General features: G+C 55.5%; 48 protein-coding genes and 8 pseudogenes (2 of these 56 only partly in view). 38 read left to right on the top strand and 18 right to left on the bottom strand.

Going from position 1 to position 56,492, the window contains the following annotated elements:
- Positions 1-615: the 5' portion of an NAD(P)H-dependent oxidoreductase gene (locus ACTYOL_RS16825; RefSeq protein WP_444756715.1), read on the bottom strand. It extends 39 nt beyond the left edge of the window; 615 of the gene's 654 nt are visible here — the first part of the coding sequence; it begins with the start codon at positions 613-615; its stop codon lies off the left edge, out of view.
- 422 nt (positions 616-1,037) lie between these two features.
- Between ACTYOL_RS16825 and ACTYOL_RS16820 the strand changes: the two genes are divergently transcribed.
- A complete protein-coding gene (locus ACTYOL_RS16820) occupies positions 1,038-1,886 on the top strand; it encodes an SDR family NAD(P)-dependent oxidoreductase (protein ID WP_444756714.1) in 849 nt (282 codons plus the stop codon).
- 656 nt (positions 1,887-2,542) lie between these two features.
- On the top strand, positions 2,543-3,673 hold the full coding sequence (locus tag ACTYOL_RS16815) for a mandelate racemase/muconate lactonizing enzyme family protein (RefSeq protein WP_444756713.1): 1,131 nt from the start codon (positions 2,543-2,545) through the stop codon (positions 3,671-3,673).
- Positions 3,674-4,932: 1,259 nt separating this feature from the next.
- Here ACTYOL_RS16815 and ACTYOL_RS16810 read toward each other — a convergent pair.
- Both ACTYOL_RS16810 and ACTYOL_RS16805 read right to left on the bottom strand, forming a co-directional pair.
- The gene (locus tag ACTYOL_RS16810) at positions 4,933-6,720 is read right to left on the bottom strand and encodes an IlvD/Edd family dehydratase (RefSeq protein WP_444756712.1); all 1,788 of its coding nucleotides are present in this window, start codon (positions 6,718-6,720) and stop codon (positions 4,933-4,935) included.
- 59 nt (positions 6,721-6,779) lie between these two features.
- Positions 6,780-7,955 carry a fumarylacetoacetate hydrolase family protein gene (locus ACTYOL_RS16805; protein WP_444756711.1) on the bottom strand — a complete coding sequence of 392 codons (1,176 nt, stop codon included), beginning with the start codon at positions 7,953-7,955 and terminating at the stop codon, positions 6,780-6,782.
- Between the two features lie 117 nt (positions 7,956-8,072).
- Between ACTYOL_RS16805 and ACTYOL_RS16800 the strand changes: the two genes are divergently transcribed.
- The 5 genes and pseudogenes from ACTYOL_RS16800 to ACTYOL_RS16780 form a co-directional block, all read left to right on the top strand.
- Positions 8,073-9,020, top strand: coding sequence for a LysR family transcriptional regulator (locus ACTYOL_RS16800; protein ID WP_444756710.1), 948 nt, complete (start codon positions 8,073-8,075; stop codon positions 9,018-9,020).
- A 100-nt stretch (positions 9,021-9,120) separates the two neighbouring features.
- Entirely contained in the window at positions 9,121-10,704 is a 1,584-nt protein-coding gene (locus ACTYOL_RS16795; protein WP_444756709.1) for an aldehyde dehydrogenase (NADP(+)), read from the top strand.
- Positions 10,705-10,798: 94 nt separating this feature from the next.
- Entirely contained in the window at positions 10,799-12,166 is a 1,368-nt protein-coding gene (locus ACTYOL_RS16790) for an MFS transporter (RefSeq protein ID WP_444756708.1), read from the top strand.
- Positions 12,163-12,739, top strand: a pseudogene (locus ACTYOL_RS16785) (SDR family NAD(P)-dependent oxidoreductase); the annotation flags it as partial. The gene ACTYOL_RS16790 and the pseudogene ACTYOL_RS16785, both read left to right, overlap by 4 nt.
- Before the next feature lie 177 nt (positions 12,740-12,916).
- Positions 12,917-13,560 (top strand): annotated as a pseudogene (locus ACTYOL_RS16780) (IS3 family transposase); the annotation flags it as partial.
- A 25-nt stretch (positions 13,561-13,585) separates the two neighbouring features.
- Here the strand turns inward: ACTYOL_RS16780 and ACTYOL_RS16775 are convergent.
- Positions 13,586-13,813, bottom strand: a pseudogene (locus tag ACTYOL_RS16775) (SDR family NAD(P)-dependent oxidoreductase); the annotation flags it as partial.
- A gap of 726 nt (positions 13,814-14,539) precedes the next feature.
- On the opposite strand from ACTYOL_RS16775, the gene ACTYOL_RS16770 reads away from it, so the two are divergent.
- The 8 genes from ACTYOL_RS16770 to ACTYOL_RS16735 are packed head-to-tail and all read left to right on the top strand — an operon-like array spanning position 14,540 to position 23,855.
- Positions 14,540-15,745 (top strand): CaiB/BaiF CoA transferase family protein, encoded by a 1,206-nt coding sequence (locus ACTYOL_RS16770; RefSeq protein ID WP_444756707.1) that lies wholly within the window; start codon positions 14,540-14,542, stop codon positions 15,743-15,745.
- A gap of 14 nt (positions 15,746-15,759) precedes the next feature.
- On the top strand, positions 15,760-17,238 hold the full coding sequence (locus ACTYOL_RS16765; RefSeq protein WP_444756706.1) for an aldehyde dehydrogenase: 1,479 nt from the start codon (positions 15,760-15,762) through the stop codon (positions 17,236-17,238).
- Positions 17,239-17,276: 38 nt separating this feature from the next.
- Positions 17,277-17,780 (top strand): MaoC family dehydratase, encoded by a 504-nt coding sequence (locus ACTYOL_RS16760; protein WP_444756705.1) that lies wholly within the window; start codon positions 17,277-17,279, stop codon positions 17,778-17,780.
- Complete coding sequence (locus tag ACTYOL_RS16755) at positions 17,777-18,997, top strand: CoA transferase (protein ID WP_444756704.1); 1,221 nt, start codon at positions 17,777-17,779, stop codon at positions 18,995-18,997. Before ACTYOL_RS16760 ends, ACTYOL_RS16755 begins: the two co-directional genes overlap by 4 nt.
- A gap of 53 nt (positions 18,998-19,050) precedes the next feature.
- The gene (locus ACTYOL_RS16750; protein ID WP_444756703.1) at positions 19,051-20,451 is read left to right on the top strand and encodes a GntP family permease; all 1,401 of its coding nucleotides are present in this window, start codon (positions 19,051-19,053) and stop codon (positions 20,449-20,451) included.
- Between the two features lie 43 nt (positions 20,452-20,494).
- Complete coding sequence (locus ACTYOL_RS16745) at positions 20,495-22,156, top strand: GMC family oxidoreductase (RefSeq protein ID WP_444756702.1); 1,662 nt, start codon at positions 20,495-20,497, stop codon at positions 22,154-22,156.
- Positions 22,157-22,165: 9 nt separating this feature from the next.
- Positions 22,166-22,984 (top strand): FAS1-like dehydratase domain-containing protein, encoded by an 819-nt coding sequence (locus tag ACTYOL_RS16740; protein ID WP_444756701.1) that lies wholly within the window; start codon positions 22,166-22,168, stop codon positions 22,982-22,984.
- A 28-nt stretch (positions 22,985-23,012) separates the two neighbouring features.
- On the top strand, positions 23,013-23,855 hold the full coding sequence (locus tag ACTYOL_RS16735; protein ID WP_444756700.1) for an HpcH/HpaI aldolase/citrate lyase family protein: 843 nt from the start codon (positions 23,013-23,015) through the stop codon (positions 23,853-23,855).
- Between the two features lie 17 nt (positions 23,856-23,872).
- Here the strand turns inward: ACTYOL_RS16735 and ACTYOL_RS16730 are convergent, their stop codons facing one another.
- Positions 23,873-24,823 (bottom strand): LysR family transcriptional regulator, encoded by a 951-nt coding sequence (locus ACTYOL_RS16730; protein ID WP_444756699.1) that lies wholly within the window; start codon positions 24,821-24,823, stop codon positions 23,873-23,875.
- A 130-nt stretch (positions 24,824-24,953) separates the two neighbouring features.
- Between ACTYOL_RS16730 and ACTYOL_RS16725 the strand changes: the two genes are divergently transcribed.
- The 9 genes from ACTYOL_RS16725 to ACTYOL_RS16685 all read left to right on the top strand — a co-directional run bounded on the left by ACTYOL_RS16725 (position 24,954) and on the right by ACTYOL_RS16685 (position 33,572).
- Entirely contained in the window at positions 24,954-25,736 is a 783-nt protein-coding gene (locus ACTYOL_RS16725; protein ID WP_444756698.1) for an SDR family NAD(P)-dependent oxidoreductase, read from the top strand.
- 35 nt (positions 25,737-25,771) lie between these two features.
- Entirely contained in the window at positions 25,772-26,761 is a 990-nt protein-coding gene (locus ACTYOL_RS16720) for a quinone oxidoreductase family protein (protein ID WP_444756697.1), read from the top strand.
- Between the two features lie 39 nt (positions 26,762-26,800).
- On the top strand, positions 26,801-27,550 hold the full coding sequence (locus ACTYOL_RS16715; RefSeq protein ID WP_444756696.1) for an SDR family NAD(P)-dependent oxidoreductase: 750 nt from the start codon (positions 26,801-26,803) through the stop codon (positions 27,548-27,550).
- 43 nt (positions 27,551-27,593) lie between these two features.
- The gene (locus ACTYOL_RS16710) at positions 27,594-28,343 is read left to right on the top strand and encodes an SDR family NAD(P)-dependent oxidoreductase (RefSeq protein WP_444756695.1); all 750 of its coding nucleotides are present in this window, start codon (positions 27,594-27,596) and stop codon (positions 28,341-28,343) included.
- Positions 28,344-28,391: 48 nt separating this feature from the next.
- Entirely contained in the window at positions 28,392-29,561 is a 1,170-nt protein-coding gene (locus ACTYOL_RS16705) for an ABC transporter substrate-binding protein (protein WP_444756694.1), read from the top strand.
- Positions 29,562-29,637: 76 nt separating this feature from the next.
- A complete protein-coding gene (locus tag ACTYOL_RS16700) occupies positions 29,638-30,513 on the top strand; it encodes a branched-chain amino acid ABC transporter permease (RefSeq protein ID WP_444756693.1) in 876 nt (291 codons plus the stop codon).
- A 2-nt stretch (positions 30,514-30,515) separates the two neighbouring features.
- Positions 30,516-32,519 carry a branched-chain amino acid ABC transporter ATP-binding protein/permease gene (locus ACTYOL_RS16695; protein WP_444756692.1) on the top strand — a complete coding sequence of 668 codons (2,004 nt, stop codon included), beginning with the start codon at positions 30,516-30,518 and terminating at the stop codon, positions 32,517-32,519.
- A gap of 2 nt (positions 32,520-32,521) precedes the next feature.
- Entirely contained in the window at positions 32,522-33,244 is a 723-nt protein-coding gene (locus ACTYOL_RS16690) for an ABC transporter ATP-binding protein (RefSeq protein WP_444756691.1), read from the top strand.
- Between the two features lie 25 nt (positions 33,245-33,269).
- Positions 33,270-33,572: a DUF1330 domain-containing protein gene (locus tag ACTYOL_RS16685; RefSeq protein ID WP_444756690.1), complete on the top strand. Its 303-nt coding sequence runs from the start codon at positions 33,270-33,272 to the stop codon at positions 33,570-33,572.
- A gap of 395 nt (positions 33,573-33,967) precedes the next feature.
- Here the strand turns inward: ACTYOL_RS16685 and ACTYOL_RS16680 are convergent, their stop codons facing one another.
- The 3 genes from ACTYOL_RS16680 to ACTYOL_RS16670 all read right to left on the bottom strand — a co-directional run bounded on the left by ACTYOL_RS16680 (position 33,968) and on the right by ACTYOL_RS16670 (position 37,099).
- Positions 33,968-34,924, bottom strand: coding sequence for an LLM class oxidoreductase (locus ACTYOL_RS16680; protein ID WP_444756689.1), 957 nt, complete (start codon positions 34,922-34,924; stop codon positions 33,968-33,970).
- 107 nt (positions 34,925-35,031) lie between these two features.
- Positions 35,032-36,018: an MBL fold metallo-hydrolase gene (locus ACTYOL_RS16675; protein WP_444756688.1), complete on the bottom strand. Its 987-nt coding sequence runs from the start codon at positions 36,016-36,018 to the stop codon at positions 35,032-35,034.
- A gap of 70 nt (positions 36,019-36,088) precedes the next feature.
- The gene (locus ACTYOL_RS16670) at positions 36,089-37,099 is read right to left on the bottom strand and encodes a zinc-dependent alcohol dehydrogenase family protein (protein ID WP_444756687.1); all 1,011 of its coding nucleotides are present in this window, start codon (positions 37,097-37,099) and stop codon (positions 36,089-36,091) included.
- Positions 37,100-37,417: 318 nt separating this feature from the next.
- Here ACTYOL_RS16670 and ACTYOL_RS16665 point away from each other — a divergent pair.
- Positions 37,418-37,796, top strand: a pseudogene (locus ACTYOL_RS16665) (transposase); the annotation flags it as partial.
- Positions 37,797-37,987: 191 nt separating this feature from the next.
- Entirely contained in the window at positions 37,988-38,965 is a 978-nt protein-coding gene (locus ACTYOL_RS16660; protein WP_444756686.1) for an NAD(P)H-dependent flavin oxidoreductase, read from the top strand.
- Positions 38,966-39,246: 281 nt separating this feature from the next.
- On the opposite strand, the gene ACTYOL_RS16655 is transcribed toward ACTYOL_RS16660, so the two are convergent.
- Both ACTYOL_RS16655 and ACTYOL_RS16650 read right to left on the bottom strand, forming a co-directional pair.
- Positions 39,247-40,167 carry a LysR substrate-binding domain-containing protein gene (locus ACTYOL_RS16655; protein WP_444756685.1) on the bottom strand — a complete coding sequence of 307 codons (921 nt, stop codon included), beginning with the start codon at positions 40,165-40,167 and terminating at the stop codon, positions 39,247-39,249.
- 121 nt (positions 40,168-40,288) lie between these two features.
- Positions 40,289-41,170 (bottom strand): LysR family transcriptional regulator, encoded by an 882-nt coding sequence (locus tag ACTYOL_RS16650; protein ID WP_444756684.1) that lies wholly within the window; start codon positions 41,168-41,170, stop codon positions 40,289-40,291.
- Between the two features lie 140 nt (positions 41,171-41,310).
- Here ACTYOL_RS16650 and ACTYOL_RS16645 point away from each other — a divergent pair, with 140 nt between their 5' ends.
- The 5 genes from ACTYOL_RS16645 (at position 41,311) to ACTYOL_RS16625 (ending at position 45,537) form a co-directional block, all read left to right on the top strand.
- On the top strand, positions 41,311-42,084 hold the full coding sequence (locus ACTYOL_RS16645) for an SDR family NAD(P)-dependent oxidoreductase (protein ID WP_444756683.1): 774 nt from the start codon (positions 41,311-41,313) through the stop codon (positions 42,082-42,084).
- Positions 42,085-42,185: 101 nt separating this feature from the next.
- Complete coding sequence (locus tag ACTYOL_RS16640; RefSeq protein WP_444756682.1) at positions 42,186-42,650, top strand: putative quinol monooxygenase; 465 nt, start codon at positions 42,186-42,188, stop codon at positions 42,648-42,650.
- 123 nt (positions 42,651-42,773) lie between these two features.
- Positions 42,774-43,121, top strand: coding sequence for a putative quinol monooxygenase (locus ACTYOL_RS16635; protein WP_444756681.1), 348 nt, complete (start codon positions 42,774-42,776; stop codon positions 43,119-43,121).
- A gap of 40 nt (positions 43,122-43,161) precedes the next feature.
- A complete protein-coding gene (locus ACTYOL_RS16630) occupies positions 43,162-44,295 on the top strand; it encodes an NADH:flavin oxidoreductase/NADH oxidase (RefSeq protein ID WP_444756680.1) in 1,134 nt (377 codons plus the stop codon).
- 261 nt (positions 44,296-44,556) lie between these two features.
- Positions 44,557-45,537, top strand: a complete 981-nt coding sequence (locus tag ACTYOL_RS16625; protein ID WP_444756679.1) for an aldo/keto reductase — start codon at positions 44,557-44,559, stop codon at positions 45,535-45,537.
- On the opposite strand, the gene ACTYOL_RS16620 is transcribed toward ACTYOL_RS16625, so the two are convergent.
- Both ACTYOL_RS16620 and ACTYOL_RS16615 read right to left on the bottom strand, forming a co-directional pair.
- The gene (locus ACTYOL_RS16620; RefSeq protein WP_444756678.1) at positions 45,530-45,736 is read right to left on the bottom strand and encodes a hypothetical protein; all 207 of its coding nucleotides are present in this window, start codon (positions 45,734-45,736) and stop codon (positions 45,530-45,532) included. The two genes, ACTYOL_RS16625 and ACTYOL_RS16620, sit on opposite strands and share 8 nt — an antisense overlap.
- 129 nt (positions 45,737-45,865) lie before the next feature.
- Positions 45,866-46,603 (bottom strand): SDR family oxidoreductase, encoded by a 738-nt coding sequence (locus ACTYOL_RS16615; RefSeq protein WP_444756677.1) that lies wholly within the window; start codon positions 46,601-46,603, stop codon positions 45,866-45,868.
- Between the two features lie 167 nt (positions 46,604-46,770).
- On the opposite strand from ACTYOL_RS16615, the gene ACTYOL_RS16610 reads away from it, so the two are divergent.
- The 5 genes and pseudogenes from ACTYOL_RS16610 to ACTYOL_RS16590 all read left to right on the top strand — a co-directional run bounded on the left by ACTYOL_RS16610 (position 46,771) and on the right by ACTYOL_RS16590 (position 49,740).
- Positions 46,771-47,130, top strand: coding sequence for a transposase (locus tag ACTYOL_RS16610; RefSeq protein ID WP_444756676.1), 360 nt, complete (start codon positions 46,771-46,773; stop codon positions 47,128-47,130).
- Entirely contained in the window at positions 47,127-47,972 is an 846-nt protein-coding gene (locus tag ACTYOL_RS16605) for an IS3 family transposase (RefSeq protein ID WP_444758157.1), read from the top strand. Before ACTYOL_RS16610 ends, ACTYOL_RS16605 begins: the two co-directional genes overlap by 4 nt.
- Before the next feature lie 51 nt (positions 47,973-48,023).
- Positions 48,024-48,170: pseudogene (locus ACTYOL_RS16600) on the top strand (helix-turn-helix domain-containing protein); the annotation flags it as partial.
- A gap of 62 nt (positions 48,171-48,232) precedes the next feature.
- On the top strand, positions 48,233-48,598 hold the full coding sequence (locus tag ACTYOL_RS16595; RefSeq protein ID WP_444756675.1) for a LysR substrate-binding domain-containing protein: 366 nt from the start codon (positions 48,233-48,235) through the stop codon (positions 48,596-48,598).
- 668 nt (positions 48,599-49,266) lie between these two features.
- Positions 49,267-49,740, top strand: coding sequence for a hypothetical protein (locus tag ACTYOL_RS16590; protein WP_444756674.1), 474 nt, complete (start codon positions 49,267-49,269; stop codon positions 49,738-49,740).
- Between the two features lie 272 nt (positions 49,741-50,012).
- Here the strand turns inward: ACTYOL_RS16590 and ACTYOL_RS16585 are convergent.
- Positions 50,013-50,969 (bottom strand): annotated as a pseudogene (locus ACTYOL_RS16585) (IS5 family transposase).
- 161 nt (positions 50,970-51,130) lie between these two features.
- On the opposite strand from ACTYOL_RS16585, the pseudogene tnpB reads away from it, so the two are divergent.
- Together tnpB and ACTYOL_RS16575 are read left to right on the top strand one after the other, a co-directional pair.
- Positions 51,131-51,628, top strand: a pseudogene (gene tnpB, locus ACTYOL_RS16580) (IS66 family insertion sequence element accessory protein TnpB); the annotation flags it as partial.
- Positions 51,629-51,749: 121 nt separating this feature from the next.
- Positions 51,750-51,935: pseudogene (locus ACTYOL_RS16575) on the top strand (IS66 family transposase); the annotation flags it as partial.
- Between the two features lie 246 nt (positions 51,936-52,181).
- Here ACTYOL_RS16575 and ACTYOL_RS16570 read toward each other — a convergent pair.
- The 5 genes from ACTYOL_RS16570 to ACTYOL_RS16550 all read right to left on the bottom strand — a co-directional run.
- Positions 52,182-52,901 (bottom strand): SDR family NAD(P)-dependent oxidoreductase, encoded by a 720-nt coding sequence (locus ACTYOL_RS16570; RefSeq protein WP_444756673.1) that lies wholly within the window; start codon positions 52,899-52,901, stop codon positions 52,182-52,184.
- Between the two features lie 107 nt (positions 52,902-53,008).
- Entirely contained in the window at positions 53,009-53,320 is a 312-nt protein-coding gene (locus ACTYOL_RS16565) for a YciI-like protein (RefSeq protein ID WP_444756672.1), read from the bottom strand.
- Between the two features lie 1,455 nt (positions 53,321-54,775).
- Positions 54,776-54,904 carry a methylmalonyl-CoA mutase family protein gene (locus ACTYOL_RS16560; RefSeq protein ID WP_444756671.1) on the bottom strand — a complete coding sequence of 43 codons (129 nt, stop codon included), beginning with the start codon at positions 54,902-54,904 and terminating at the stop codon, positions 54,776-54,778.
- Between the two features lie 94 nt (positions 54,905-54,998).
- Positions 54,999-55,205 carry a methylmalonyl-CoA mutase family protein gene (locus ACTYOL_RS16555; RefSeq protein WP_444758156.1) on the bottom strand — a complete coding sequence of 69 codons (207 nt, stop codon included), beginning with the start codon at positions 55,203-55,205 and terminating at the stop codon, positions 54,999-55,001.
- A gap of 752 nt (positions 55,206-55,957) precedes the next feature.
- On the bottom strand, positions 55,958-56,492 hold the 3' end of the coding sequence (locus tag ACTYOL_RS16550) for an MSMEG_0569 family flavin-dependent oxidoreductase (protein ID WP_444756670.1). It continues 701 nt past the right edge of the window; only the last 535 of its 1,236 coding nucleotides appear in the window; its start codon lies beyond the right edge, outside the window; it ends in the stop codon at positions 55,958-55,960.

Genomic DNA, 56,492 nt, shown 5'->3' with positions numbered 1-56,492 from the left:
TTCTCCGCCGTCCGCTCTAGGCATTGGGAAGAGCTGCGTCATGTGTTCGCGAAGCCGCACGATGTCCTCGGCCACATGCGGGTCCTTGATGACGTTGAAGGACGAGAAGGAGGGGAGAACCTCTGCGCCGCAGAACCGGTAGTTGGTTGTGTTGGCGACCATGACGTCGTCGACGGACTTTCCTTCGAAGAGGTACTGGCCTTCGTCGTCAAAAGCGGCGCGCGGGGCATTCCAGGTTAAGGACAACATGTACTTCTTGCCCTGCATCAAGCCGCCAGTGCCGTACTGTTTGGTGGGATCCCCTAGGACACGCCCATCGTTCACGATCAGAACCTTCTGCAGCAGTCCTGCCGTAAATATCTCGTCGGCATACTTCTTGTAGATCCAAGGGGCGCCAAACCAATGGATTGGCGCCTGCAGGATGATTACGTCCGCCCACAGATGCTTTTCGACTTCTTCTTGTACGACGTAGCCCTGCTCGATATTCGTGGTTTGAACCTCGTAGCCCATGCGCTCCAGCTCTTCCTGGATTACGCTGGCCATCGTCTGATTGAGCTCCCCCTTTGAGAATCCTTCATAAAGCTGAAATGCATTAATAACTAAGGCGTGTCTCATGTCAATTCTCGATAGGTGTGTTAATCGAACCGGAGCGTGCGTGGGAGAGGTATCACCATTAGTCGCCAAGTGGACCCGACATGTGGTGTCTCCAGCACCAGTAGCTATGTGTACTATCGGGTAAGGAAGCGAAGTTTGGATGTCTGTTCTTCCATAGTTAATGTATAAAAATCCTAATTTTGACCCGGCAGATAGGTCGAGACTAACAGGGCAGTGAAGACTATCGTCTGCTACGAACGCCAGAGGCGGCCTCTGGGGAATATTCGGGATTTTATGCATCATTCATCCAAGATCGTGCACCTTGATCGATGTGGTGGAGAAGATAATCAATCAGGCAACGCCGCAGGTGCAGCCAGCAGCGACACTGCCGCACGGTGACAATTGCGGCTTGCGCTTTTTATCCATTTGTTTAGAGGATCATCATGAGTAAGAACGAGAAGACATGGCTTGTCACCGGTGCTTCAAAAGGCATCGGTCTGGCACTGGTGCGCGAGCTTCTGAAAAGCGGTGCCAACGTGGTTGCTACGTCGCGTACATTGGCTTCGCTCGTCGATTCGATTGGGCCTGCGTCCGATACGTTTTTCCCTGTTCAAGTCGATCTCGTCGATGAGCGCGGCGTTCAGGCCTGTGTCGCGCAAGCCATCGCCCGATTCGGGCGAATCGATGTGATTGTCAACAACGCAGGCTATGGTCTGCAGGGCACCATAGAGGGGATATCTGACGAAGAACTGCGTCGCAACTTTGAAGTGAACGTCTTTGCACCAGCACATGTCCTCCGCCACGTGCTGCCTCATATGCGTCAGCAGCGCAGTGGACACGTTTTCAATATCGGTTCGATTGCCGGCTTTCAGGGCGGGTATGCAGGGTGGGGCATCTACGCGGCTACCAAGTTCGCACTTGCAGGACTTACAGAGGCTCTCGCGGCGGAAATCGCGGAATTCGGTATCAAGGCAACCTTGGTCTATCCAGGGCCTGTTCGCACCGAGTTTCTGTCGTCGGGTTCGCTGGTCGTAGCAGAGCGCAATATTTCGGAATACACTGCGGCACAAGCTTTGCTGGATATACATTTGAATGAGATGGCCGGTAAGCAGGCCGGGGATCCGGATAAGTTGGCCTTGATGATCATTCAAGCCGCAGGCGCTGCTAAGCCTCCTTTGCATCTATTTTGCGGAAAGATAGCGAACAACCTCGCCGTTGATAAGATGGAGGCGGTAAAGCGAGATCTGGTGGCATGGCGGGACCTCTCCGACGCGACCGATTTTCCTGATTGAACTCGGAGTACACGCGGCAGGCTAGCATACAGCCTGCTGTTCCAGCATGAGCTCTGCGACTTGTATTTACTCGGGGGTTCAAGCTGATGCCTGAAATCGAGTAGAGCCGCTCATGCCGGCATACATACCCAAATCTGAAGAAGTCCCGATGGAAATTCAAGATTTTGGGCAATGCGGCCTTGCTGATGTCGCAACTTGGTTGGGCACGATGATTTTCAGCGGCCAGCAGGGGGCTACAAGTATATCGGCAGCGTCGGCCAGTCTGATGCAGGCATTAACTTTTTCGAGGCTGCGGACATGTGCTCGGCTGGCGAAAGCGAGAAAATCCTAGGTCAGTTAATCCGGGGCCTAGTCTGCCCCCGCGAATACTGAGTTGGAGGCTGGAGACTCAGGCGCTGATCAACTCGGCTCCGTAGGTCAGTGAGCTGACAAGGCGAGCACCTGATTGGCGCAAGGCCCTTGAGCAGTGAGGCGGACCGGCGCGCTTAGGCCGAGCTGGTCCTAAACTTTGCATCTATACTGCATCTGGGTGAGATGCCCAAAAACTAGGTACTCCCAATTGAACTACGACGGATTCTCGTAGCTGTCGATGCAACAACACCTGACATCTCCGTCCCATCCTTTGCAGTAATTATTTCGACTATCAGGAATCGACCATGAAAATCGTTAAGGTGGAGGCATTTTCGTTGCGAGACAAAGGTGAGGGAAAGCCTCACTGGGTGAGCCATTTCAAGGTACCACATGCAAACGAAATTCTGATCCGACTCACCACCGATGAGGGCATCGAGGGATTTGGCCTCGCTACCAGCTATACGTCCAACGAACCGTTGATTCATGTCTTGAAAACTGGGCTGTCCGAAATGATTCTGGGGGCTGATCCGCTTACGCCGGAACGCCTGTATCACAGTTTGTTTTCGCTCACCTGGCAGCGGGCGTCCGCAGAAAAAGGATGGACTAAAGAAGCGCTGGTTCGTCTTTCTGCGGCCACGGATATTGCCTGCTGGGACATCATCGGCAAGGCGGCGAAGATGCCGCTTTACAAATTGTTTGGTGGGTGGCGTGACGAGGTCCCTTACTACGTCACTTGTGCCTACTATCAGGATGGAAAGGGCATCCCCGAACTTAGGGATGAGATGTATAAACTTCTCGACCAAGGCCACACACGTTTCAAGGCAAAAGTTGGTGGGCTGAGTCTGGGTGAAGACATCGAGCGACTTGAGGCGATTAGGGAGGTTATTGGAGATCGTGACTTGATGGTAGACGTGAATCGGGCATGGGATTTACGCACGGCTACGCAAGCGGTACGCATGCTTGAGCCTATTAAGCCGCGATGGCTCGAGGAGCCGCTGCGCTGGACGGACGACCGTCATGAAACAACGCTGCTAGCCCAACGTACACACATTCCAATTACCGGCGGCGAGAGCGAGATGACGCTCGAAGGATGTCGTGCGTTCATCGACGAACGCGCGATCAGCGTTCTGCAGTTTGACGTCACGATGTTCGGTGGTTTTACAGGTGGGCGAAAGCTGGCCGCGCTTTGCGAGCTGAATCATGTAGATGTGGCTCCTCATCATGATGCCTACATACATGCGCATATCGTTGCTGGTTCGCCAGCCGGGTTGATTGTTGAATCGTTCCCCGATCCGTCTCGCGACCCGTTGCAGGCAGAGCTCTTCGAGAACCCCCCGATCACCAGAAACGGGACGCTGAAACTCAATGATGAGCCCGGTTTGGGGCTTATGCTTTCCGACCGCGCTCTTGAAAAGTTTGGGACGCAGATAATGTGATCGAAAAAACGCACTCCTAGCCACCCACAATGGAGCGGCTGCCCAGGTCCTCCGAATCGTTTCGAACGAAGAGGAGGTCAGGGTCGCTTTAATAGGTTAGCATCTTTTCGCGGATAGCCAGATGTTGGAGATCCAAGATCATCCAACGCCCATAGGCGCCCAGGAAGAGCGCCAGATTGGCTTCAGAACTATGAGCGCAAGTCGAGCGTTGCCGTTGCTCGAGTCTTTCCTCAGCCGTACGGAATCCTAAACAGGGCCAGTCCACTTAGTTATCACCGCTGCCGATAGCATAGCTATGGGAGACGCTGATAACTAAGTGGACTGGCCTTGTTTAATAGCACAGCCGAAGCTTGATCGTCTGCAAGGCACAGCTCACTCACACGACGGCCATTTTGCGTTATCCGGGATGGAAAATACCATCCTTCAGCCGTTCCTCGTGGATCGGTATTACTCGTTTGGCCTGATGGTCGACGGCCTAGAGCATTTCATCCGAGGCAGTGGCCAGATTCGTATTGCTGCCCCATAGCAAGGCCCACAGGCTTGATGCTCAACTTACCCTCGATACAACCCAGACCAACGTCGGGATTAGTGACCGGTTGTCATTGACATAGATCAGATCGCCGGCCAGCACCCAACTGTTCTGAGACTGTCGGGCCAGAGCGTTACGCACATGCACCCACATGCATCCGTAGGTATGGCTGCCATAGGCCACATGAAGGTCAATGCTAGGTAGAACGTCCTCCTGTGGACCATTGATACACTTCAGGCGTCCCTGTCTGGTCAATTCCACCGCTCTTAAAATGTCCAAAGGGTCAGTGCCACCGATCATCCACTTCGACAGCTCGCCCTCATGGATATAGAGCGTCGCGCTAGGAAACGCATCGCTGTTACCAAGGTGATTGAAATGTGAATGGATAATGAACACGGTATCCACTTCTTCAGGGGTGACTCCGAGCTCAGCTAAAACCTGTCGCGGCGATACCAGTGCTCTACCCCGAATCGATCTCCCAGCACGGTGCCATAGGCTTCGTCGTTGTAACCTACGTCAACTATCATCGTTCGCCCTCCTCCCTTGATCACGACATGGCAGTAGGGAAGCTTGCGAACACATTGATTGTGGGAACCGGGAAGGACACCACTGACAGGGTAGTTAGTCACGTAAGCGTATTCAGTCACGCAAATGGGGTGGCGTTTTCAGGTCTTTGGCTTGCGCGAAACAAGGGCTGCAAGCAGCCCTGTTTTACCTATGATCGTATGGCTCAATGCGAATGACGCGGCATACCCCCCTCGCGGGCGATTACCTTCATATGCAAGGTCGCAGGTTCCAAGCAGCCACCGGTGGAGAGTTGCCCCACAAGTTGCCGATACAGCTCCTGCCAAGGCGTTTGCGAAGCCGGGATACTGGGTGCCCAGTGTCCACGGCGCCGAGCGAGCTCGGCCTCGGAAACCAATAGGTCGACACGCCGATTGTTCAGGTCAACGCGCAGCAGGTCGTTGGTCTGCAGTAGAGCCAGTCCTCCTCCCACCGCAGCTTCGGGCGACATGTTGAGGATTGACGGGCTGGCCGAGGTACCACTCTGACGGCCGTCCCCAAGGCAAGGCAGCGAGTCGACGCCACGCTTGATCAGAGCCGCTGGCGGGGCCATATTCACTACCTCGGCGCTGCCAGGGTAACCTACAGTGCCGGCACCACGAATCACCAGGATGCAGCGTTCGTCGATATTCAGCGAAGGGTCGTCAATACGTGCGTGGTAGTCCTCGGGCCCCTCGAAGACAATCGCCCTGGCTTCGAAGCTGTTTTCCTTACCAGGCTCGGACAGGTAAGTCTGGCGAAACGCTTCACCGACCACCGACATTTTCATAATTGCACTGTCGAAGAAGTTGCCGCTAAGCACGATGAAGCCAGCACCGTGCTTGAGTGGGGAGTCATAGGGCAGGATAACGTCCCGGTTGCTGGTAAGTGCAGCGTTGACGATTTCGCCGATCCTTTTACCGCTAACGGTGTAGCACTCTTCGTGCAGCCGACCAGCTCTCTGAAGCTCGTGCATCACCGCCGGTACGCCCCCGGCGCGGTGGAAGCCTTCGCCCAAGTACTTACCTGCCGGCATGCAGTTGACCAGTAATGGCACGTTCTCGCCCACACGTTGCCAGTCGTCCAACGACAATTCGATCCCCATGTGTCGGGCGATGGCGATCAGGTGCGGCGGGCAGTTGCTCGAAGCACCCAGCGCCGAAGCCACGGCAATGGCGTTTTCGAAGGCTGGTCGGGTCATGATCGAAGATGGCCGGATATCTTGCAGGACCAGTTCGCAGATGCGCTTGCCGGTGGCATAGGCCATTTGCCCGCGTTCGCGATACGGCGCAGGTATGCTTGCACAACCAGGCAATGACATGCCCAATGCCTCGGCCAGGGCGTTCATCGACAGCGCCGTACCCATGGTGTTGCAGTGGCCCACCGACGGCGAGGCGGCTGTGGTCATTTCCATGAAGCCTTCGTAGTCGATGTCGCCTGCGGCCAGAAGGTTGCGAGCGTGCCATAGCACGGTGCCCGAGCCTATCAGCTGCCCCTTGTGGTGGCCATCAAGCATTGGCCCCCCCGACAGTACGATGGCTGGTAAGTCGGTGGTGGCTGCAGCCATCAGGCAGGCGGGAGTGGTTTTGTCGCAGCCGGTGGTCAGCACGACGCCATCGAGTGGGTAGCCGTGCAGAATTTCCACCAATCCCAGGTAAGCCAGATTGCGGTCCAGAGCAGCGGTGGGGCGGCGACTCTGTTCGGCAATTGGATGCACCGGGAACTCCATGGGGATGCCCCCCGCGTCCCGGATACCAGCCTTGACTCGCTGGGCCAGTTCTATGTGGTGGCGGTTGCACGGAGTCAGGTCGCTGCCGGTCTGGGCGATACCGATGATTGGTCGGCCCGATTGCAGTTCTTCACGGGTCAGGCCGTAGTTCATGTAGCGCTCTACATAAAGCGCGGTCATGTCGGCGTGACTCGGGTCATCGAACCACTGCTGGCTGCGCAGGTGGCGCTTGGGAATATGGCTCATGTCAGGCTCTCTGGTCTTTGTAAGTCGCATAGCGGTGTTGCCGGGCGCAGGGTTCGAAGTTAAAGCAAACCTCTAGCAGCAAGGTTGCGCATCAGCGCGCCAACCCCGAAGGTCCAAGGCGTAGCCTGATCACTGTGGCTCACTTCGTTATGGAGCGAGCCGAGCAGTGGGCTGGAGATAGTAACCCGGTCACCTAACCTGTGGGTGAAACCAGCTCCAGGGTGGTCGCGGTCGTCGGTGGGGGCAAACAGCGTGCCGAGGAACAACATGAAGCCGTCGGGGTATTGGTGGTTACCGTTCAGGGTCTGGCGCACCAGGTCTTCGGGGTCACGGCTGATCTGGCTCATTGAACTCGTGCCATTGAGCACGAAACCATCCTTACCATGCACACCAAGGTGAACCACGCAGTTGCGCACGGCATTTAAATCGAAGGTCTCATCGAACAAGCGAATGAATGGGCCGATGGCGCAGGATGCATTGTTGTCCTTTGCTTTGCTCAGCAACAGCGCGCTGCGCCCTTCAAAATCGCGTAGGTTGACATCGTTGCCCAGGGTTGCGCCGTGTATACGACCTCGGCTGTCGACCGCTAGTACGATTTCAGGCTCGGGGTTGTTCCATTGCGAGCCGGGGTGAACACCAATCTGGTTTCCGCTGCCTACGCCCGCAAGCACCGGGGCCTTGGTGAATATTTCGGCGTCCGGGCCGATGCCTACTTCCAGATATTGTGACCACAGACCCTGCTGGATCAGCAGAGTCTTGAGTGCCATGGCTTGCTTGGACCCTGGCTTTACCGCACGCAGGTTATCGCCAATGACTGCACTTACGGTGGCACGTACGGTTTCAGCAAGTGCGGCATCTCCACCGGCCTGTTCCTCGATCAGTCGTTCGATCATGCTTGCTGCAAAGGTCACACCCGCGGCCTTGATCACTTGCAGGTCGAGCGGTGGCAGCAGGTATGCACGCGTCGGGTCCGGCACTACGGTGCTGTTGGTCAGCAGTGCTTCGAGGCTACCGACGAAGCGGCCAGGGGTGGCCCGTACGGCTTGCAATGGGTGTTCACTTTCAAGCAGTTCACTCAATGTTGCGAAGTGCTCGGAAAGGTCGAACACGCCGTCTGCACGCAATGCAATGGGAGAGGGGCCAGCTATATCACCGGGGATCCAGGCGCGGCCGATCAGGGTACCGGTCAGGCCATCGTCGGGTAGGGTATTGGCGAGTGTCAGGCATAGAGGCATCACAATGGATCCTTTCAAGTACTGAAGACTGCACGCTAAGGTCGTATCTCGATAAACTCCAATGGAATATTTTCAACAATCGATAACATTTAGTTATCAGAATAAAGGATGGCTAGCATGTCAGATCTGTCGTTCCCCCATTTGCGCAATTGGCTTAAGTTTCGGCACCTGTTGCTAGTCGACACCTTGGGCCGCACCCGCAACATGCACCTGGCCGCGCAGCAGATGAACCTGAGTCAGCCGGCTATTAGCAAGATGCTCAAGGAAATTGAAAGCCTGCTCGGCTTCGCCCTGTTTGAGCGCCAGACGCGCAGCATGCCGCCCACTGCGCTAGGCGAGCAGGTGCTGCGTTATGCGCATGTCACGCTCAACGATGCGTGCAACTTCTTCGAACAGATCGATAGTCTGCGCCGGGGCGGGCATGGTCACTTGAGAGTGGGCGGCATCTTTGCCGCCACTGCGGTCGCGCTGCCTGATGCGATCATACAGATCAAGCAGCGCTGGCCGTTGCTGTCGATCGAAGTGGTGGAGCATACCAGCGACCACCTGATGGAAATGCTTGAAGAAAAGACCTTGCACCTTGCTGTAGCACGACTCACCGACGAAACCCAACGCCACCGCTTCGACTTCCAGCCGGTGGCGCCAGAACCGTTCTGTTTTGTGGTCAATGACCAGCACCCGCTATGCGATCAAGGGCCTGTTACCTTGCCGCAACTGCTGGAGTGGCCGTGGATTCTCTACCCCAAAGGCACTCCGATCCGCGCGAGAATGGAACGGGCTTTCGCTGAAGCCGGCGTTGCGGTGCCGCGCAATACCATCGATACCATCTCGATGCAGACTTTCCTCAAGGTGCTGCAGGGCGGCCCGATGGTCGGCATGCTGCCCCAGGCCATGGTTGATCCGCACTTGGCCAGCGGCAGATTGCGCAGCCTCGACACCCCGCTGCACCTTGAGCCGCAGGACTACGGCATCCTCACTCGCAAAGGCGAAGAGCTCAACGGAGCGCCCCTGGAGTTCGCACAGATTCTGCTCGCCGATGCTCGTAAGGCGCGAAAATATCGATAACTAACCGTCATCGGACGATCCACAAATGCCATTGGGAAAGAATCGCTTGTCAGCCTAGATTAGTGACCAGTGTTTACTACCGCATTGTCAAGGAATGTCTATGACTTCAAGCGCAGGTCAGCAATTTATCGGCGGCGCCCGCAGCGGCGCTGGCCAAGCGAATTTGCACAGTATCGACGCTCTTACCGGCCAAAAGCTGCCCGGCGCGTTCTATCAGGCGAGCGAGGGCGAGGTCGACTCCGCAGCGCTAGCCGCTAGCCGGGCCTATCCTGCCTATCGGGCTCTATCTGGCCAGCGCCGGGCCGAGTTTCTGGAAACCATTGCTGAAGAACTCGATGCCCTCGATGAGCACTTCATCGAACTAGTCAGCCGCGAGACCGCACTGCCAGCGGCGCGCATTCAGGGAGAGCGGTCACGCACCAGCGGCCAGCTACGGTTGTTTGCCCAGGTTTTACGTCGGGGTGATTTCTATGGTGCACGGATCGACCGGGCCCAGCCTGAGCGTATCCCAATGCCGCGAATCGATATTCGTCAGTGCCGGATGGGCCTGGGGCCGGTCGCGGTATTCGGGGCAAGCAACTTTCCCCTGGCGTTCTCCACTGCTGGTGGTGACACCGCTGCAGCATTGGCTGCCGGGTGCCCGGTTGTATTCAAGGCGCACAGCGGCCACATGGCCACTGCCGAAAAGGTTGCCGAGGCTATCGTCCGCGCCGCTGAGCGCTGCCAGATGCCTGCTGGGGTGTTCAACATGATCTATGGCGCGGGTGTGGGCGAAGCGCTGATCAAGCACTCAGCGATACAGGCCGTCGGATTCACCGGCTCGCTCAAAGGTGGGCGAGCGCTATGCGACATGGCAGCGGCGCGTCCACAACCGATTCCGGTGTTCGCCGAGATGAGCAGCATCAACCCGGTGATCGTCCTGCCGCAGGCGCTGGCCGTCCGTGGCGAGGTGATTGCTGGCGAGCTCGCCGCCTCGGTGGTGCTAGGTTGTGGTCAGTTCTGCACTAACCCTGGGCTAGTGCTTGGTGTGCGCTCCGACGCATTCGGCCTATTCGTCGAACAGTTGCAGGCGCGCATGGTCGACCAGCCGGCGCAGACCATGCTCAATGTAGGCACGCTGCATAGCTATGCCAAGGGTGTTGCAGCACTCAAGGGGCATACAGGCATCCGCCATCTTGCCGGTGCCGAACAAATGGGTGAGCAGTCCTGGCCACAGCTGTTCCAAGCCGATGCCAGCCTGCTGCTTAATGGTGAGCCGCTGTTGCAGGAGGAAGTGTTCGGCCCCGCTACGGTGGTGGTAGAGCTCGCGGACTATGACCAACTGCTGGCGGCGCTTTCGGTTCTGGGCGGGCAGCTCACCGCGACCCTCATCGCAGAGCCTCAAGAACTGGCCTCTGCGGCTGACCTAGTGGCCCTGCTCGAACACAAGGCGGGGCGGTTGCTGGTAAACGGTTACCCAACCGGTGTTGAGGTGTGTGACGCAATGGTGCACGGCGGGCCATACCCGGCCACCTCCGACAGCCGCGGCACCTCGGTCGGCAGTCTGGCGATCGACCGCTTCCTGCGGCCGGTGTGTTATCAGAATTTCCCTGAAGCGCTTCTGCCAGAGGCCTTGCGCGACAGCAACCCACTCGGCCTGTTGCGCCTAGTCGATGGTCACTATAGCCGCGAACCAATTCACTGAACCACCGTACTGCTTCATCATCCGGGCGGCGCCCGCCCGGTGCACTGTCGATAACAACAATCAGGCATGCTCGACATGCCGAGGTACCACATCAATGCACAACCCATCCCTATCCACTGCCTTAGCCCCGTACTTCGAAGATCGTACCTACCGAAAGGTGATCCTACGCATCCTGCCAATTCTGCTGTTGTGTTACATGGCTGCCTATCTGGATAGGGTCAACATAGGCTTCGCCAAGCTGGACATGCTCAATGATCTGCAGTTCAGCAATACCGTCTACGCCTTGGGCGCCAGTATGTTTTTCTGGGGTTACTTCTTATTCGAGGTACCGAGCAACCTGTTGCTGCATCGCTACGGTGCGCGCTTCTGGATTGCCCGCATCATGCTGAGTTGGGCGATCATTTCCATGGCTGTGGCCTTCACCGTACCGCTCGCCAGATTTTTCCATGTCGAGGCCAGCACGATGTTCTACGTGATGCGTTTTCTGTTGGGTATCTGTGAGGCCGGGTTCTTCCCAGGAGTGATTCTGTACCTGAACTACTGGTTCCCCACTCACCGACAGAGCCGGGTGATGTCCGGGTTCCTGATGGCAATGCCGGTCAGCCTTACCCTCGGTGGCGTGCTGTCAGGTTGGCTGATGACCAGTTTCAACGATTGGTATGGTCTGGCCGGCTGGCAATGGATGCTTTTAATCGAAGGGTTGCCCTCGTTGGTGATGGCGGTGATCGTATTCACCTGCCTGTGCGACAACATCGACAAGGCGCACTGGCTGTCGGCCGAGGAAAAATCGCTACTTAAGAACAACCTGCAACAGGACGGCGAGGGCAAAGTGTCACGCCTGAGCGAAGTGTTCTTGAACCCGCGGGTGTGGTTGCTGGTTTTCATCCTGCTGACCTTCAACACCGGGTTTTATGGCCTGGCCTTCTGGATGCCGTCGATCATCAAGAGTGCGGGCATCACCAGTACCTTTGAGATCGGCCTGCTGACTGCGATTCCTTACGGTGTGGCGGTGATTGCCATGCTACTTAACGCACGTCATTCCAACCGTACTGGTGAGCGCCGCCTGCATGCAGCCATACCGGCCTTGATTGGCGGTTGCGGTCTGATTCTCAGCGCGTGGTTTTCCAGCAACCTCGTATTGTCGGTTCTGTTCCTGACGGTGGCCGCCTCTGGGGTGTTAAGTCTGATGCCGATCTTCTGGACTTTGCCGGGCACGGTGTTATCGGGCGTGGCGGCGGCGGCCGGAATTGGCATGATCAACGCGTTCGGCAACCTGTCTGGCTTTACCGGTTCGATGATTACGGCGGTGGCTGAGAACCTCACCGGCGATATCAACAACGGCACTTACGTGCTGGGCCTATGCCTGTTCGCCAGTGCCTTGCTGATCATGGCCATTCCTACAGCCATGCTCGGCCGTAAGCAAGATGCGGTCGAGCAGAAACTGAAACTGGAGGCTGCATGAACCTTGCGGGCAAGCGTGCACTCATCACGGCGGCGGGTCAGGGCGTTGGCCTTGCCAGCGCACAGGTCTTTGCCACCGCTGAGCCGAGGTGATCGGTAGCTATATTGCCATAGACAACCTATTGCAACAGCCAGGCATCAAGGCTCGATTGCTTGACGTGACCTCGAGGTCCGCCATTGAGGGCTAAGTGATGAACTGGGTGATATCGATTTGCGATTCAACTGTGGAGGATACGTCCATAACGGCACGGTTCTAGACTATCTAGACTATAACGAGTCGGCTTGGGAACGCTCGATAACGATCAATGTCACTACGATGTATCGCACGATTCGAGCGTTTCTGAAGAATATGTTGCGCCGTGGTGGTAGCTCGATCATAAACTTGTCCTCAGTGGTCTCCAACGTCAAGGCGGTGCCCAACCGCTTCGCCTATGGCGCCAGCAAGGCTGCGGTCGACGGCTTGATCAAAGCTGTGGCGGCCGACTACATTGGTCATGGCATTCGCTGCAATGCAATCTGCCCCCGTACGGTCGACTCGCCCTCGCTGAACCAACGCATCGCGGCCCAGGGCGCCTTCGGCTAATTCAGTTACTCGGGACACGAGCGTAGTCAGCAATCTACAAACCAGTTGTAAAAGCGATGCCCCACGAACACTGACAACGCGTACACAGCTAGGCTCAATGGAGGCCGTTGTACTTGTCCCGTCCTGAATAAGGTTTACACCTCCCATCCCGAATTTCCGGAGAGTCAGATGGAGCAAGGTGTAAAGCGCACGCAGCGAGATTATTCACTGTCTTTTAAATTTGCTGTGGTTGATCAGATCGAAAAAGGCGAGATGACCTATGGCCAGGCTCAGGAGCGATATGGCATCCAGGGCCGATCGACGGTTCTGGTATGGTTGCGTACATGGTCGGCAGGATTGGAGCCAGGGGCGTCGATCCGGGCCGAAAGGAGCTGCGCGATGTCCGACCCCAAAACGCTGACTCCAGAGCAGCGGATCAAGGAGCTTGAGCAGTAGCTTGAGCTGATGAGCCAGAAGGCGCAGTTTTTCGAGACCGTCGTTGATGTCCTGAAAAATGACTATGGTGTCTCGGTCGTAAAAAAGCGATCCGGCAAGTCCTCTCGCAAGGTCAAGTCGCAGGACTGAGCATTGCCAGGGCTTGTCAGTTTCTAGGCATCAGTCGACAGACTTACTACAAGCGCAACCGAGCTGCTGATAGCAAAGAGAGCCAGGCAGACCGCGTAGTTGAGTTTGTTCAGCAAGTCCGAATGCGACAGCCTCGGTTAGGTACTCGCAAGCTGCACTATCTACTGCATTGCCACGCTGACGGACGGGTCCAGGTAGGCAGAGATCGGTTATTCCAGGTCTTGAGAGAGCGCCGTACGCTGGTGCTGCATACAGGCAACGTATCTGTACGGTATCGATCAGATCAGGCTGTACGCAGTTCACGGTAATGCCGTGTTGACCCAGTTGCTCGGGCAGACCTTTGGCCCCTACGACAAGACCTGCTTTGGCGACCATCGCTGCATTGGCAACCTCAGGCTCCAGGTTGCCTGAGATGTTGACAATAGAGCCAGATTTGCGCTCAAGGATGTTAGGCGACAGCTTCTGAGTCACTTTGCGGTGGCGGTCGAAGTTGAGAGTCATGCCTTCAACCCAGTGTCTTCAGGCGCGTCGATGTCCATCGAACGACTGCCGCCTGCATTGTTGATCAGGATATCGATGTGCCTCATTGCGGCCAGAGCAGCTGCGACGATTTTCTCGGGGCCGTCCGCCGCAACGAAGTCTTGATCGAAGGTAATGGGAGCTACTCCACCGATTCCTCGATTTCAGAAACCAGACCGGCCAATAGCTCTTTCATTTCGGGCGGTGGCGGAGACCTTTACGCCTTCAGCACCTAGCGATTTGAAAATTGCCGACCAGCCCTTGGCTGGCGCCCGTTACAGTGCGGTTTTCCCTCAATTTACAGATCCATGATCCAACCTCGTCCTATAGGCCGTGCGCCGGATTTCAGTTCCTATACGTGGTTTAAATTTTGGACAGACCAAGGCGAGGGGTGAAAAACCCTGATTGAAACATACTGTCATCATAAGCCTCCTAATCACCACGCCATCTGTTCTTGTGCAGGAATAGGTTTCCTTCTAGGCACCCTCCTGGCGCATATCGATTTACTGAGGTCTCGGGTGATATGGCCTAATCAGGTAGTCACGTCTTTGCGAGCATGTATACGTGAGTGAAATAGATTGATTGATAAAATCGAATAATCGGAATAATTATTCGATTAGTGCTGGTTTCCGGATTCTCTTACGATCACTTCAGCTCGTGGGTGCAGGTCCTTGCACCTGTCGATGAATACAGCTGAGGAATCTCAAATTGGGCCAGACAAATAACAATCAGCCTATGGCAGGTGTCCGTGTTCTGGACATTGCAACATTTGTTGCCGCCCCGTTCTGCGGAACTATTCTCGCCGACTTTGGCGCGGAGGTTATTAAGATCGAGCAGCCGGCGGGGGGGGACACCCTTCGCAAGTTCGGAACGCCAACGGAATGCGGTGACAGCATGGTCTGGCTCAGTGAGGCCAGGAACAAGCAATCGGTCACTCTGGATCTGCGCTCAGAACAGGGTGCAGCTTTGTTCAGGCAGCTTGTAGCAAAGTCGGACGTTGTGCTCGAGAACTTCCGGCCTGGCACCCTGGAAAAATGGGGACTCAGCTATGAGTCACTGCGCGAAATCAACCCTAAATTAGTGATGCTGCGGGTCAGTGCCTACGGGCAAACCGGCCCTAAGCGCAGTGAGCCGGGGTTTGCGCGTATTGCTCATGCCTTTGGAGGCCTTTCGTTCCTCGCAGGGGAGGCGGACGGGCCGCCCGTTGTCCCCGGCTCGACATCGCTGGCCGATTACATCTCGGGGATGTGGGGAGCCATTGGTGTGCTTCTGGCTCTGCGCTCCGTGCAATCAGGCGGTATCGGACAGTGTATCGACATCGGGCTGTATGAGTCGGTCTTCCGGCTGCTCGATGAAATTGCGCCGGTGTACGCGAAATATGGGTACGTGCGCGAACGCATGGGTGCTGACACCATCAATGTCGTTCCCCACAGTCACTACCAGACAAAGGACGGTCACTGGATCGCTTTGGCCTGCAGCAACGACCGCATGTTCCACCGACTGGCCGTCGCCATGGGCAAGCCCGAGTTGGCCGAGCAATACCCAACCAGCCCAGACCGCGTGAAAGAGCGCGCCAAGATCAATGCACTGGTAGCTCTTTGGGTCTCTGATTTTACCCAGCAGGAGCTGCTGGATGTCTGCAAGGAAGGGCAGGTGCCTGCCGGCCCGCTGAACTCCATTGCCGATATTTTTGAAGATCCACAGTTCGCCGAGCGTGAAAACCTCATCAAGGTTAAAGACCCACGCATCGGGGAATTGGTTTTGCCCAACGCCATGCCGCGGCTTTCTGAAACGCCGGCGGCGTTCGTTTCTACCGGCCCAGCGCTTGGGGCAAGCACCGAGGATATCCTCAGCCGTTTGCTTGGCGTCTCCGCCGAAACCCTTCAGACCCTTAAAGCCAGCAAAGTGATTTGAACAAGGAATCGACAATGTCTAATTATAGAATGTACATCGGTGGTGAGTGGGTTGAAGCTGCTGCTGGTGAGACTTTTGAAACCAAAAATCCTTACACCGGCGAAACCTGGGCGACGCTGCCTCGCGGTCGCGCCGCTGATGCTGAGAAAGCCGTAGCTGCCGCAAAAGCGGCTTTTAATTCTCTTGAATGGTCGAGAATGAAGGCCAGTGCCCGTGGCCAGTTGCTGCGCCGCCTGGGCGACCTCATCGCTGAAAATGTCGAGCACCTGGCTGCGACCGAAGTTGCTGACAACGGCAAGCTGCTGGCTGAAATGCGTGGCCAAGTGCGTTATCTGCCCCAGTATTTCTATTACTTCGGCGGCCTGGCCGACAAGATCGAAGGCGGCGTCCTGCCTATCGATAAGCCAGACACCTTCACCTTCACGCGCTATGAGCCGCTGGGCGTGTGTGTGGCGATCACTGCGTGGAACTCGCCACTGCTGCTGGCTGTTAACAAGCTTGCGCCAGGGCTCGCCGCAGGTAACACCTTTGTCCTGAAGCCTTCCGAGTTCACCTCAGCATCGGCGCTGGAACTGGCCAAGCTCATCGAGAAAGCCGGCTTCCCGAAAGGCGTGGTCAACGTTGTCACCGGGTTCGGTCAGGAAGTAGGCGAACCACTGGTCACCCATCCTGACGTTGCCAAGATTGCGTTTACTGGCAGCGAATACGGCGGCCAGAAGATCTACGAGTCCGCTGCCAAAAACTTCAAGAAGGTCACCTTGGAGTTGGGCGGAAAGTCACCCAACATCGTGTTCGACGATGCCAACCTTGATAACGCCGTGAAAGGTGTTGTCGGTGGCATCATGGCTGCCACTGGCCAGACCTGCGTCGCGGGCTCGCGCTTGCTCGTACAAGAGTCCATCCACGACGAGTTCGTTGAAAAGCTGCTGGCGTTTGCTGCCACGGCCAAGATGGGTGATCCGATGCTGCCGACCACTCAGGTAGGCCCGGTCACCACTCCGGCTCAATACCAGAAGATCCTGGATTACATCAGTATTGCCAAGGAAGAGGGGGCGGTGTGCCGTCTGGGTGGCAACCCTTCGACCAAGCCTGAATGCGGCAACGGCCTGTTCGTTGAGCCCACCATCTTCACTGGCGTAAACAACCAGATGCGTATCGCGCGTGAAGAGGTTTTTGGCCCGGTGCTCAGCATCATTCCTTTCAAGGACGAAGAAGACGCCATCGCGATTGCCAACGACACGCCCTACGGCCTGGCAGCGGGTGTGTGGACTCAGAGCACTCGTCGTTCCCTCATGATGTCCGAGCGTCTCCAGGCGGGCATGGTCTGGGTGAACATGTATCGCGCAGTCAGCTACATGGCGCCGTTCGGAGGCTTCAAACGATCTGGCGTCGGTCATGAAAATGGCCAAGACGCCATCTACTCCTATCTGCAGACCAAGACCGTGTGGATCAGCACTGCGCTGGAAACCCCGGATCCATTCGTCCTCGGCTGACTCACAAAAACCGCCGATTGCAGAGAAGGATAAAAACAATGACGACTCAATTTCCAATGCCCGGACGCTTCCTCGAAGACTTCAAGGTTGGTGACACCTATCGTCACTGGCCCGGTCGAACCATCACTGAGGCGGACAATATCCAGTTCAGTCTCATGACGATGAATCGCCACCCGATGCACTGCGATAGCAACTTCGCCTCCAAAAGCGAGTTTGGTCGCCCGCTGATCAATAGCGGGCTGACGGTCGCGATCGTCCTGGGCCTGACGGTGGACGATGTCAGCCTAAATGCCATCGCCAATCTGGGGTGGAAGGACATTACGCTGAGCGCACCGGTTTTTCCTGGCGATACCTTGTACGCCCGTTCCGAGGTCACCGAAGTTCGCGAAAGCGCCAAGCGTCCTGGGCAGGGCATCGTGACTATACGTACTGAAGCCTTCAATCAGGATGGCACTGTCTGCATGAGCTTCATTCGCGCCTGCCTAGTACCCACCCGGCAGAATGCTACAGAACTGCGTACACGGGGAGCGGAAGGATCATGAATTACGATCTGCTCAAAGGTGTTCGAGTCATCGAGAGTTCGGCATTCATCGCTGCCCCGCTGTGCGGGATGACCCTCGCGCAGCTGGGTGCCGAGGTGATTCGCGTAGACCTGATCGGGGGCGGGATCGACTATCAACGCCTGCCCATGATGCCCGAAGGTCGAAGCATCTACTGGACGAGCCTCAACAAGGCCAAGAAATCAGTTGCGATCGACATCAAGCGGCCGGAAGGGCGTGAGCTGTTGCAGCAACTGGTTGGGGCGCCAGGCGAAGCCGGCGGCATCCTGCTCACCAATATCGGCACCCCCTGGCTCAGCCACAAGCTGCTGTCCGAGCTGCGACCTGATCTGATCTCTTGCACCATCGAAGGTAACTTCGATGGGAGCACCGCGGTTGACTACACCGTCAACTGCGCGACGGGTTATCCGATGCTTACCGGGAATGGGTCAGTTGATCGCCCGGTTAACCATACGCTGCCAGCGTGGGATGTCATCTGTGCCAACCAGGCGGCCACCGCCATCGTTGCGGCCTTGGCTCGTCGTCAGCAGACCGGAGAGGGCGCCGAGATCCGGTTGGCGCTTTCTGACAGCGCGTTCTCGACGCTTTCTCACCTTGGGTTGCTCACTGAATCCGAGTTGATCGAGCAGCCGCGCGAGTCACTGGGCAATTACCTGTACGGGGCATTTGGTCACGACTTTGCGACCAATGATGGCCGACGCGTAATGATCGTTGCCATTTCATCCCGGCAATGGCGCGCCTTAGTGAAAGCCTGTGACCTTGAAGGCGCAGTGGAGTCGCTGCAGTCAGCCCTGGGTGTCAACTTTGACAATGAGTCCGACCGTTTCGAGGGGCGCGAGCTGCTAGGTGCGCTGATCAAACAATGGTGCGCTAAACGCTCCCTCGCCCAAGTTGAGGCGCACCTGATCCAACACGGTGTGACGTACGGGCCATATCGCACCGTGCGTCAACTGCTCCAGGAGGACAACCGGGTCTCATTGGAAAATCCTGTCTTCGAGCGCATCACGACCTCTGGCGTGGGTGAGCACTTGGCGGCCGGCACGCCTCTGAGATTTGGGCAATCGCAGCGCCATGCCATCCAGCCCGCACCGGAGCTTGGACAAAACACCGATGAGGTGCTTGCTGATGTCCTCGGGCTGAGCCAGCAGGCGATCGATGAGTTGAGAGACAAGGGCATTGTCGCGGGTGCTTCGGGTTAAGCATCAGCGATTGCGGAACGTGCGACTTACAAAAATAAAAGCGAGCGATCTGAATGAGTAGTCTATTAATTTGCCTGGCGTCACTGGGCTTTCTGATGTTTGTCGCGTACCGGGGCTTCAGTGTCATCCTGTTCGCGCCGATTGCAGCCTTGGCTGCTGTGTTACTTACTGAACCTGCCATGGTCGCGCCGGCCTATAGCGGGCTGTTCATGGACAAGATGGTAGGGCTGTTGAAGCTTTACTTTCCCGTGTTTATGCTGGGTGCAGTCTTCGGCAAGCTCATTGAGGTATCAGGCTTTGCCCGCTCGATCGTTACCGCTATTTCCAAGTGGTTCGGCAGCAGCTACTCGATCACCTGCATTGTTTGCGTAGGTGGAGTACTGACTTATGGTGGTGTATCGCTGTTCGTAGTGGTGTTCGCACTTTATCCATTCGCAGCCGAGCTCTTTCGCCGCAACGACATCCCTAAACGACTGATTCCGGCGACCATCGCGCTGGGCGCGTTTACGTTCACCATGGATTCGCTTCCAGGCACGCCGCAGATTCAGAACATCATCCCGACTGCCTTTTTCGGCACGGATGCTTACGCCGGGCCATGGCTTGGAGTTATTGGCGCAATCTTCGTCGCAGGTTGCGGCATTACCTATCTGGAAATGCGTCGCCGCAGCTTGATGTCAAAAGGAGAGGGCTATGGAGTAGGGCACAGCAACGAGCCGGAGGCGCCGACCAATGAGGCCCTGATCAGTCCATGGCTCGCCATCTTGCCCTTGTTGATCGTAGGGGTTGGCAACAAGCTGATTCTTGATCTGATCCTGAGTCACTACGGTGCTGGCAATCAGGTAGTTGTGGCGTTTCGTCCTGACGTCACCGCCGTTGCGCAAGACGTCACGAAGATGGCTGCCGTTTGGGCTGTGGAGGGGGCTTTGGCTCTTGGCATCCTTGCGACTCTTATCCTGGGGTGGGGCAGGATCCGCGGAAAATTTACGAACTCGACTCAGGTTGCTGTTGCGGGTTCACTGCTCGCCGGTGTCAACACTGCATCCGAATACGGATTTGGTGCCGTTATCGCCGCGCTGCCAGGCTTTAAGCTGGTGGCCGACACGCTCTCGAATATCGAAAACCCACTGGTCAACCTGGCGGTGAGCGTTAACGTGCTCGCTGGGATCACTGGCTCGTCGTCGGGCGGATTGAGCCTTACTTTGGGCGCGCTGGGTGACCATTTTGTCGCCCTTGCCCAACAGCACGCTATACCGGCTGAGGTCATGCACCGTGTTGCATCTATCGCAGCTGGGGGCATGGATACGCTGCCGCACAATGGCGCGATCATCACGCTCATGGCTGTGACCGGATTGACCCATCGGCAGGCTTACGGCGACATCTTCGTCCTGACGATTTTCAAGACCATGGCTGCCTTCGTGGTCATTGCCGCTTTCTATCTAACTGGCTTGATTTGACCGGCCACTTTCCAACAAAAAAACAAGGGATAGGGGTGAACAAATGAACGTTAAATCCTATGACTACATCATCGTAGGCGCCGGCTCGGCGGGCTGCGTGCTGGCGAACCGACTCAGCGCTGACCCTTCCAAACATGTGCTACTGCTGGAGGCCGGCCCTGCCGATGACCTGCTCTGGATCAAAATTCCTGCCGGAATGACTCGTCTGTTTTCAAACAGCAAAGTGAACTGGCGGTACCAGGGTGCAGAAGAACCAGGGTTCAACAACCGTACCTTGTACTGTCCTCGAGGTAAGACGCTCGGCGGATCCAGTGCCATCAATGGCCTGGTTTACATGCGAGGGAATTCCTACGATTACGATGCCTGGCGGGACGAGGGTAACGAAGGGTGGGGCTGGTCAGACGTTCTGCCGTACTTCAAGAAAAGCGAGCGGCAACTGCGCGGGGGTGATGAATACCACGGTGCAACAGGGGAGCTTGCCATCTCGGATGTCGTCAATCCTCATGCTGCTTCCCAGTTCTTCATCAAGTCGGCTGAAGCGATCGGTATTCCGTTCAACAAGGACTTCAACGGTGCCCAGCAGTATGGCGTGGGTTACCCTCAGATGACTGTCGATAAAGGGGTTCGCCAGTCTGCTGCGACAGCCTTTCTAAAGCCTGTGCGCAGCCGTGCGAACCTTGAAGTGCAAGTCAGCGCCCATGCTGAGAAAATCTTGTTTGAAGGCAAACGTGCCGTAGGCGTGCGCTTTGCAATCAAGGGGAAAAACGGAAAGCACGAGGTCTTCGCCAAGGAAGTCATTCTGAGCGGCGGCACCATCGCGTCCCCGCAGCTGCTCATGCTTTCGGGTGTAGGGGCTAAGGATCATCTGAAAGAGCATGGTATCGAGGTCGTCCACGACCTGCCGGGTGTGGGTGAGAACCTCCACGACCACGCATACGTTCACTTTCTGAACCAGGTAACGCCCAAGTTTTCGATCAACCATGAGATCCAGGGCTGGCGCCTGATCCCCCATGTGTTGCACTACGTGGGTGCGCGTAAGGGCTTGCTGACATCGGCAGCGGCGCAGGTGGTCTGCTTCATCAAATCTGACCCTTCGATGATCTCTCCTGACCTGCAGATTCAGTTCAGACCCTTCAGCATCATCGTGACTGAAGACGGCAAGATCGTGCCGGAGAAAATCCCGGTGGTTACCGCGTCTTGCAGCCAGATCCGCCCTAAATCCCGCGGTCGTATCCGTCTCAATTCGGCAAATCCTTACGATGATCCGAACATCCTCATGAACTATCTGACCCACGAAGATGATTGCAAGGCGCTGATCGCAGGCATCCGCTGGATGCGCAAGATTTACGCCGCAGAGCCTTTGTCCAGGCATGTCGTGAAAGAGACGATGCCTGGCAGTCATGTGCAGACGGACGAACAACTGCTCGATTACCTCAGGAAGTTCGGCCAGTCGATGTATCACCCGGTGGGTTCTTGCCGTATGGGCAACGATGAGACCGCGGTGGTCGATTCCAGATTGCGCGTCAGAGGCATTGAGGGGCTTAGGGTTATCGACGCTTCGATCATGCCCAGTATCAGTTCAGGCAACACCAATGCCCCAGCCATCATGATCGCGGAAAAGGGGGCGGACATGGTGCTTGAAGACGCCCGTTCAACAACCGATGCAGCCGGCCGAGATTTGAACACCAACGCCGCGGTGGCATAAGGAGGAATCGTGAACTACGAACAGTGGGTCGGGAAAACTCAGGATCGCGCAGAAATCATTACGCAGGAAAACGCGGCCAGGATAGCCGCGACGCTGAATGAGAAACCGCCTGCCAAGGGCGAGGCTTTACCCTTGTTATGGCATTGGGCGTATTTTCAGGATATTGCCTCTACCGAGGCCCTACGCGACGACGGTCACGCGCTGACGGGCGATTTCCTTCCTGATGCGGGTGGTCGTACGAGAATGTGGGCAGGCGGCAGGCTGTCTTTCAAGACACACTTGTTAGTCGGAGCTTTGGCACAGCGCCGATCTACGATCCAGGACATTAAAGAAAAGCAAGGTAAAACAGGCTCTCTGCTATTTGTCACTGTTCGGCATGAGTACAGCCAGAACGGGGAACTCGCACTCGTGGAGGAGCAGGACATTGTTTACCGAAAAGTAACTACGCCCGTTCTGGGGCTGGGGGATCCTTTACCAGAAGCCCAGTGGAGTGAGGGGATCGACGCCAGTCCCACGATGCTGTTTCGTTACTCAGCGGTCACCTTTAATACGCATCGTATCCATTACGACTGGCGATATGTGACTGAGGTTGAAGGGTACCAGGGGCTTGTTGTGCACGGCCCTTTAACCGCCACTCTTGTTATGCGCGCATTCTCTAGGAATGCCCCGGGGGCCGTAGTGAGAACATTCGCGTTTCGGGGGGTGCGCCCTTTGATCGCCGATGGCCTGTTGACAGTTGGAGGCCGTATTGTGGAAAACGGCAAGGCCTGCGTTTGGGCTGGTAATACGCAGGGTGTAGGGCAGCTTGGTGAAATTGGATTTGAATGAAATTCCCATGATATAAGGTAGGCCAATAATGAATGATGTTCCATCCAAGCACTCAGACCATGACCTGGTACGCTCCGCGCTTTTTGTGCCCGGTGATCGCCCGGAGCGGTATGACAAGGCCCTGAACAGTGGTGCAGACCGGGTCATAATAGATTTTGAAGACGCCGTCGAGGAATCGGCCAAGCGCGGTGCAAGGACGTCATTGGGCGAGTATCTGGTCAAGCATCCACAGGTTCGTGTGTTGGTGCGTATTAATGCTCCAGGTCACATCGAACATGGGAAGGATCTGGCGTTCTGCAGGCGTCACGCGGGGGTAGTCGGGATCATGCTCCCCAAGGCAGAAACCGCTGCCCAGCTGAAAACGGCTGCGAGCACAGGCAAGCCCGTTTTACCCATCATCGAAAGCGGTTTCGGGGCCGCTAATCTTGCTGAGCTCGGTGCGGTTCCTGGCCTGGAAAGGCTGTGCTTCGGAGCCATCGATATGGCCCTGGACTTAGGCCTCACGGACGGATCAGCGGGCGCGGCACTGGTTCTGGATCAGCTTCGTGTATCTCTCATCTTGCAGTCGCGCATCAACGGACTGGCGCCTGCCCTGGACGGCGTCTTTCCTTCGATCAGTGATGATTCGGGTCTGAGGTACGCGGTGCAAAGGGCGCAGCAAATGGGATTCGGCGGCGTACTGTGCATTCACCCAAAGCAAGTTGGGACTATTCACGAGGCCTTGGCTCCCGCCCTGGAAGACGTCAGCTGGGCCCGCCGCGTCCTGGACGCGGCGCAGACGCAAGGCGGTGCCTTTAAGCTCGATGGGCAAATGATCGATGCTCCGGTGCTATCGCGTGCCAGGCGAATCCTCGGCACGATAGGTAACTGAAAGCTGCTTCTTCGACTTCAGCTTCTGTTGCGTTGGCGAGCGTTAGTGTGAGGTGTTGAGATTAGTAGACGTACAAGCTGTGCCAGGCGTGACGCGGCAGGGGACATTATCCGGGCCCTTACGGTAATGATCGCGACTTGTCGCGCAATCTCCGGTTCGACAATCAACATTTCGTGAGTATCGGGATGAGGGTGCTCTGGTAACACGACGGCGGGTAAAACCGCCGCGCCCAGCCCTGCGTTCGCCATCGATATGAGCGTCTGCGCCTGGTTGAATTGGTAGCGCGTCTTGAGCTCGAGTCCCATTCCCTTGGCCGTATCGTCGACAGCCGCCCGCAGTGCCGTCGCCTGATTGAGCAACAGCAGGGGGAGTTTGGCGAGCTCGGTCATTGTGATGGTCTGGCCACCGTCGCTTCTCAGTTTTTTCGGTACCAGAGCGTAGAGATTCTCCGTGAGGATCGGTTCGAAATTGAAGTCCGGAATGTCACTCATCGGGCCGATACCGAAGTCCACTTCTCCCTTGCGAAGGCTGTCATGCATATCGCCGGAAGTGAGTTCACGCACAAACACTTCAATTCCGGGGAAGCTACCCTCAAAAGCCGCAAGAATGTTCGCAAGACGGGTTGCGGCGACAGTGGTGGAACACGCGAGAAAAATTCTTCCTCTTTTTAGATCCGTCGTCTCCTGAATGCGCCGCAGCCCCAGCTCAACCTCATGAACCGCTCGCTTGGCGCTCTCAAGCAGCTCAACGCCTGATTCGGTAAGGCTCACTTGCCGAGTGGTGCGATGGAATAGCTGAACTCCCAACTGCCCCTCAAGCTGTTTGATCTGGCTGGTCACCGCTGACTGAGATTTGTGCGTGAGGTCAGCTGCCTGGCGAAAACTGCCATGTTCAGCGACAAGCATGAACGCCTGGAGAAGCTTGAGATTGACGTTTGGTAATGGCCGAGAATCAAGAGGAGAGGACATGCTGGCGCTCATTATTAGATTAGATTGCATAATCCTAATGATAATTGAATTGGTCGTTTTTACCAGCGACCAGTACGCTCGATTTAACCAAAACGGTAATGGCGCCATACAAAAATAAAAGGAGCCCGCTGTGTATTCTGACCTCGTACCTTTCGTAGCCCCAAGCTTCCGTCTAGATGGCAAAACCGCATTGATCACGGGTGCGGGTGGCGGTATCGGCGAGGGCATTGCCCTGACGTACGCCAGTGCGGGTGCCCACGTCATCCTGGTCGGTCGAGACCGGGACCCTCTTGATCCCGTTGCTGTTTACATCCGCGCCCAAGGGGGGCAGGCGACCGTCGCCGTCTGTGATGTCACCGACAGTTCTGCTATTCGCGCGTTGATCGATGAGCTCCCCGAGCTGGACATTCTGGTCAATAACGCAGGCACCAATTTTCCGGAGCCGATGGTGCAAGTCAGTGACGAGCACCTGGATGGCATGCTCAACCTGAACGTTCGAGCATGCTTTGTAACCGCGCAAGCGGCTGCGAAGAAAATGCTGAGCACGGAAAAGGACGTTCCCGGGGTAGTCATCAACATCACTTCACAGATGGGGCATATCGGCTCGCCGAATCGCACCGTGTATTGCATGACCAAACATGCGGTGGAGGGGCTGACCAAGGCTATGGCCATTGAATTCGCAGATCGTGGCCTGCGGGTGAACAGCATCGCTCCCACCTTTGTAGACACGCCGCTGGTGCGCAGCATCGTCAATACGCCAGAGAAGCTGCAGTTTCTCGTCTCCAGGATCCCTCTCGGTCATATGGCCCAGGTCGAGGATATCGTTGGCGCCGCCCTTTACCTTGCGAGTCCCGCGGCCCGTATGGTGACAGGGACAAGCCTGAAAGTGGACGGTGGCTGGACGGCTCAGTAACGCACTCCAACGAACATTAGAAGCGAGGTATTGCAATGAGCAATTCAACTGGCGCAATGATCGTCGAGAAAACCGGCGGTCCTGAAGTGCTGGAGTGGAAAGAAATCGAGCTCCCGGACGTCAGTGATTCGCAGGTTCAGATTCGTCAGGAGGCCATTGGGGTCGATTATATTGATACCCAACTCCGTTCGGGCCTCTTACCGCTTCCAACGCTGCCAAGCGGGTTGGGATTTGCCGCTGCCGGGGTCATCGAAAAAGTCGGCAAATCGGTTTCAGGGCTGGCCGAAGGTGACAAGGTTGTTTATCACTTCCTGACACCGGGCGCATATGCCGAAAAGCGCAACGTGCCGGCTGAACGTGTTTTCAAGCTCTCGGATCAAAACCTTGATTCCGCTACAGCGGCTGGCGCACTTTTCCGCGGCCTCACGGCCTGGTATCTCGCTACGCGTTTGAAGGACATCAAGGCAGGTGACTGGGTTCTGGTGCACGCGGCGGCAGGTGGAGTAGGGCTGATCCTTTGCCAGTGGCTTGCCCACTTGGGCGCACAGGTCATCGGCACCTGCGTGGGAGACGAGAAAGCCCGAATACTCACTGAGTATGGCTGCGCCCATCCCATCAACGTCGAAAAGGTCGACTTTCTCGAGGAGACCAAACGCCTCACCGATGGCAAAGGCGTTAGCGTCGTCTACGAATCCATCGGCAAGGATACGTTTGAGAAATCGCTCGATTGCGCTCAGCGCTTTGGGCTGGTTGTGTCCTTCGGTTGGGCCTCGGGCGATGTTCCGCCAGTCGATCTTGCCTACTTACGCAACAAGGGTTCGCTGTTTATCACGCGTCCAACTATTTCGCATTACGTCGCAGAGTCAGCTGATTTCCAACGAGGGGCGAGCGAACTGTTTGCATTGGTCAAGTCCGGTGAGCTGCGTATCCGGGTAGACAATCGCTACCCCTTGAAGCAGGCGAGCGTTGCTCACCAAGACCTGACGTCTGGCAAAACGAGTGGGTCAGTCATCCTCACCGTCTAAAACGACGACTTCTCCAAAACAAGAACAACGGAGATCACCATGTTACTAAGAGGCAAGACAGCCATTATTACGGGCGGCGCCTCACTGAAAGGAATCGGCTGGGCTACCGCAAAATGTTTTACCGAAAACGGTGCACGCGTTGCGCTACTCGATCTCGATCAGAGCGCACTGGACGCAGCGACTGCCGAACTGGGAGGCGACTGCATCGGGCTGCGCTGTGACGTTCGATTTCCCGATGCGTGTCAGCAAGCAGTCGATTCAATCATCAAGACGTTTGGACAGGTCGACATCCTGATCAACAACGCCGGCGTCAGCCAGCCGTTCAGGCTCATGGCCAGCACCATGGACGATTACGAGCTCGTCATGGACGTGAGCCTGCGTGGCGCATTCAACATGTCTCGGGCCTTGGTTCCACATCTGCGTGCTCGTCGTAGCGGTGTGATCGTGAACATGGGTTCGGTTGCCGCGCAGAGAGGCGGGGGCGTACTGGGCGGCCCTCATTACTCCGCAGCCAAGGGTGGTGCGCAGACACTGGCTAAAGCCATGGCACGCGAGTTGGCCCCAGACGGTATTCGCGTCAACGCTATCGCGCCAGGTTTGGTCGATACCGAATTATTGGTGGGCAAGTTGACTGACGAGGGACGGCAAGCGGCACTGGCCGCCACGCCCCTGGGCCGTCTTGCCCTGCCCAAGGATATCGCCGACGCCTGTCTTTTCCTGTCGTCTGACCTTTCAAGCTACGTGACTGGCGTCGTTCTGGATGTCAATGGCGGACTGCACATTCACTAGCGCTGGAAGCCGGAACACACCGGCTTGCGAAGGAGATACCGAAATGTTGCTCAAGGATAAAGTGGCTGTTGTAACAGGTGCCGCATCACTCAACGGTATTGGATGGTCGATCGCCAAACGATTTGCCGAAGAGGGGGCGAAGATTGTTCTCCTCGACATCGCCGCTGACAAGCTTCAGAGGGCGGCCGAAACCCTGGGTGAACCTCACCAGGGTTTTGTCTGCGATGTAAGGGATCCCCAGGCATGCAAAAAGGTGGTCGAACAGACCGTTGCAGCCTTTGGACAGATCGACATTCTGGTCAACAACGCTGGGGTAAGTCAGCCGCGACGTTTGCTGGATATCGATGATGAAGGATACGACCTGGTTATGGATGTAAGCCTGCGTGGGGCTTTCAATATGTCCAGGGCCGTCGTGCCATACCTGCGCAAGGCAGGGCGTGGAAGCATTCTTTGCATGGGCTCGGTTTCTGCACAACGCGGGGGCGGCGTCATGGGCGGTGCTCATTACTCCGCAGCAAAGGGCGGAATTCAGGCCCTGGCAAAAGCCCTGGCAAGAGAGCTTGCGCCGGACGGTATTCGCGTCAACGCCGTCGCGCCTGGATTAATCGAGACAGATTTGATTGCAGGGAGACTCTCCGACGAAAACCGCGAACTTACGCTTGCGGCCACGCCTTTGGGACGAATAGGCCAGCCAGTAGAAGTAGCCAATGCCTGCCTTTACCTGGCTTCGGACATGGCGAGTTACGTGACAGGTGTCGTGCTCGATGTGAATGGAGGCCTTCATATTCACTGATCGATGCACCGCTACACGATTTGAAAACAATAACAATGGAGACAAATCATGCGATCTTTGCTGCGTACGACGCTGGCTGTATCGACCCTGTTGCTCGCCATGGGCTCCGTGGCTGCCGAGCCTATTAAAATAGGTGCGCCCGGCCCATACACAGGCGCGTCTTCCCCCATGGGCGTGTCCATGCGCGATGCGATGCGCATGGCGGTAAAAGAAATCAACGATAAAGGCGGCGTTTTAGGGAGGCCGCTTGAGCTCGTCGAGCGCGACGACGAAGCCAGGAACGAGCGTGGGATTCAGGTCGCACAGGATCTGATTTATAACCAACAGATTGTGGCCGCTGTCGGCGTAATCAATACGGGAGTGATGCTCGCCAGTCAGCGCTTCTACCAGGAATCCAGGATTCCAGTGGTCACTCCGGGTCCTTCAGGCACCGACGTTACCAAACCCTACCTGCCTGACAGCTACATATTCCGGGTCTCGCTCCCCGATCGCATTCAGGCCGAGATGATCGTCAAAGAGGCGGTTGATTCTCGCAAACTCACCAAGGTAGCCATCCTGGCCGACTCCACGAATTATGGACAACTGGGGCGGGCTGATCTTGAGGCAGTCCTCAAGGAGAAGGGGATCGAACCGGTCGCTGTCGAGAAATTCAACATCAAGGACGTCGACATGACGCCTCAGCTCTTGCGTTCCCGGATGCGAGGCGCGGAAGCCATCCTGACCTACGGGATCGGGCCAGAGCTTGCGCAGATCGCCAATGGCATGGCGAAACTCGGTTGGAAGGTTCCCATGATTGGCAGCTGGACGCTGTCGATGCCCAACTTCGCGGAAAACGCCGGTGCCAATGCTGAAGGGGTCAGGATGCCTCAGACGTTTATTCTCGATGGCACGACCGATAAGCGCCGGGCCTTCATCGATAAATACGAGAAGACGTATTCTGTAGCTCGCATCCCGGGCCCGGTATGGGCGGCTCAAGGGTACGACTGTATCTACATCATGGCCGCAGCCATTGAGCAGGCTGGCTCTACCGATGGCACCAAAATCAAGGAGGCTCTTGAAGACCTTCAAAAGCCCGTCGAAGGCCTCGTGATGACCTACAACAAGCCTTTCTCGAAAACTGACCACGAGGCATTCAAATCACCCGCAGTCGCGGTGATTGGCGAGATCAAGGACGGCCGCGTCGTCTATGCCTACGAATCCGATCGCAATAAACGCTAGTTCCAAGCGCTGACATGCGGGCAGTGGAGGCCTCTGCTGCCCCTACTATCGACCCCGGAAAGGGGAGGACATATCAATGGACGGGCTCCTGTTACAGGTACTGCTCAGCGGTATCTCTGTAGGTATGATTTACGCAGTCATCGCCTTCGGCTATCAACTTACCTTTGCAACTTCAAATACTCTGAACTTCGGACAGGGCGAGGCATTGGCACTTGGCGCGTTGGTCGGCCTCACCCTTTACCCCTATGTCGGTTATTGGGTCGCCATACCTTTGGTCATGCTGTTCGGAGCGTTGCAAGGGGTGTTGGTCGAACGCATCGCGGTACGCCCTGCGATGAAAATCAAGTCTGAGTTTGGCTGGATCATGTCGACGATTGCCTTGGCGATAATCTTCAAGAACGTTGCCGAAAACATCTGGGGCAAGGACGACATGAAGTTCCCTTCTCCGCTTCCTGAACTACCCCTTCAGGTTGGGACGGCATTTGTTATGCCGATGGAGCTGCTGGTCGTGGCGGGCGCCATCCTGATGATGCTTGCCGTCGAGTTCTTTAACCGCAAAACGATCTTCGGCAAAGCGGTTGTCGCGACCAGCTCGGATCGGGATGCGGCAGGCCTGATGGGCATCAACACTGGCTCTGTCATCACGTTCTCCTATGCACTTTCATCCATGACCGCAGCTTTCGCGGGGATCCTGGTCGCCCCCTTGACCTTGACCGGTGCAAGCATGGGTGTCGCGTTGGGCCTGAAAGCTTTCGCGGTCGCAATCATCGGCGGTTTGACCTCGGGTTTTGGCGTCATCGTCGGGGGCATCATTCTGGGCGTCACAGAAACCGCGACAGGCTTTTTCCTGTCGACCGGTTACAAGGATGTTCCGGGACTGGTGCTGTTGCTTATCGTTTTAATGATCAGGCCTGCCGGCATCTTCGGCAGAGCCGCGATCAAGAAGGTGTGAGTATGCGCAAAGTCCAAATCATCTTTAGCTGCCTCCTGCTGTTTGTGGCCGCTGTATTACCTCAGGCGTTCCACAATCCCTACTACCTCCACCTAGTCGTCGTAATCGGCATCTATGCGGTGCTGCTCTTCGGTATGGACATTCTGGTGGGGTACACGGGCGAAGTGTCGCTCGGTCACGCAGGATTGTTTGCGGTCGGGGCGTACACAGCAGGGCTGATTGCAACGAAGCTCGGATTGCCTTTCTACGTGGCGGTACCCGCGGCCATGGCAGTCACGGCAGTGTTTGGCGGGATGTTAGCTTTCCCTGCTTTGCGGGTTACTGGGCCTTATCTTGCGATGGTTACGCTCGCGTTTTCGACGATTATTTTAATCCTCGTCAACGAGATGGAATTTCTTACCAATGGCCCGCAGGGCTTGCAGATACTCAAGCCGGTTTTCTTTGATCACAGGCTTACATCTGACGAGTTCTACTACGTCGTCCTGGCTGCAGTCGTTTTGTCCTACATTGCCGTCACCCGAATCCTTCGTTCTCCCCTAGGGCGCGCTTTTGAGGCGCTCAGAGGCAGTCCTGTGGCGGCTGATTGCATGGGCGTCAACGTGTATCGGTACAAGGTGGTGGCATTCGTAATCAGCGCTACGTTCGCCGGTCTTGCAGGCAGCCTGTTCAGTTATTCAGAGGAGTACATCGCTCCCAACGGGTTTGGATTCGAGCTAAACGTTCTGTTCCTTCTTGCCCTCATCCTCGGTGGCAGAAAGAGTCGGGTTGGCGCGTTAATCGGTGCGGCCGTGGTTGTGTTGCTGCCCAACTGGCTGTCCGACCTTGCGTTGTTTCACTCTCTGGTCGTAGGGCTGGTGGTCATCGTTGCTGTTTCTGTCGGGCTTGGATTAGCCCGAAAGCGCTTCACATCACCTCAGGTCGCTATGCCTTGTCTGGCACTGGCAGCATTCGTGATTTTCGCCTTCAACATCGGCGACATCACCGAGCAGCGATTGACGATCTTCGGCTTAATGATGCTTGCGGTGATCTACTATCTGCCCAATGGCGTGATGGGCTTTCTCAAAGCACCGTTCTCAAGGTTCATCACCGAGCAATCCCAAGTCGTCAGCATCACTCGCCCTCGCGCGGTGGCCCTTTGGGATGCTGGCACTTCCATTCCAGTGAGCAGCGAACCGCTGTTTCAAGCCGAAAACATCGTGATGCAGTTCGGTGGGCTCAAGGCGCTCAATAGCGTGAACCTGTCTGTGGCCCGTGGAAGCATTCATGGCTTGATTGGTCCCAATGGCTCAGGCAAGAGCACGATGATGAACGTCATCACGGGCATCTATGTACCGATCTCGGGCACAGCGGTTTTCGAAGGTCAATCGATCCTCGGGCGGTCACCCTCGAAGATTGCATTGGGCGGCGTTGCCCGGACGTTCCAGAATGTTCAGCTGTTTGGTGAGATGAGCGTTCTGGAGAACGTGTTGGTGGCATTCAACCATACCTTTCGGCGTGGTCTGCCAGCGATCTTGTTGAACCTTTCGGACTATCGGACTGAGCAGCAAGCGGCCAAAGACAAGGCTCTGAATATCCTGGACTTCATGGGGCTCAAATCATTGCGTAACGAGCAAGCCCGGAATCTGCCGTATGGCAAGCAACGCCTGTTGGAAATAGGCCGTGCCCTCGCGCTTCAGCCGCGGATGCTTTTGCTGGACGAGCCAGCAGCGGGATTGACCGCCCCCGATATTGCCGAGCTCATCCAGATCATCAAAAAAATCAGGGACCATGGGGTGACCGTCGTATTGATTGAGCACCACATGGACATGGTCATGAGCATTTGCGACACGGTGACTGTGTTGGATTTCGGACAGAAAATTGCCGAGGGCAAGCCTGCTGACGTCCAGGCAAATCAACGTGTGATCGAGGCTTATCTGGGCGGCATAGCGGCAGGGACCGTGGAGCCCGTGGAAGTGGGGGGCGTCGCACCCGGCACACCACTTGTTGTTGTTCAAAAAGGGGCTTGACCATGCTTAAAGTCAATAATCTGCATGCTGGTTACGGGAAGATCCAGGTTCTCCATGGCATCACCCTTGAGGTACCAAAAGGGCAGGTTGTGAGCCTGATCGGCAGCAACGGTGCCGGTAAAACTACAACTATGCGAGCGTTGTCTGGAATGATCTGCCCTCAGCAGGGCTCAGTCATGCTTGGAGACAAGAACATAGCGGGCCTTCCTTCCCACAAGATAGCCAGATGTGGTCTGGCGCATTCTCCAGAAGGGCGGCGAGTGTTCCCGACGCTGTCTGTGGTCGACAACATCACATTGGGTGCTTTCCCTCGGTTCATGCGGAGCAGGCCCAGAGGCAATATTGCTCAAGACCTGGAGCGCGCGCTGGAGCTTTTCCCGCGTTTGCAGGAGCGGCGGCAACAGCTTGCAGGCACGCTATCGGGAGGGGAGCAGCAAATGTTGGCCATGGCGCGTGCCGTCATGCTTTGCCCCGAAGTTATTCTCCTTGATGAACCGTCGATGGGCCTTGCGCCGATTCTCGTGGACGAAGTATTTCGGATCATCGAACAGTTGAAGACGATCGGTGTGACGATGCTGCTTGTCGAGCAATTTGCAGCTGCTGCGCTTGAAGTAAGCGACTACGCTTACGTGCTAGAGAACGGGTGCATTTCTGTCCATGGCCCGGCAAGCAAAATGCGTAGCGATCCCGCTGTGCGTGCAGCCTATCTAGGCTCGGCCCACTGATTCCACAACAACAAAAGGTGCTGTTATGCAAAAGAAAGGCTTTATCTATGCTGAGCTGCTCGTGACTGATTCAGACTATTTCTATAACGAATATATGACGCGTGTCGGACCTGTTCTGGATAAGTGGGGGGCGAAGTTTGCGATTGCTGGTGGAGAGCCTGAAGTGCTGGAAGGGGATCGCAACGTTGAGCGAGTGGTGCTGGTTGAGTTCGAAAGCCCTGAAAGGGCTCGCGAATTCTATCATTCTCAAGACTACCAGGATGTGATTGGTTATCGGATTCGGTCAGCAAAAACTGACCTGTACCTGTTGGAAGGAACCGCCTCGTAATGAAGTATGGATGCTTATTCTCTCCACGCAGGGGATAAGCATCCTGATCAGTGGACGAGCTGATTAGCATTCTGACGATAAAAGTCTGTATCTATTCTGCGTCTTTATTCACCGGGCTAGAAGGCTATCTTCATCGCGTAAACTCCGTTTGGGTGGGGCTCCTCGGGTAGTTCTTCGCCCTTATGTAGTCAAGCTGCAGTCAGGCATTCAATGCTCGATCTTAAAGCAGTGCTGAATGCGTAATTGCACAGACTTGCCCGCTAGACATGACCAGTCATTTGCATTGGATTCGGCCAGCACGCCTTGTGGGCATGGTCGGTAGAGAGCGGCGAAAAGTAGCCATTAACTTCAGCTGTCTATAGAGCCCTTGGCATACACGTCCGCCACTGAGAAACTCAGGCAAAAAGAGGCAGTACATGCTCCCCCATCTCCTGAATGATGTCCTTCACTGGTCGATGCGACACACGCATATTTAACGCTACGTGCGAGACACCCTGATCATGTTGGCGGCGCCATATATCTATGAGCGCTTTGCGGCCACCCCGTATGCCTCTACCCCAATTCAGAGGGGCATTCGGATCACTGTCCAGCTCGAAGAATGTGCCGTAACCATAAGGCTTGAACGTGTCTGGCCTGCAAGCTGATCGCCATAGCTCAATTACCTTAGGCAATTGTTCAAGGTTACTTTGATGCCAAATCCAGCCGTCCAGATTTTCTGCTAGCCAAGTAATCTCCTGCCCACAGCGACCGACCGCGACAATCGGCAGCCGAGAAGCAAAAGCCTTGGGAATCAAGTCAAGAAAGCCACCCAATGAGCCGAAGTGCCTCGACTGATGAACCGGGAACGACTCGTTGGCCACCACCCTGATCAGCGAGCAGGCATCGCGGAAGCGCTCTGCACGTTTCTCGAAATCGATTCCGAATGCAGGATACTCGGACGGTCGGTCTCCCGTGGAGACACCCAGCAGGAAGCGGCCGCTTGACAGTTGGTCGACAGATAGCGCTTGCTTGGTGATGGCGATAGGGTCGCGCAGCGGCAGAATCATGCCAGCGGTGCCGATAGCTATCCGTTGAGTGACCGCAGCAAGCCAGCTTGCGTAGACCATGGGGTCGTAGATCTGCGCAACATCACCGAAGGCAGGGTCACGAAATGGTACATCTCGCAGCCAGAGTGCAGCGAAACCTAGATCGTCCGCCAGTTTGGCTAAAGCGGTATGCCCTTCCATGGATGGGGCATCGCTCAGGGGGTGCCCCTCAAGTGGAGTCAGAAGCCCGAACGTCAGTTTTTCTGGGCGAAAGACTTTGCTGAAAACACTTTTATCTAGGCCAGCGGGGGGATTTCGGTCAGACATAACGTACCTCTCAAAATGGGCTTCCCAATCCAGCGATACGGATGGGCCCACCAATGAAAAGAGGCCACGGTTTACCTCGTGGCCTCTCAAGATGATGCGGGCGCTGATCAGCGGTCAGAATTAATCGGATTGCGGTATTCAACTGGCACCCAGCTGTAACCCTTCGGCTCTTTGCGCAGATGACCTATGCCTGGAAAAGGCAGATGCGCCGCTGCAACCATCCAACGCTCTTTGGTCGCTTCAGCTAATATCCGAGTACGCGATACCATCGCTGCTTTCGGGTCGACATCCACAGAGATAGTGACCTCTGGGTTTTCCAGTTGAACAGCGTGCATGTGAACGATGTCACCCCACAGCAGCAGCTTCTCTGAACCTGAACTCAGCAGGTAAGACGTGTGCCCAGGGGTATGGCCGTTAGACGGTACCACCTGAATACCTGGAACGATTGAGTCGCCATTGTCGAAGGTCTTGAACTTACCTGCGTTGACATAGGGTTCAACCGCCTTACGAGCCATCTTGAAGAATGGGCGCTGATCTTCGGGGAGACGGCTTTCCATTTTATCATTGAGCCAAAAATCTGCATCACGACGGGCTGCCCAGACGGTTGCGTTAGGGAAGGCTGGCTTGCCATCAGGAAGCGTCACACCGCAGGCATGGTCAGGGTGCATGTGGGTCAACAGTACGGTGCTGACATCCTTGGGGTTGAAGCCGGCGGCGCGGATGTTGTCGACCATACGCCCCATGGTTGGTCCAAAGCAATCCGAGGAACCTGAGTCGATCAGCACCAGATCCTTGCCGTCAGAGACCAGAAATGCGTTCACTGCGGTCTGTACGGCCGGGGCCGCCTTTTGGTACTCGTTAAGAATGTGCGCCTGAATCTTTTCCTGACTCATGCCAGAGAGGTCTTTCGGATCGAGATTGACGTAGCCGTCATAGACAGCCGTTACCACTTTCTCGCCCACCACTTGCCTATAGAAACCGGCCGCCTGTTGGTACTGATCGACTGGCGCCGCATAGGTTGTCTGAGTTGCCGCCAGGATGACGAACAGTCCCAAGGCACTTGTGAACTGAGGGATTTTTTTGACTGCGGTCATATGAGTTGTTCCGGTTTTTGCTCTGTTAATAACGATGTTTATTAGGCCAATGCTTGAAACGGTAGCGGCCTCAAGAAACCTTGATAACCACTTTACCGAACGCGCCTCGGGCCAGATGTTGATAGGCTTGGTGCGCCTCTTCGAATGAATAGGTCTGATCGATCACCGGTCGAATGGCATGCTGGTTCAGGAAGGCATTCATGCGGTCGAAGGACGAACGAGGAGCCACCGCTATTCCGCGAATGGTTGCCTGCCGGAATATCAGTGGCATCAGGCTGAGCGTGGTGGTCTGCCCGGTTAGGAAGCCGATCTGGGCAATACGACCCGCAGCCTTGGTCGCGGCGATAGACTGGTTCAGGCCCTCTCCGCCCGCAACGTCTAGCAGAAGGTCTACGCCTTTGCCGTCGGTGAGTTTCAGAACTTCCTCTTCCCAGCGTGGGAAGGTTCGATAGTTGATGCCGGCAACGGCCCCGAGTTTCTTCACCGCGTCCAGATTGTCGTCGCTGCTGGAGGTAACGATCACCTTGGCACCCAGAGCCGTTGCCAGTTGCACGGCGAAAATCGATACACCACCAGTGCCCTGCACGAGTACGGTTTGGCCTGGCTGGATCTGGCCGTAATCGACCAACGAGTACCAAGCTGTCAGCGCAGCAATCGGCAGCGTCGACGCTTCTTCGTCAGACATGCTTTCAGGAGCAGGAACTGCGCTTTCTTGGTGGATGATCATGTATTCGGCCAGCCCACCTGGAAGCGGCATGCCGAAGCAGTAGGCGGGCTCGTTGGGGCCAGGCTCGCCATCAATCCAGCGCGAATACAGGTGCGAGTTGACACGGTCGCCCAATTTGAAACGACTCACACCTTCGCCGACTGCAACAACAGTACCGACAGCGTCGCTGACGGGGATCAAATCTTTGGGTACCAAGTGCGGTTCGTAGATACCATCGACGATGGCCTTGTCGCGGAAGTTAAGTGATACGGCACCGACTTTTACCAACAACTCGCCCGCTTTAGGCTCGGGGGTTGCCGTGTCGCCGAGCACCAGGTTTTCAAGACCAAAATCTTTCAAAAGCCACGCTTTCATCTTTTTATCTCCAGCTCGGATAGGGAACTTGTGATGATATTGTTCAGGACTAGCAGGGCTCGATAAATGCGTAGATAGGTACAGGATTGTTTTTATAATCAGTAATAATTGACTTGCTTACTGCCACTGATAAGGAAAAAATCCAATAGATGAGCTAGGACACTATGGAGTTGCTCCAGACAATGCAGGTGTTCGCCCGGTTGGCCGAGTTGGGAAGCTTCACTAGAGCGGCCGATGCTATGCAGATTGGGCGCCCGGGTTATACCCCGTTAAGACGGACACTTTCGAGTAAGCTCACATCGAGCTGAAGGAGCGTTCATGTCCAAACGCAAAAAATACAGTTCCGAGTTCAAGCGAGAGGCTGTCGAGTTGGCCTGTCGTTCAGAGGCCAGTTGCCGCCAAATTGCTCAAGAAGTCGGAGTAGCTCCGAGCTTATTGAATCACTAGGTTCGCGAGGCACAGCCAGGTAGAGAAAAAGCCTTTCCCGGAACAGGTAGCCCACGAGATGAGGAACTGGCCCGCCTCAAGCGTGAGCTAGCCGCGTGACCAAGGAACGAGATTTTTTAAGAGACGCGGCAGCGTACTTTGCCAGAGAGTCATCGAGAGGTACACGGTGATCCAGCGCTGCCGCAGCGAGTACCCAGTAAGGCTGATGTGTCGTTGCTTGAAGGTATCCGCCAGCGGCTATTACGACTGGCAGGATCACGAGAAAAGCCCACATGCCCTGCTGGCTGAGCGAGGTCCCTTGTTAAGAAAATCAATAACAGTATTTTATCCGACGGGCTGATTTTTTTTGTCTCCACTTCGCGTAGCTTCTCGTTCAAGGCTCATTGGGCATCCGAAGTGCCTACTTTTATGCTTCTACTGAATCCATATTGGAACGTCGCCATGCATATCAATCGTATCTGTAAAATTCTCGGAATAGAAAAGCCGGTTATTCAGGCTCCTCTCTCTTGGTTGACAGACGCGCGTCTAGTCGCGGCTGTTGGCAATGCTGGTGGCCTGGGAGTACTCGGTCCCAACGCTGGACTAACTGCCGAGACCGCAGTATCGACACCGGAGGAGACCGCCGAAAGGATGCGCGACGAAATCAGAAAAACAAAAGCTCTCACAGATAAGCCCTTTGGCGTTAACTTGATCCCGACGCGGGAGAACGACATTTGGACTCCGCATATGCTGAAAGTTATGAAGGAAGAGGGTGTAAAAACTACCCTGTACACTGGTTATGGTGAAGGAGCGGTAATTCCAAAATTGTTTGACGAATTAAAGGAGGCCGGCATCAAAATCATCTACCGCGACCTTAACCCTACGCCGCAAAATACTCGACTCGCCGAGAGTTCTGGTGCTGATATTATTGTCGCTACTGGTTTTGACGAAGGTGGGACTCTGCCTGGCACGGCACTTGGCACCTTCTCTATTGTTCCACTGATCGTCGATGCGTCGAGAGATGTACCCGTCTTAGCCGCCGGTGGTATCTCCGACAAGCGTACGGCTCGAGCAGCGCACGCCTTGGGTGCCAGTGGAGTTTCCGTGGGCTCCGCGTTTATTAGCACTGTGGAAAGCCGCGTTCCTCAATCTGTAAAGGATAAGATTGTCTCTTCCAACGGGCTTGATTTGCTTCTCTTCCGTACCATACCTGATTACTACCGATCCCTGCCCGGAAAACTGGCGCATAAATTAGTCGAGTTGGATAAAGCGGGCGCCAGCAACGAAGAGCTTGGCAAGCTGATGGGCGGGCTGCGTGGTTTGCGAATTGGTATGCTGGAGGGTAATTCTGACGATGGCTATATTTCGCTCGGAACAGGCATTGGAAATATTCGTCGAATTAAGACTGTTGCCGAAGTGGTGGATGAGCTAACCATATAAATCATTCGCCTCTTAGGGGCGATCTGACGCTCCTCGTTGCCGGAGCTGCGAAATTTAGTTTTCATCAAAAATTTTACCCTGTCTCCTACTGCACTCGCTAGGAGACGGGGCAAAGGAGCTTGGGAAGGCAAATCATAAAGTGTGGTGCTTCTTGGAAAACCACAGCAGGGGAGGTAGGTGCTGCATAGCCTATATAAATTAAATCCTAGTAAACGCGCCAATCATCGCTATGGGTTGGAGACGCTGTCTGAAATAGATGTCACGAGAAAAAGCCTAAGAGGTTAGGTTTGGCTTTCTATCCAAGTATCGTCGATGCTCACAAATCTCTCCGCTAACCAGTTGAAAAAAATTTGACTGTGAGGTGCTAAATGGCTGCGTGTTGGATAGATGAGCGATATAGGGCGGGGCGCCGGTTTGATATTCTCAAGAATTGCAACTAGTGCACCGCTGGCAAGATATTCATTGAGGGCTATCCCAGGGGCTTGGATAATGCCAAATCCCGCTAAGCCACACCGGATATACGCTTTCGACTCGTTGGCGCTTATGCTTCCGCGACCGGTATATGTGCGGTCTTCCCCGTTAACACTGAAGCTCCATGGCAATGGGCGGTTGCTCATGCCCGACACGAAATTTACGCTGCGATGGCTCGGAAGATCCTCGATTGAACTAGGGCTTCCGAACTCTGCAAGATAGCTTGGCGATGCGCAAGTCACCATTACCGCGTTGCCGATCCTCCGCGCTACCATGCTGGAGTCTCGTAGTTCGCCGATTCTCAATGCACAGTCCACCCCTTCAGAAATCAAATCGATCGCGCGGTCAGTGACCCCCAGAATGAGCTCAATACCAGGGTGAGCTTTGTGAAATTGCATTAATAAATCTATGAACTTCTGCTGTGCGAGTGCGGCAGATATATTTAAGCGTATCCTGCCTGTGGGCGGTGCTCCGGAAGTACCGAACATCGTTGAAATCTCGGATACGCTCCGAAGAAGCTCTTCGGCTCGTTGGTAAAAGCTCTCACCTTCTAGGGTGAGGTTGACCTTTCTTGTCGTTCTTTGGAAAAGTCGAACGCCGAGTTTCGTTTCAAGCTCTTGAATCGCAAGCGTCACTTGAGGGCGACCAATTTCCATCGCATCGGAGACCTTCGTGAAACTTCCGAGTTCTGCCAATTTTGAAAATACACGTATTAATTGAATAAATTCCATTCATCTCTCGCTTTTTCTAGAACGAAAAGGTGATCAGCGGCATCCGATTCCATTAGACTTCTTGAATTAGTCTATCTCGCGGTATCGACCTCAGCATTTGCCGATGGAGCCCGGTGTTACCTCACGCTTTCATGATCTCGACCAGTGCTCTTAGCCCTGCTGATTGATGTTTGCGGCTGGGAAAATAGAGAAATACGCTTTCGTCGATGGTGCACCAGTCTTCGAGGCATCGGCGCAGTCGACCATCGTGCAGATACGGTGCGGCGCGGTCCTCCCATATGTATGCAAGGCCCAGCCCTCTTGCCGCCGCATCCGCCATCAACTCCTGACTATCGACCGTCAGAGGACCAGCGACCTCGACTTTCACCATCTCGCCATCCTTGGCGAACTCCCAATTAAAGGTAGTCCCGCTCGGAAAAGCATATCGAATGCAATCGTGGTCATGCAGATCGTGAGGGGCCAAGGGAGGTGGCTTCCTCTCGAAGTAGCTTGGTGAACCGACGACGGTAAATCGAAACTTTGGCTTGATTCGTACCGCGATTACGTCTTGCGACAGGCGCTCACCGAATCGAATACCTGCATCGAAACCTTCCTGTACGATATCGACTAATGCGTCGGTGGCAACGACTTCCAACTTCAGCCCAGAGTTAGCGGCCAAGAGTTCCATTGCATCACCCAACACATAGGGTGCGATCGAGTTTGGAACATTTAACCTGATAGTGCCGAACGGTGTGGCACGGAATGAGTTCAATCCATCTAGGGCGCTCCGCATGTCAGCTAGTGCTGGTTGCAACCGGGCATGTAGCGCTTCGCCCGCTTCCGTCAGAGACACGTTACGCGTGGTGCGATGAAAAAGACGCACGCCCACGCGGCCCTCAAGGCTGCGTATCGAGTGACTTACCGCCGAAGCGGACGTGCCCCGTTCCGTTGCTGCTTGGCGGAAGCTTAGGTGCCTTGCGACTGACGCAAATACGGCCAACTCGGCGAGTTCTGCGTTCTCCATTGGTGAGCCTCATTCATCATCGTAACAAATATTGGCTACTTTATCATATCAATCAATCGCTCCAGAATACTACGAAGGGGTGAGCAGAAGTCCTAAATCTCGCTTCTTGACGGTCTAAAAATTTTAATCTGGAGAAGAAAATGAGCATTAAAGCCTCGCCTCGTACGCTTTCCGGGAAGGTCGCGTTGATCACCGGAGCAAGCTCCGGTATCGGCCGAGCTACTGCCATTGAGCTTGCTCGCCGTGGTGCCAAAGTGGTCGTCAGTGCGCGACGTCGTCCTGAAGTCGAAGCGCTCGCCGCCGAGATCCGGAACGAAGGCGGTGAAGCGACGGCCGCTGTTGCCGACATCAACATTGAGCAGGACGTGATCGATCTGGTCGCCACCACCATCTCGACCTATGGCCGGATCGACGTTGCCTTCAATAATGCTGGTACCGAAGGCGAGTTCACGCCGTTCGTGGAGCAGTCGAACGAAGTCTACGACACGATTTTCAATGCCAACGTCCGTGGCGTCTTTTGGTCGATGAAGCACGAGGCGAAGGCCATGCTGGCGCAAGGCGGCGGCACCATCATCAACAACGCGTCGATGGGCGGCGTGATTGGCTTTGCCAATGCCGGTCTCTACATCGCCAGCAAGCATGCAGTATTGGGGCTGACCAAGACCGCATCGATTGAACTGTTCAAGCAAGGCGTGCGTGTCAACGCCGTTAATCCCGGAATCATCGACACGCCGTTCCAGGACCGCATCTGGCCTAGCACTGAAGCGAAGGACGCTTTCGCGGCCTCGACCGTCCCCGGTCGGGCAGGCTTGCCGGAAGAGGTAGCGACCGTGGTGGCGTTTCTTGCTTCCGATGATGCGTCGTTCGTGTCGGGCCATGGCCTGCTGGTCGACGCCGGCTATTCGATCGCCTGATCGAAGACGACCTGCCAGACATCTGGCGTGTCCATCCCGATTACAACGTCATCTCGTGCCGGGATAAGCCGCTGAATACTCAAACCTTTTAGGAGAATCTGATGAATCACTTCAAGAAGTACATCCTTGGCGCTTTCGTCGCCGCAACGGCAATCATTTCGTCGCAAAGCGCGTTGGCCCTTGATATCAAGGCAGGGCCTACCGGCGAAGTTGCTCTCGTCGTCAACTTCGACGTGAAGCCGGGCGCCGAAGCTGAGTTCGAGAAGGTTTTCCAGCACTCAGTCACCTGCTCCCGCCTGGAACCTGGCAACGTGACTTTCAATGTCCACAAGGTCCTTGGCGCCGAGCGTAGTTATGTTCTCTACGAAATCTGGCGCAACAAGGAGGCTCTGGACAGCCACTTCGAGCGTCCCTATACCAAGGCACTTTTTGCGATGTTCGAGCGGAACCTGGCCCATCCGCTTTCGGAAGGGGCAGGCGGCTTGCACTTCGTCGCCGACCTCGCCCCGGCGCCGCGCCCAGCGCCTGCGACGACGGACTCCACCTCTGTCGCCGAATGCCGTTGAGCTCAGGAGACGAGCGCACCCGGGAAGCTGGATACACCCACGCGCGCTGCCCTGACTAAAGGCTGCAGGATGCCGTTACTTGGGGCACGCAGCGTAATTATTCTACTGATTCGGAAGAAGATCATGACCGCACAATCCACGCGCGAAACGCCGGCGCCGACATACGGCGTACAACTCACGCTCATTGCATTCATTCGAGCCAAGCCTGGTTTTGGTGACGAATTGGGACGCCGTCTCGGCACCCTGGTCGAACCCTCGCGCGCCGAAGCTGGCAACATCAATTACGACCTGCATCGTTCGAATGACGATCCGGATGTCTGGGTGCTCTACGAAAACTGGAAGGCAGAAGCTGATCTGACGCTGCATTTTGAGCAGCCCTACATGAAGGCATTCGTCGCGGCACTTCCCGAAGTACTGGAGGGTGAGATGGACCTGCGCCGTTGCACAATGGTTACCAATATAGCCGTATAACCAACGCAACTAAAAAACCTCATCAAAAAGGATCGGAAAAGTGAAGCTCTTCGAACCTGTTGCGCTGCGCGACGTGACACTGCGCAACCGTTTGGTCGTTTCCCCGATGTGCCAATACTCGGCGCAGGGGGGTTATGTAAACGATCATCACCTCATCAATCTCGGGCGATTTGCCATGGGGGGCTTTGGCTTGATCATGGTCGAAGCGACGGCGGTCGTTCCCGAGGGCCGTATCACCCATGGCGATCTCGGCCTCTGGTCGGACGATCACATCCCCGGCCTGCAACGCATTGCGGAGGCGCTCAAGAACTACGGCGCCGTGGCAGCAATCCAGATCGCGCATGCCGGACCGAAGGCGGCAAGCCAGCGGCCTTGGCAAGGTAACGGCGCCCTCGATGAAAGCGACTTCCGGCGCGGCGAGCAGCCGTGGCCGGTGGTCTCTGCTTCCAACAAGCCGTATGCCGATGGCTGGTTAAAGCCTACGGCTTTGACAGGCGCGACAATGGCCGAGGTTAAGCAGGCTTTCGTCGACGCGGCGCGACGTGCCGACGCAGCCGGCTTCGATGTGATCGAGGTACATTGCGCGCATGGCTACTTGCTCAACAGTTTTCTGTCTTCCGTGACCAACGACCGACAGGATGAGTACGGCGGCGACCTCGAAGGCAGAATGCGTTTTCCTTTGGAGGTCGTACACGCAGTGCGAGCGATTTGGCCGCAGAATAAGCCGCTCTTCGTGCGGGTCTCTGCCGTCGATGGCCTACGTGAGGGCATGTCTATCGAGGATACGATAGTCTTTGCCCGTCGTCTCAAAGCGCTCAGCGTAGACATCGTCGACTGCTCTTCGGGAGGTATCGCCCCGCGCTACGAGTATCCGTCGAGCTATGGCTACCAGGTTCCTTACGCTCAGAAGGTGCGCAGCGAAGTAGGCATCGGCACTGCTGCGGTCGGTCTCATCGTCAATGGCCGCCAAGCGGAAGCTATCGTGGAAAGCGGCCAGGCAGATCTTGTCGCGATCGGCCGAGAGGCGCTGGTCGATCCGAACTTCGCTCTACATGCCGAAGCCGAACTTGGCACTGTGGACCCCAAAGCCCCATTTGCCTCGTGGCCCACACAGGTTGCCTGGTGGCTTCAGGGGCGGTCGGTACAGATCCAGACATTCAGTGGGCGGTCGTAGACAACGGCATCAGCGCACTACGGCCGAGGCGCGTACTGCCTTGCGAAGTATCGTGGCTGCGCTGCCGTCCCCGTCGATTGCATGAAACCGCTCCTAGACGAACACCATATTCGTCCAGGAGCGGATTATTTCCACTCGGTCTATCTGGTACGTGAAGCCTTTGAGCACGCTCCTTTCGGGAACTGCGCTTGATCAACCCCTGGCTTCCAGACACGGCCTGACTAGTCATCTAATGCGCCACACATCGTTAAGGATAAAGATATGGAGTACGTGAAATTCGGCAGGACGGGAATGGACGTATCGCGCTTGGTACTCGGCTGCATGAGCTTTGGCGACGCTTCGCGTGGCGATCATGCCTGGACACTGGGCGAAGCCGCCAGTCGGGAGATCATTAAACAAGCGCTGGAGGCGGGCATAAATTTTCTGGATACGGCGAATGCCTACTCCGATGGTACGTCGGAGGAAATCATTGGCCGAGCGATCAAGGACTACGCTCGGCGCGACGAGATCGTATTGGCAACCAAGGTGTTCATGCGCATGCACGCTGGCCCGAACGGTGCCGGACTGTCACGTAAGGCGATCTTCGCGGAGATCGACAACAGCCTGCGACGGCTGGGCACTGATTACGTGGATCTGTACCAGATCCATCGCTGGGATTTCGATACACCGATCGAAGAAACGCTGGAGGCCCTGCACGATGTGGTGAAAGCAGGTAAAGCTCGATACATTGGGGCGTCTTCCATGGCGACATGGCAATTTGCCAAGGCAGTCTACACTTCTCGCCTCAATGGATGGACGCCCTTCGTCAGCATGCAGAATCACCTGAACCTATTGTATCGCGAGGAGGAGCGCGAAATGCTGCCGTTCTGCCGCGATCAGGAGCTGGCGGTAATCCCATGGAGTCCCTTGGCGCGCGGTCGTCTCACTCGGGCATGGGATGAGACCACCAGTCGACTGGAGACCGACAAGATCGGACGATCACTCTATGTCGAAAGCGACGCTCAGATCGTTGAGAAAGTCGGAGCAATCGCGCAGGCGCGCGGAATTCCTCGAGCTCAGGTCGCGCTCGCCTGGCTACTCCAGAAACCGGGTGTGACGGGACCGATCATCGGCGCCACCCGCGCGCAACACCTAGTGGATGCCGTCGCCGCGCTGTCGGTGAAACTGACCGATGAAGAGATCAAGGACTTGGAGGCTCCATATACACCTCATGAAGTCAGCGGCATTACGGTGATCAGGTAATTTGCGAGGGGCAACTAGCTAAGGACATGAATTCTTCCATCTGGCTGCAGGGATCTATGGGCGGGCTTGCCACGGCGGCATCGACCGATTCTTGCGACTGCACGTCCAGTTCGACCGTACGCAGGTCCACGCCATTGTCCATAGATAAGGTGGCCATCTGCTCGACCGCCGCCGCGTTGCGGCCAGCGGTGTTGTGCATTGAGGGCGGGCCAATGCCTAGGCGGTAAGACGATCGAAGCCGCTGGAAGCGCCGGTGATGAGGATGATCTCGCTCATGAAGGTACTCCTGATAGGAAAGACTACGGATTCTGGTGGGGGAAATCCGTGGTCAGACCATCCCGCCGTTTGCGCGCAGAACCTGGCCGTTGATCCAGCCGCCGGCTGGACTGGCCAGAAAGGCCACCGCATGTGCGATGTCATCCGGCGTACCCAAGCGTTCCAGCGGGTTCATCTTTGACATGCGCTCGATCAATTCAGGGGACTTGCCGTGAAGGAACAGATCGGTCGCGGTCGGACCAGGCGCCACGGCGTTAACCGTAATCGAACGGCCGCGTAGCTCCTTCGACAGGATGGTGGTCAGTGTCTCCACTGCAGCCTTGGTCGCGGCGTAGACGCCATAATTCTCCAGCCTCAATCCGATTACGCTGGTGGAGAAGTTGATGATCCGGCCGCCATCGCGCAGACGGCGCGATGCGAGGCGCAACGTGTTGAAGGTGCCTTTCAGGTTGACGGCGACTTGGCTATCGAACAATGCGTCGTCGCTATCGCCAAGCGGCGCGAGCTTCATGATTCCGGCGTTATTGACGAGAACGTCGATGCCGCCGTAGGCAGCTTCGGCATCGTCGAACAGGCGCGACACGGCGGTCGCGTCGCTGACATCGGCTTGGGCACTGATCGCGCGTCCGCCGGACTTCTCGATATCGGCGACCACTTGTTCGGCCTCGGTCGCATTGCCAGCGTAGTTTACAACGACGGTGAAGCCATCTGCGGCCAGACGTCGGGCAATGGCCGCACCGATGCCTCGCGAGGCGCCTGTCACTAGGGCGATTTTCTCTTGGGTACTCATGGAGGTTTTCCTTTTAGGCCGCGGGGATCGCGGCGTTAGAATAACTATGCAATCTCCCCGCTTAGAGATAATCGGTCTAAAGCGCACATCACTATTTCATTAGGATGAACAATAGGCAATCTGGGGAACATGTCATGGATCGTTTGGAGGCACTATGAACTGGCCTAATGATTTTGGACACCTTCTTAGGGCGCTATGATGGCGTCCAATTGGAGGCAAAATCAGTGCGAAAGTCATACTCGAAAGAACAGAAAATCCGGGCTGCCGAGATGGTGCTGGACGGTGGCCAGTCAGTCCCCGAAGTCTGCGAAATGCTTGAGATTGGGCCTACAGCCCTGCGGCGTTGGGTCGAACAGGTGCGCAAGGAGCGGGAGGGCCAGGTGCCAGCTGGAGCCAAGGCCATTACCCCGGATCAACATCGAATCCAAGAGCTTGAGGCACTGGTTCGGCAGAAAGATCGAGATATCGAAATCCTAAAAAAGGCCAGTGCTCTCCTGCTTCGGGACTCCAAAGATCGTTCTCGCTGATCAACGAACTGAGTGAGCAATATGGTGTTGTCGAATGCTGTCGCGTGCTTGGGGTCAAGCGCAGCAGTTTCTATGCGTGGCGCCAGCGCCAAGCCCGAAAAAATCCTGAACGGGATCAGTTACGCTCGGCTGTGGAAGGCCACTTCAAAGCCTCTCGCGATTCGGCCGGGTCGCGGACGCTAACCCAGGAGTTACGGCGCGACGGCCATAAGATTGGGCGTTACAAAGTACGTGCGCTGATGCGTGAAGCTAACCTTAAGTGCAGGCAACGCAGGCCGCACCGGTACCGCTCATCAGGCGTGGAAGCATTGATTGCTCAGAATCAGCTGAAGCGAAATTTCAAAGTTTCGACGATCAACGAGGTTTGGTGTGGAGACGTGACGTACATCCAGGTTGGCAAGCGCTGGCTGTACTTGGCCGCTGTGATCGACCTTTATGCGCGCCGTGTAGTCGGCTGGGCATTTTCGATGATTGCGGACGCCAGGCTGGCCTGTAACGCACTGCACATGGCAGCCGAGTCCCGTGGCAAACCGACAGGCGTGATGTTTCATTCCGACCAGGGATGTCAGTACACCAGCCACAAATTCAGGGCTGTACTTGAAGAGTACAGCCTGAACCAGAGCATGAGTCATCGCGGACAGTGCTGGGACAACGCCGCCATGGAGCGTTTCTTCGGGGCCCTGAAATCAGAGTGGATCCCTGCTAAGGGCTATGAAACCGAAGAGCAAGCTCGGGCGGACATCCAGGCTTACTTGGTGCGCTACAACCTGAAGCGCCTCCACAGCTACAACGGTTACGAAACCCCAGTAGCCATGGAGAAAAAACTGAAGGCAGCGGCATAAAACCTAAACCGGTGTCCAAAATTAGTTGACCAGTTCACTAAGGCTCTTTGTGTGCATCGTGGGGAGCGGCGCAGCTTAACGTTGGCGGCAAACGACTTGGAAATCCCTTGCTGGACAGCAACGAAAGTAGTCGCCGAGATGGAGGCTAAGCTGGGTGTGCTGCTGCTACAGAGGACCTCACGAGTGGTGCGTCCGACGCTTGACGGTGAGGTTTTTCATCAGCGATGCGTAAGAATCTTGGACGACCTGGAGGATACGGAGTGGCCTTTCTTGGCGCGCAACCCAAGGGGCAGTTGCGTTTCGATGTACAGGATACCCTTGTTCGCCACTTTTTTATGCCCGGCTTGCCGGCGTTTTTCGAGTACTATCCGGACATCGAACTCTCGATGAGTGAGAGCGATCGGTGGATCGCTCTGGTGCAGGAAGGTATGGATTGCGCGCTGCGCTACGGCAGTCTGCCGGATAACGATCTTGTCGCGCGGCAGGTGGCACTGCTTGAGCGCGTGACCTGCGCCACGCCCGGCTATCTGAAGAGGTTCGGCACGCCGACCGATGTCGCTTCCCTCGCCGGGCATCGTATGGTGGGCATTCGTCTGATTTCGAGTGGCAACTTGATGCCACTCTAATTCACTGGCGGCGAGGCGCACGAGAGCATCACGCTACCGGCCACGCTATCGGTGACAGGACCGGAAAGCTATCTGGCCGGAACACGGCTTGGTTTCGGCCTAGCGCAGATGCCGCGCTCTCATATCGATGAAGATCTCAAGCGCGGCTATTCGCTGTGCTGCGCGAACGCCCACCGCCGTCTGCCCCTGTGTCGCTCGTCTATCCGCGCAACCGGCAATTGTCGCACCTGTACGAGTGTTTCTCGACTGGGCAAGCAATGAGTTCAAAGGCCTGTTGTGTGATTCTGACTAACTCCACGGCACGACCTGTTCCATCTCGTCTAGGAAGCGTTTAGGGCTGTATGTTTGTGCTTGCCGGCGTACTCGAAATCGGAAAGCTCATCTGACTCATGGGCAAGGCTTGCTGGGAGGACTAAGCGGAAGGCTTCTTCAGCACAGGTGAGGCGGCCTTTGTTGACTTGATCGGAGACTCCTAAATGGGTATTAACGGCGACCCCGGGAGTCATTCCTGCGCTTCTGGCTTGGCTACGCCACAAACCACTGGAACGCCATTGGTTCGTGGTGAGCTGTCAATATGGGTTCCCGAGGCGCTTACGTGGAAATTTAATTTATAAAGAAAGGTCGCCAGCGGCCGATAGCGTTACAACGTCTATAATCAAGGATCTGTCATGTTAACAATTATGTTGCCCCCTCAAGTACCCTCCCAGCCCTTGCTCCTGCCGTCATCTTCAGGACCCGTTTCAGAAGGGACTCCTAACGTATCCTCGGAGGAAAAGCCAGTTGTTACGGAAGGGGTTAAAGTGACGCTTTCTGGAGCAGGTCTACAAAAAGCCTCCGGTTCCAAAAATGAAAATAGCGACATTGAGGACAGCGGACTGCCCGAGAGCATTCAGCAAGCGATCAAAATGATCAGAGAGATAAAAAAGCAAATCGCAGAAAAGATGGCTGAATTACAAGCTATAATGGGAGATAACAGCCTATCTCCTGAGGATGCCCGAATAAAGGTTGGCAATTTGCAAGGCCAGTTGAGCTCGCTTAATGGAGCTTTGAGTGCTGCTAACGCTGCACTATCAGAAGGCATGAAAAATCTGAAGCTAGGTCCAGATCAAAGTATCGTAGCAACAACGCTTGCAATGAGCTAGGGAAACTCCGAACAAGTTGCTCATCAGCCGGAATTGAGCGACTTAGGCTCTGTCTGAAAAGCCTTGATACTCGGTGATGCTGCGTTGAAAACAGCCTCGGAATGCTCATTTACAACCCGTAAGTCGAGCGCGACTCCGACCGTTCCTCTGCTGTTTTCGCCTTGCCTGACCTTTGTCTCAAGACTTTTCAGACAGAGCCTAGGGATGCCGAAAAGCCTGATGTTCAGCTGCTGATTATTGGATAACCAGGGCAAAGCCTTGGTTATCTGCCCTCATGGGCGAACCTCTGCCGCATCAGGTAAGAATTCCGGCGCACCATCCACAGATTCGACAGGGCAAACAGCGTGGTCAGTTGCGCCGTGTTTTTGGCCAAGCCACGGAAGCGGGTTTTCAAATAGCCGAATTGGCGCTTGACCACACGGAATGGATGTTCGACCTTCGCTCGCGACTGCGCTTTGACCTTCTCGATACTGCGTCTGGCTTTGTATAGCACGCTGCGTTTGCTCAAGTACTTGTAGGTGCTACGACGAGTCGCAATCTGCCAGATCACCGGCCTTCCTTCATGCTCCGGCCGCTTCTCCACGTCGGTATAACCCGCGTCGGCACAGATGACATTTTTGTCGCCATGCAACAGGTGAACGACCTTCGCTAATTCGCCGCTGTGCCGTGGACGTGGTGCACCAGGCCCGACTCAGCATCGGCACCGATATGTGCCTTCATGCCGAAGAAATACTGATTACCTTTCTTCGTCTGATGTATTTCAGGATCGCCTGTGCTTTCCTTGTTCTTGGTCGAACTGGGTGCATCGACGATTGTGCCGTGGCGCAACGACGGGCCCTTGTCTCGCAGGTAATTGTTGATGGTTTCCAGAATGCCCCCCGCCAACTGATGCTTCTTAAGCAGGTGCCGGAAATTCATGATCGTCGTATCTTCGGGGATAGGAGCGCTGAGCGTCAGCCGAGCAAACTGGCGCATCGAAGTGATCTCGTACAGCGCCTCTTCCATGGCTGGATCGCTCAACGAGAACCAGTTCTGCAGCAGGTGAACACGCAGTATCGTTTCCAGTGGATATGGCTTGTGACCACCGCCGGCCTTTGGGTAATGCGGCTCGATCAATGCCACCAAACCGTTCCACGGCACCACTTGCTCCATCTCGGCCAGGAAACGCTCGCAACGGGTTTGCTTGCGCTTACCGGCGTACTCGAAATCGGAAAACTCATCTGACTCATGGGATGGTGGGCTTGTAGAGGGTAAATGGACGGAGGGCTATTTCAGCACAGGTCAGATGGCCGGTGCTGACTTGATCGGAGAATCCAGAGGTCTTTATGTGACATCTGTGCCCACTAGCTAGTGCGTATCCGAAACCTTTCAAAGCCCAAGTCGTTTAGGAATGCCTGCAACCAACGTCATCCGCAAATGGCTGCCGCTCTATCGAGATCAGCCCGTAGCGGCTTCACTACCGGCATTCGTCCCACAAAAAGCCGCGCCTAAACGACCAGTCGAAGCGTCAGTGATCATCGGAATTGCTCATGGCTGGGCAAGTGATTACGGTGAAATGGCCAGTCTCAGATCCCGAGGGCTGCGCGCACTTTATCCGGGCTGTTGCTCAATGATCCGCATTGATGCGATCTGGCTGGCAACCGAGCCGATGGACATGCGCGCCGGCACCGAGACGGCATTGGCTCGGGTGATTGCGGTATTCGGTGCGGCGAAGCCGCACTGTGCTTATCTGTTCGCCAATCGCCGGGCTAATCGAATGAAAGTGCTGGTACACGACGGCGTGGGCGTCTGGCTCGCAGCGAGACGACTGAACCAAGGCAAGTTCCACTGGCCCGTCATTCGCCACGGCGGCGAGGTCGAACTCGACAGCGAACAAACTCCAGGCCTTGGTGCTGGGCCTGCCGTGGCAGCGCATCGGTGCAGGCGGTGTGATCAGCATGCTGTAAACACCGGCCATTTGGCGGGTCTACATGTCGTCGTCATGAGCCTGCTCTGGCACAATCGGCGGCATGACTTCCTCGTCCAACCTCGACCAGATGACCCTGGAACAGCTTCGTGCATTGGCGGCACAGGCGTTGCACTTGCAGTCCCAGGTCAAGGCGATGAGCAGGAAGATCCAGAACGATAAACGGCACAAGTTTGCCAAGCGCAGTGAGCAAATCAGCCCCGCGCAAAGCAGCTTGCTTGGTGACCTGTCCGCCTCCAAGATTCTCTGGTGACTTGGTATTCAGCCATGAATGATGTGCTTCCCAATCGAGTACAATTTGGCTTTCCCACAGAAGTACCAACCTTGAAAAGCATTGGTGGAAGGTACGCGGTGGCCGCATCCGATCAAATGATCGCATCGCTCCCTCGACCTAGCCACCTCTGATAGAGATAGGCTTGGCGTGAGCGCCATGTAGAGGTGTGTTCATCATCCGCTTACTGTTAGTGTAGGTCCTTTATATAAATGACGAGAACTCGGCGATGATGGACTCTCTTTGGTTGATCAATTTTTTTGCAATGGTTTGAGCCATTATGTCTGGGTAGAGGGTGGTGGCGGAGCATATTAAACCGTCATAGATGGCTTCAGCTACCAATGCCGGTGCGGCTTTGGTACCGGGGAAGTCACTGCTCATGGCGGTATCCATTACGCCTGGCAATACTGCCATTACATGAACATTTTTATTGGCTGATTCAGCTTGTAATGTTTCTGTAAGGCGTAGGGCAGCAGCTTTGGAAGCACACAGCGAACCCATTGCGGGTAAAGTAATGCGTGCCAAGATGGAAAGAATGTTAATAATGCATCCTTGATTTTTTACTAGGGTTGGATAAAAGGCTTTGCACATATCCATAACTCCAAAGTAGTTAACTAGCATTTCTTTTTTGGCCGCTTCTGGCTGTCCTTCCTTGATGAAGGATTGCTTTAAGTTTATGCCTGCGTTATTTATGAGGATGTCTATGTCTTGTGCGAGAGAGCTTGCGTAAGCTATATCTTCGATGGACGTTACATCTAGCCTAAGTGGGATGATTCTCGAATCTCTGATTTCAGTTGCAGGTGGGGTTTTTCTGTATCCTGTGTAGATTTTACTTACGCCTCTACTCAAGGCTCCCTCTATCAACGCTGAACCTAGGCCGCCGCTCGATCCCGTAATTAATAAGGTGCGCTCTTTAATGTCCATGTAAAGTCTCTATAAGTTTCTGGTTTTATATGGTGGGTAGGTGGTTTTATTTGTATGGCTGTTAGGGTTCTGTCTGTTAATTTTCTGGGGCTTTATGCTTGCGGTTTCTATGGTGCGAGATTTCGCAATGGATTTGTTGCGCTTAAGCCGACAGTGGTCTGCCATTTTCGTATGGACCATTTTTTTACCAAGCCATTTTTAAAGTATGGATCATCTAGAGCAAATTTTTCTACAGTTTCAAGGTTGTCTGACAAAAATAACATTATTGCGCTGTCCATTGGGTTGGTTAGAGCTCCGGCGAGAACTAGTTCTCCTCGCTCAACTGCTTTCCATGCCTTTTCTAGGTGCTCTGCTCGCACTCTCTCCCGCTTTTCTAAGTACAGTTCATTAAATTCCATGAACAGAATGTAGTGTTCCATGCTGCCTCCGTTTTCTGAATTTCATATTGGGCTGAAATTTTTAGTCAGTTTGAGTTTGACAATTTGTAAGCCGTTTGTTATCGGCTTGAGGATCTGTCGGTTTGTCTTTGTATACCTGCTAGCAAGCGCTATTGCTATGCTTCTGTCTGAGAGGTTGATGTATGAGCACCTTGCGAAAAGGGGGGTTATGACCCTGATATTTTTTGGTGCAGTGGGCATGATTTACGGCGGTCTGTAATATTTGATGTTGCTTTTGTCTCCTATACGCTTTTGTTTGCTGATCAGTTGTGTATTTTTTCTCTTGGTATGTCAAGTCGTAGTTTTGTTGTCGCGTTTTTTGGGGAGTGGCTAATCTTGTGGCGATTATTATTGAATTGATGGCGATCGGTTGGTGTCGACAATACTGGAGAAAGCGCTTAGGTTAGGTGTTCATTAGTCCAATTTTAGTGCTAATAAGTCCAAGGTTTAGTATTCTTCTACTTTGGCATTTTTACATTGCGCTAATTCTTTCGGTTGCTTGTTTGGGATTTCATGCGAAGTGCTTGGTGTCGCTGCGTAGCGGGATAGGGCAGGCGAAAATGATTGTTGTGGCGCACGTGGCGCACGTGGCGCAGTAAATTTAGTTTCGTAATGGTTCTGCTTAACTCAATGTGTCTTATGTTTTTCAGTGGGTTTTTTTGTGACGATTTTTAAGTTTTAGGCATGTTCGCTAAGTAGCCGGAAGATGAAATGGCGTGCTGGGGTACGTAACTTAAATTTCTCGCGCGAGCGAGATTTTGCTACGGTTCACTACCGGCGATGGTGTGAATGGAGTTGAGCTCGATATCACTTGGCTAATTAACATGTCTATTGGGGGCGGACTTGCTTGGTGAATTGTTGGTGTTGCCCCGCTTGTGTCGGTTTTGCATTAAATCCTACTCCCTTACGTGAACTCGGAATGGCTCGGAGATGGGTTTGACTAGTCCCGCTTGCAAAAATATTTGTTTGTTCCAGTTGTTTTGTGGAGGCGTGAAGTGTAGTGCTATGTTAAATGTGATCAAGGGGCGGTGCGTCTAAGCTAAGGCATTAAATGCAAATGCTTGTCGGTCGGAGTTGCGCGTATCTCAAGGCAAGGGTTAAGTCTCAGCTAGGATATAGAGTGACTTTAAATGGTTCGAGAAACGATTGGCGTTAGAGGCGTTATGTTAGGCTTTAATTACACATGGGGTTTGCGCACGGCTACGCAAATAGAGGGCTTGAAAGCGGTTAATTCACGCTATTTAGAAGAGTCTCTGTGTAGGATGGGGACGTTATTATGAAGCAACGTTTCTGGCACAGCGTACACGTATTCTGACTATCGGGGAGGAGAGCGAAATGACGATTGAGGGGGTATCGGCGTGGTTGATGAGAGTGCAAGGCCAAAGCGCCATAACTTTGTGCGAGCTTATCGAAGCGTGTCATAAGTCGGCGGTTCTTTCAGGTGTGGCCTGCCGAACCTGGGCTGGGCGAGGCCATGGCCTCGCCCCAGGCGTTGGCATGCAGCGACTGGGTGCCGGCGAAAACGGCGGCCAAGGTTTTTACGGTGGTGTGCATCACATTGTTCACTGGGTCATCAGGGGTTCATAGGGGGACCTGAGGTCTGCCAGTGCATCCTTTAAGGCACGTGCTGGCCTGGGTGACCCCGCAGGCTTCGTTGATATCACACGACAAAAAACGTGCCACCTGTAGCTTGCTTCGTTGAAGAAGTTGGCCGATGCCAAAGAAGAAGCTCATCCGAGCGCAGAAGCGCTTTACGTCGAGGCCGCAGGTCGAAGGCGACCAAGAGCCCCTGGGCGCCGCTGGTCAGGTGTTCCTTGAGTCGCTGGTTTGTCTCGGGTGCATTGGCAAAGCCGGTGTATTGACGAATGCTCCATGGTTTGCGGGTAGGGGGCGCACACGAATGGTGGGTGCCCGGGCAGGCTGTGTAGATGCGTCAGGCCATCGAGGTCGCAGGCTTGCTAGAGCGGCTTGAGTTGTGGACCGCAAGGGCGTCACGGCGTGTACCGATTCATGGGCGTGAGCACTCCGAGGGCCAGGTTTTTCGCTGAAGACATCGGCAAGCTTTGCACCATCCGACTGGTGGAACACCTCGCACCAATGGTGCGTGAACTGGCCTGGGGCCGCGATGCGCAACTGCACTAGGAGGTTATCGTGCAGGTTGAGGTTGCCGTAGTGGTGGATTTCCTGCTGACGTATCTGCCCCAGTCTGCGCAGGCCCATCGCTTGCCATTCAGCGCGGTCCACAAGTTGCGAAATAGAAGAGTTCAGCGCCGTTGTAGTCGATGTCAGGGCACGGCGTGAAGGCAAAGCCAGGCAGACCACGTAACTTTCCCGATCAAGCTGGAAATGGCGAGCCTGGGCTACGCACTACAGGCGTGTCGGTCCTGCGGGTCTCTGAAGTCCGGGACAGGGCGCCCATACAATGCCGCCAATGCTAGCCAGTGCTGGTGGCCACACTCCTTGAGCAGCCAGTTTTCCGAAAGCCCAGTGAGGGCCAGGTCGGCATCGAGGCCTGGTAGTGCTCTTGCAGATGGACAGGGGAGGCGCGTTATCAGGCATACCGCCTCCTTGAAACCAGCCCGTTCGGGCTGGTGAATGAAGGAGAAGGGGGCGTTTGCTTCAGCGATGGTCGTTGCGCGGGGCGCCTAGGTGAGCGACCACATACTCGGCATCGCGCGCCACACCACTGAAACGCCCTGAACCCCAGGTGTGCAACCAAGGCAGGCCGAGGAAGTACAGGCCCGGCAGGCTCGTGACCCCGCGCTTGTGGCCGGGATACCCACGGCCACTGAATACCGGCGCATCCACCCAACTGAAGTCAGGCCGAAAACCGATGCACCAGACGATGCTGGTAATCCCTGAGCCTTCCAGCTCCAGCGCGGTGGCGTCGTGCTCAGGGCGCCATTGCGGCTCGTAGCGGCTGGCGGTGGGGGCGTCGATGCCGTGCTCGGCGATGTACTTGTCGATGCTGGCGTTGATGCGGTTGTACACGGCATCGGCGGCATCCAGGTTGGCGGCCAGGTCGTTCGCGAAACGCAATACGCTGCCGTCGAGCGACTCCAGTCGGCCGAACAGTTGCATGCCCTCTTCGGCGAAGCGGCGCAGGTCGATGTCGCGCCCGCCATCACGGCCGGTGACGTAGTGGTTGGTGTTG

Origin of the sequence: Pseudomonas sp. A014 (genome assembly GCF_052378495.1) — a bacterium.
GTDB lineage: Bacteria > Pseudomonadota > Gammaproteobacteria > Pseudomonadales > Pseudomonadaceae > Aquipseudomonas > Aquipseudomonas machongensis.
Note: the sequence above shows the minus strand (reverse complement) of the source record. Positions and strands in the feature narration are given on the sequence as shown.

What these genes read in the sequence shown, in the direction of transcription:
- ACTYOL_RS16815 (WP_444756713.1), top strand. Translation starts at nt 2,543, where the DNA reads ATGAAAATCGTTAAGGTGGAGGCATTTTCGTTGCGAGACAAAGGTGAG.
- ACTYOL_RS16750 (WP_444756703.1), top strand. Translation starts at nt 19,051, where the DNA reads ATGAGTAGTCTATTAATTTGCCTGGCGTCACTGGGCTTTCTGATGTTT.
- ACTYOL_RS16710 (WP_444756695.1), top strand. Translation starts at nt 27,594, where the DNA reads ATGTTGCTCAAGGATAAAGTGGCTGTTGTAACAGGTGCCGCATCACTC.
- ACTYOL_RS16755 (WP_444756704.1), top strand. Translation starts at nt 17,777, where the DNA reads ATGAATTACGATCTGCTCAAAGGTGTTCGAGTCATCGAGAGTTCGGCA.
- ACTYOL_RS16685 (WP_444756690.1), top strand. Translation starts at nt 33,270, where the DNA reads ATGCAAAAGAAAGGCTTTATCTATGCTGAGCTGCTCGTGACTGATTCA.
- ACTYOL_RS16680 (WP_444756689.1), bottom strand. Translation starts at nt 34,924, where the DNA reads ATGTCTGACCGAAATCCCCCCGCTGGCCTAGATAAAAGTGTTTTCAGC.
- ACTYOL_RS16690 (WP_444756691.1), top strand. Translation starts at nt 32,522, where the DNA reads ATGCTTAAAGTCAATAATCTGCATGCTGGTTACGGGAAGATCCAGGTT.
- ACTYOL_RS16565 (WP_444756672.1), bottom strand. Translation starts at nt 53,320, where the DNA reads ATGGAACACTACATTCTGTTCATGGAATTTAATGAACTGTACTTAGAA.
- ACTYOL_RS16660 (WP_444756686.1), top strand. Translation starts at nt 37,988, where the DNA reads ATGCATATCAATCGTATCTGTAAAATTCTCGGAATAGAAAAGCCGGTT.
- ACTYOL_RS16675 (WP_444756688.1), bottom strand. Translation starts at nt 36,018, where the DNA reads ATGACCGCAGTCAAAAAAATCCCTCAGTTCACAAGTGCCTTGGGACTG.
- ACTYOL_RS16655 (WP_444756685.1), bottom strand. Translation starts at nt 40,167, where the DNA reads ATGGAATTTATTCAATTAATACGTGTATTTTCAAAATTGGCAGAACTC.
- ACTYOL_RS16615 (WP_444756677.1), bottom strand. Translation starts at nt 46,603, where the DNA reads ATGAGTACCCAAGAGAAAATCGCCCTAGTGACAGGCGCCTCGCGAGGC.
- ACTYOL_RS16735 (WP_444756700.1), top strand. Translation starts at nt 23,013, where the DNA reads ATGAATGATGTTCCATCCAAGCACTCAGACCATGACCTGGTACGCTCC.
- ACTYOL_RS16590 (WP_444756674.1), top strand. Translation starts at nt 49,267, where the DNA reads ATGTTAACAATTATGTTGCCCCCTCAAGTACCCTCCCAGCCCTTGCTC.
- ACTYOL_RS16670 (WP_444756687.1), bottom strand. Translation starts at nt 37,099, where the DNA reads ATGAAAGCGTGGCTTTTGAAAGATTTTGGTCTTGAAAACCTGGTGCTC.
- ACTYOL_RS16720 (WP_444756697.1), top strand. Translation starts at nt 25,772, where the DNA reads ATGAGCAATTCAACTGGCGCAATGATCGTCGAGAAAACCGGCGGTCCT.
- ACTYOL_RS16700 (WP_444756693.1), top strand. Translation starts at nt 29,638, where the DNA reads ATGGACGGGCTCCTGTTACAGGTACTGCTCAGCGGTATCTCTGTAGGT.
- ACTYOL_RS16715 (WP_444756696.1), top strand. Translation starts at nt 26,801, where the DNA reads ATGTTACTAAGAGGCAAGACAGCCATTATTACGGGCGGCGCCTCACTG.
- ACTYOL_RS16645 (WP_444756683.1), top strand. Translation starts at nt 41,311, where the DNA reads ATGAGCATTAAAGCCTCGCCTCGTACGCTTTCCGGGAAGGTCGCGTTG.
- ACTYOL_RS16805 (WP_444756711.1), bottom strand. Translation starts at nt 7,955, where the DNA reads ATGCCTCTATGCCTGACACTCGCCAATACCCTACCCGACGATGGCCTG.
- ACTYOL_RS16610 (WP_444756676.1), top strand. Translation starts at nt 46,771, where the DNA reads ATGATTTTGGACACCTTCTTAGGGCGCTATGATGGCGTCCAATTGGAG.
- ACTYOL_RS16650 (WP_444756684.1), bottom strand. Translation starts at nt 41,170, where the DNA reads ATGGAGAACGCAGAACTCGCCGAGTTGGCCGTATTTGCGTCAGTCGCA.
- ACTYOL_RS16705 (WP_444756694.1), top strand. Translation starts at nt 28,392, where the DNA reads ATGCGATCTTTGCTGCGTACGACGCTGGCTGTATCGACCCTGTTGCTC.
- ACTYOL_RS16765 (WP_444756706.1), top strand. Translation starts at nt 15,760, where the DNA reads ATGTCTAATTATAGAATGTACATCGGTGGTGAGTGGGTTGAAGCTGCT.
- ACTYOL_RS16640 (WP_444756682.1), top strand. Translation starts at nt 42,186, where the DNA reads ATGAATCACTTCAAGAAGTACATCCTTGGCGCTTTCGTCGCCGCAACG.
- ACTYOL_RS16760 (WP_444756705.1), top strand. Translation starts at nt 17,277, where the DNA reads ATGACGACTCAATTTCCAATGCCCGGACGCTTCCTCGAAGACTTCAAG.
- ACTYOL_RS16695 (WP_444756692.1), top strand. Translation starts at nt 30,516, where the DNA reads ATGCGCAAAGTCCAAATCATCTTTAGCTGCCTCCTGCTGTTTGTGGCC.
- ACTYOL_RS16745 (WP_444756702.1), top strand. Translation starts at nt 20,495, where the DNA reads ATGAACGTTAAATCCTATGACTACATCATCGTAGGCGCCGGCTCGGCG.
- ACTYOL_RS16820 (WP_444756714.1), top strand. Translation starts at nt 1,038, where the DNA reads ATGAGTAAGAACGAGAAGACATGGCTTGTCACCGGTGCTTCAAAAGGC.
- ACTYOL_RS16635 (WP_444756681.1), top strand. Translation starts at nt 42,774, where the DNA reads ATGACCGCACAATCCACGCGCGAAACGCCGGCGCCGACATACGGCGTA.
- ACTYOL_RS16790 (WP_444756708.1), top strand. Translation starts at nt 10,799, where the DNA reads ATGCACAACCCATCCCTATCCACTGCCTTAGCCCCGTACTTCGAAGAT.
- ACTYOL_RS16730 (WP_444756699.1), bottom strand. Translation starts at nt 24,823, where the DNA reads ATGTCCTCTCCTCTTGATTCTCGGCCATTACCAAACGTCAATCTCAAG.
- ACTYOL_RS16800 (WP_444756710.1), top strand. Translation starts at nt 8,073, where the DNA reads ATGTCAGATCTGTCGTTCCCCCATTTGCGCAATTGGCTTAAGTTTCGG.
- ACTYOL_RS16570 (WP_444756673.1), bottom strand. Translation starts at nt 52,901, where the DNA reads ATGGACATTAAAGAGCGCACCTTATTAATTACGGGATCGAGCGGCGGC.
- ACTYOL_RS16795 (WP_444756709.1), top strand. Translation starts at nt 9,121, where the DNA reads ATGACTTCAAGCGCAGGTCAGCAATTTATCGGCGGCGCCCGCAGCGGC.
- ACTYOL_RS16810 (WP_444756712.1), bottom strand. Translation starts at nt 6,720, where the DNA reads ATGAGCCATATTCCCAAGCGCCACCTGCGCAGCCAGCAGTGGTTCGAT.
- ACTYOL_RS16620 (WP_444756678.1), bottom strand. Translation starts at nt 45,736, where the DNA reads ATGCACAACACCGCTGGCCGCAACGCGGCGGCGGTCGAGCAGATGGCC.
- ACTYOL_RS16625 (WP_444756679.1), top strand. Translation starts at nt 44,557, where the DNA reads ATGGAGTACGTGAAATTCGGCAGGACGGGAATGGACGTATCGCGCTTG.